The sequence below is a fragment of the Ascidiimonas aurantiaca genome (genome assembly GCF_037646345.1).
In the GTDB taxonomy this organism is placed as follows: Bacteria; Bacteroidota; Bacteroidia; order Flavobacteriales; family Flavobacteriaceae; genus Ascidiimonas; species Ascidiimonas aurantiaca.
In genome coordinates, this window is record NZ_JBBEWR010000005.1 from 57672 (window position 1) to 115342 (window position 57671).

A 57671-nucleotide genomic window follows, 5' to 3' on the forward strand; every position below is an offset into this window, starting at 1 on the left:
AACCATCAGCACGAACTGTTCCGGTAAAAATAAACTTATCATATAAGGTATATTCCACACGTGTGAAGAACGATTGTAGCTCGTCTGTAAAGTCAAAAGTTTCTCCAAAAACAGAACGTACATTTAAACCGGTGGGTGCTGCCACCACATCGGTAGTAATGTCAGGAAAAAGCCTGTTTACAAAAAAGTTGGTTGATCTTGGGTCTATCCCGTATTGCTGGTAAGGACCTTCTATTCGGTTCTCAATAGCAGCAGAAGCTCTGGTAAGGTCTCCCGTCATTACGTTAAGATCGGTGGAACTGAATCCAAAACCTTCCACATTTCTTCCTCTTCTTCCAAAATCCTGAAAAGAATACCCCACAAGGGCGGTTATTTTTGAATTTTCAAATTCTTTCGTGTAGGTAAGAGTAGCCTCTATAAGCCGGTTCTCTACATTTATGTCGTTAATAGCTGCCCGACCATTACCAAACACGGCTCTGTCAAGGTTTCGGGCCAGTGCATTGGCGGCTGATTTTCGGGTAGATTCTGATTTATCGTATCCTAAGTTTAATTTGGCAGACAGTTCGGGAGTTATCTGGTACTCTCCTGAAAAGTTGAGTAATGCCCGCGTAGTTGAGGTAAGGCTCTGAACAAAATCTAGCATGACCCTGGGGTTGAGTTGTCCTCCTGTATCGAAATTAGGGTCATTGGGCCAGGTAGGGTTTGCCGAATAAGCTGCCCCGAGAATATCACCCCTAAATCCGGCACTTCCACTTAACGGTGGGGACTCATCATTTACTCTTGAGAGTGTGGCCTGAATATTTATTTTGAGTTTATCATCAAAAAAACGATGCAAAGCATTTACTCTTCCTGTAATTCTTTCCAGGGAAGAATTTTCAATAACACCAAATTGTTTTCCGTAGCCAAAAGTGGCGCGTACCGAACCATTTTCATAACCGTGAGAAAAAGAAAGGTTTTGATTTTGAGAAACGGCATTACGGGTTACTACATCCTGCCAGTCGGTATTGGCACCGGCATCTTCTGCAGGAATACCACTAAATTGTTCTACAGCATCCAGATACCGATCTCTACCCAGTAAGTTAAATTCTTCTGCCGGTTTTGAAAAGCTTAAGTTGGAATCAAATTCCCAGCGGCTACCGGTACCTTTGCCTCCTTTGGTGGTGATAATAACCACACCATTGGCACCACGAGAACCATAAATGGCGGTAGCAGAAGCATCTTTAAGAATACTCATACTTTCAATATCACTCGGGTTTAAAAAGTTAAGGGGGTTTCTGGAAGCACTGGAACCAAATCCTATATTTACACCTCCGGCTGCCGTTTCATCACCTGCTAAGGGAATACCATCTACTACAAAAAGCGGATTATTATTTGAACGTACAGAACTTGTACCTCTAATACGGATATCAATACCTGCTCCGGGCTCTCCACTGGTTTGTGTAATCTGTACACCGGCGGTTTTACCCTGAATGAGCTGTTCGGGTGAGGCGATCACTCCCTGGTTAAAGTCTTTTGAAGTTACCACGGCAACGGCTCCGGTTGCATCTCGTACTCGTTGTGTACCGTAACCTATAACCACAATCTCATCCAGTGCCTGGGTATCTTCTGCCAGAGTTACATTTATGGTTGATCTTCCATTAACGGGGACCTCCTGTGTTTTAAAACCTACATAGCTAAAGATAAGTACAGCGTTGCTGCTAACGTTATCTAAAGTGTAGTTTCCGTCAAAATCGGTTTGGGTTCCATTGGTGGTACCCTTTACCAGAACACTTGCTCCTGGTAGTGGGCCAAGGGCGTCAGACACCGTTCCGCTAACGGTTTGAGCCTTTCCCATGGAAAAGTGTAAGAAAGCACTTAACACGAGAAAACCTTTAAGTAAGTTGTTCTTCATACAATATAAATTTAAAGTCAATAGTTGGTTGTGTAAAGTTTTGTTTTAAATCTAGGTAAATATTTTGTTAAATTTATGGTATGTTGCTGTGAATCAATTACGAAAACGGTTTAGTGTTGATAACTTTTATATATAATTAATATAATAAATTTTTTGTAAATAATTTTTTAAATATTATTTTTTTGGCTTTTTGATTATAATATTCTTATTTTTTATGTTAAAATAAGCTAATAAAAAAGAGTGACATAAAATCAAAAAAAAGACCCGTTTAAAGACGGGTCTTAACATTAAATTAGCATATAGCTAATTAACTCGGAATTGAAATATATCAGATTTAGAGGTATTGTTTTGAAAGTCTTTAACTACAATATAAAAATAATATACCTGACCTGAACTTACAGAAATATCAAAAAAAGGGTTTTGGGTAGTAGTAATTTCTGTTTCAGGTGGCGAAAAGGTATCCAGGAATACCTGATATTCTGCAATATCATTATCAATATCACCAGCCGTCCATTCAATTGTAATGTTTCCTGCGTTTACGGAGCTTCCGGTTTTCGGATTAACTACTTCTGCGGGAAACGGTGCATGGCTCTCTACAGGTGCGCCGGCATTGTAAAATTGCCATGTGGCACTGTTGGCGGTTTGAGAACTCATATCATTTCTGGAAATTATAAACCAGGCATAGGGCGTACCCCGTTGTAAACTGATCTCCTGTTGGGTATTGGTGGTATTAAATGTTTCTGTGGTACCGGTCTCCAAATTACGAAGGTTTATGGTATATCGGTCAGAATTGGCTGCCGAATTCCATCGAAAGGTTACCCTGCTTTGCGTATCGGATATGATGGTTCCTTCATTACATTCTGTATTATCTTCGGGGAATACCAATACTGCAGCCTGGGGAGGGGTTGCTGCGGGTGTGGGCTCTCCTCCATTATCATCACTACCACCTCCACAGGCTGTGAGGAAAACCGCTGCTATAAACAAGAGTGTATATTTTATAAAATTCTTCATTGTTTTATTATTTTTCTATTCACAAAGGTGTTACCTGTCTGTATGGTAAGTATATACATTCCGGGAGGCAATGTATTTACATTAACCGAAATGCGCCCGCGTCCATCGTTCGCAGTGTATTTTTGCTGAGAGATCTGTTGTCCGCTTATGCTGAAAATACTTATGGTGGTATCTTCATAAAAGGGGGTAGGTGTATCAATATATACCTGCTGCCCTGTAACGGGGTTTGGTGATAGACGTAAGTCATCATACATCTGTATGGTTTCTTCATAGATACCCTGACATTCTTTATCGGTTCTAACTGAAACACGGTTAACTGCATCTTTGAGCTGAATGGTGATTTCATTATCTGTAGTTAGATACTGGGTATCGTTTACAAAAATGGTATAGGTGTTTCCTCCTGATAGCGTAAGTGTTAATTCTCTGGTGGCTGAATGTACTGCAGAAAATACGGTGAGATCTTCGGGCTCGGTTACCGTGGTAGAGAAGCAGCGTTCGTAGGCTTGCCCCTCTACGGTTATACATAGTTGGTAAGTATCTGCCGAAAGCCGATCGAATTCTACTTCTGAGGTAAAGGATTTTACCTGAGGAGTGCTCCCATTTATACTTAGTGTTGCGGTATAGTTAAGGTTTTGGGCGGCTGTTAGTTGAATACGGCCATTATCTTCAGATCTGCAGGTTTCCGAATAAACTTTTACGGTAAAGTTTGATGCAGGTAAAGAGAAGACTTCGCACCCATTAACATCAACGGTAGCGCCTAAAGGTGTACCGGGACAAGTGTCATTTGCATCCGGAACTCCGTCATGGTCCTCATCCGGAGGGTTTATATCGGGAAAAAGTGCGGTGGGATTATTACCGTATATCCTGAATTCTCCGGGTTGAAGCATAATAGGAGCGGTGGTATTGGTAACTATGTGTTTAAGATTGCTCTCTAACAGGCTGTACCACACACCGGTTTCCTGAAATTGGGGTTCAATGGTCTGCTCGGTAATACCGAAGTTACCTATAATGGTTATATAGGTAATCTCATCATCTGCTCCCTGCGTACTAAGATGTATTTTCTTTAATCCGTTGGTGTTACCGGTATCGAGTGAAAAATTTTCGGTGGTAAATACGGGTTCATTTTTCCTGAGTAGTATAAGATCTGACCAGGTATCATAAAGTGCCTTTCGGTCTTCCTGTTCCAGATAATCCCAACGTATGGGTTTGTTTCCGGTACGGCCATTAAAATTAATGGAAATTTCGTAGCCCAGTTCACCAAATTGCCATAACATTTTAGGCCCGGGAACGGTAAAAAAGAAAGCTCCGGCCAGTTTCATGCGTTCCAGCGCTGTACTCAGTTCTTTGGTGCTATAGGTACTGTTCTCATTTCCAAATTCAAGATTTTTGTACATGAGCCTCTCTTCATCATGACTCTCCATATAGGATATATTGGAAGGGGCAGGCCAGTTTTTCACTTGATAAGAAACGGATGAAAAATTGGACTTATTGTCCTCGTGGTATCCCATGGTTGCTTCGTTGTAGGGATCAGTCAATTTGTCCCAGAACATAATACCTTTATTTTCATTAAGGCGATAATTCACCCACTCCAGTTCTTCCTGTGCAGAGCCTCCAAAGCCCAGGTGTTCGAAGATCACATAAAAATCAGGGTCAACTTCCCATTGGTAGTCTGCGTATAGTTTTAATACATTTACCCGGTCTGCCTGATAATCATTGGTACAACTCTCCTGATTGGCTCCGGGCCCACAGTTTTGAGTGAATCCTTTGGTAAGGTCCCACCGGAAACCATCTATTCTAAATTCTTCTATCCAGTATTTTGCGGTTCTTTCCACATATGCCCGTGTAGCTTCTGACTGGTGATTGAAATCATTGAAAACGTTATAAGAATGTCTGGGTTGGATATTGAAAAAAGGATTATCGGCTGAGGCCTGCCCTTCAAAACCGCCATTACTATCGTTCCACATCCTGAAATAAGGATGTTGCCCGGAGGCGTGGTTATATACGACGTCTATAATGACTGCAATACCTCTAGAGTGACATTCGTCTATAAGTTGTTTGAATGCGTTTTTGGTGCCGTAGTATTTGTCAAGAGCCATATGAAAGGAAGGGTTGTAACCCCAGCTTTCGTTACCGTCAAATTCGTTAACGGGCATAAGCTCTATGGCATTAATGCCTAGTTCTTCCAGGTAATCGAGTCGGTCTCTTACGGCGTCAAAGGTATGTCGTTCATCAAAATCCCTTACCAGTAATTCGTAAATAATAAGGTCTTCTCTGGCCGGGCGCTGGTATTGGTTGCTCTGCCATTGGTATTCGGGATCTCCCAGACGCAAAACGGTTACGGCCCCATTGGTAAGCCCTGTAGGATATGCGGGAAGATCAGGATATGTGGTGGTATCTATGAATGTATCGTTAAACTCATCCAGTATAAGTGTAGAATAGGGGTCTGCTACGTTTAGGGTTCCGTTTACAAGATATTGGTATTGGTGGTTGAACTGGGGTGTAAGTTCGCTGATCTCCAGCCAAAAGCGATCTGTGGCGGGATCTTTTTTCATGAGGTAGCCGGCTTGTCGTTCCCAGTTGTTAAAATCACCTATTACATGTATGAAATCTTTCCCGGGAGCATAAAAAACGAGGGTGGCTTTGGTTGGGTCACTTGGGTGAGGATTAAGCCCGTCTAATAATCCTGTTGGAAGTGCTTCTTCTGTAACGGTAGGGACGGTAAGTACTTCAAAACGTTCACTGAGTGTTTCTCCGCTATGGGTTGCTTCAATGACAAATGAGGTTTCCTCATTTACCGCATAGGTGTAATTATAGGTGGTGGTGGGTGCAGTACTGCTGTGTATTTGCACATCATTGGCTTTTAGAATAAAATCGGCTTCAAGGGTAGCGGTGGCGGCTATTTGAAAATTTTCGCCTGCATTTACGATAAGAGGGGAATTGGAAGGGCTGGTGAGGGTAAGTTGAAAACGACCTACGTCTGCGAGGAAATCCTGAGATTTTTTATCACCGTCACCGTTTTTTGCTTTAACAAGCATCCCTATTCTTGTAATGCCTGTGGTATTATAAAAGGTGCTGGGGGTTAAGGTATAACTGTACGTACCATTACCATTATTGGTCATTTGTTGTGCTTCATTAGAATTGGTCCACTCACCGTTGTTGGGAGCATCTGCTGAAACATTGTTGGCATCAAAGTACCAGGCCCATAAGTAAATATTATCGGGTTGACCACTGTTCCAGAGTGTAGGATCTACGTTAGAAACCGTAATGGTAATTTGTTCGTTCTCATTAAATGATGAGGGTTCTATAGTGAAGTTAACATTTTGAACCTGCGTATATCCGAAGGTACTCAACAGAAGGAATAAAAATAATAATTTTCTCATCAATAACAATTTTGGTAAAAAAAAGGCTGCCCGAAGACAACCCTTTTTCAAGTTTAATGGATATTAATTTTTCACCACAGTGTATGTATAGGCTCTGGGATTACTAAGGTCAATGGTAATGGTATAGTTACCGGCTTCGGCTACTCCTATGCTTCCACCGTTAAAATCCATTATGCCGTCTGCTCCGTCATCACCCAGATTAAGGTCCCAGACATCGTTTGCCCGAAATTTAAATCCGTTATCCGGTGCTTCCTGGGGTATGAGATCAATGGTAACCGACCATGTTCTTGTACTTTCATCATACACCATATCAGTATCAGAATCCCAACCTGTGGGTGTTGCGTTCCCTATAATACCCCATGAGGTTTTGGTAAGGGTATAGGTAAGTGCCTCGGTATCTGCCTGAATGAAATAATAACCGGGACCTCCTGCATTAGCAGTACCACAGTTACCTTCACCATCGTCAGTAAGTACCTGGGTATAACTTCCGTTTACACCGGAAGCATCTCCCCAGTCTGTATTACCCCACTGAAAGGAACCTCCGGCATCTGCTCCTACAAACTTGAATTCATTGTTTAGTGCCACAAACCCTTCAAAATCACTTTGCTCGGGTGCGGAAGCGGCGAGGTAAGGCACATAATCTACAGCATCTTCACTGGGGTTCCAGCCCTGATGGTCACCGGGTACGGCAAGCCTGGGAGCACTGTTACTAAAGGGTGTAACGGTGATACTTATAGGGTCTGAGATCTGCTCCAGTACATTTTCAACACCTATGGTTGATTTTACGCGTACGTCGAGACTACCGGCCTCGAATGGGGTGAGTCCGGCCTGAATGGCAGCATTGTTTAACTGGTTTACGGTCCAGGTGATAAAACGATTGGTGGTAGCCCCCATATTAATGGCATTAGCAAAATCGGTTTGGGAAGCTGCCAGTTCTATTTCATAATTAATAACGGTTTCTACTCCGTAATCACCGTGATTCCATACAAGTGTTACTGCCGGATTTCCTGGATTGGCAGGGTCTAGAACGATATTCGTATTGCCTTCGGGCGCAATAAGTTCAGCGGCGGCCACTGTATTGGCCGTAACGATCGGATCGTCATCACTACAGGCCCATAGAGAGAGCAGCAGTGCTGATAGAATGATAGTTCTGAATGTATTTTTCATGAGTATGTGTTTTTAATGCGAATGTTTAGTATCCCGGATTTTGTTCCTGATTGGGGTTGGCCTGTAGGGCTTCCAGTGGAATAGGGTACAGGTCGTAATGGGAAGGAATAGAAGTTCCGTTTACGACGCCTCCTTTCCAGGGCCAGTTGTAGGTACTTCCGGTAAACCGTCCAAACCGGATAAGGTCCTGGCGACGATGCCCTTCGTAATATAATTCACGGGCTCTTTCATCTATGATAAAATCGAGAGTTAGCTCACCGGCAGTAATGTTTCCTGAAGTATCCCCATAGGCGCGCTCCCGTAACTGGTTAATATATGAAAGTGCGGTGCCTATATCGCCTCCACCGCCTCTTAAATGGGCTTCGGCATACATTAAATAGGCATCTGCCAACCTGAAGAAGGGAATATCAACATCGGAGAAATTCATTACCGGGGCATCTCCCTGAGCATAGGTATTCCTGAATTTAGTGGTTGGGTATCCGTCAGTCCACTGGCGGTAATCTTCCATTTCAAACTGGTGTCCGTCTGTCCAGAAAATTGCTCTGGAATCGTTGGTAGTTTCCAGATCTCCAAACAGGCTGTAAAGAGCGGGTGTACAACGGTGACCGGTCCATCCGGCTTCAGCACCAAACTCACCAATATCCATAGTTTCTGTGCTTAGACTGCCGTTTATTAAATAGGTGGCGTTCCCAAAAGACTGTGCGTTAAGGCGGTCTCCGATAAGAGGGAAAATAATCTCAGGAGAAAGGAAGTTATCGCCCTGAAATACTGATTGATAATCGTCAGATAAACTAAACTGGCCGTCATTGATCACACGTGATATATAATCTAATGCTTCGGTGTATTTACTTTGCTCTGTATATACTTCTGCATTGAGATATGCTTTTGCCAGAAGCATTTGTATGGTAGCTCTGTTTACACGACCGTATTGGCTGGAAACGGGAATGGTATTTTCTATGGCCAGCAGTTCGCTTTCTACATATTCGAAAATCTCCTGACGGGAAGATCGTGGCTTATTGGCGCCGCCAATACCGTCTGCTTCTGTTACCAGGGGAACTCCTCCAAAGAGATCCATGGCATGATAATATGCCAGTGCTCTCAGAAAACGCGCCTCTGCGATCAAGAGGTCTTTTTCTTCAAACTCTCTTGGAGTTATTTCAAGTATGAAATTATTGGCCTGGCCTACCTGATAGAAGATGCGATTGTACATATAACCAAAAAATTTGTTGGTCGCGATCCATCCGGTAGCGGTGGTTAAAGGATCGAGACCGTTATCGCCCCAACGGTTCTTAACAATGTCGGTAGGCATTTCCTGCAGGTTCCAGAGGCTTCTGAAATAAACGGTTTCTCCGGGATCGTCTCCAACGATATCTGCGATCTGATTGCCGGAACCGGGAACTCCCTGTCCGTGTATTATAAGCCCGGCATATAATTTAGCCAAAACGCTAGTTATGGCATTTGGATCATCATCAAGCAGATTATCCAATGATTGTTCTACTCTTGGTTCTGTGTCGAGATCGTTAATGCATGAACTGAGCAGGAACAGGCAAATGGTCATACACCCAAAAATCATATTTTTCATATTCATATCTTGGTAATTAAAAGTCAAAATTCATCCCAAACGTATAGGTTCGGGGTCTGGCATAAGGCGATTGTTCTATACCGTTAAAGTTTTCCGGATCAAGACCATCGTAATCTGAAATAACAAATACGTTGTTAACTGAAGCATACATACGTACCTGTAGTTTGTTGTCAAATAGCCCCATGAAGTTATATCCCAGGGTAATATTGTCCAGTCGTAAAAAGCTTCCGTCAGACACATAAAAATCGGAAAGTGCCTGCTGGTCACTTACCAAATTGGTAAAGCCATTGTAATTGGTACCATCATATAAGTCGAGTACATTGTTTATGAAGCCTACACCGTTAGCAGGAATTACAGCACCGGGCCCTATGTTTCCGCGATTGAGGAGGTTGGCATTAAAAATGTTGCCACCTAACTGCCCTCTGAAATTTGCGGTAAAATCAAAATTCTTGTAATTGATGTTTGTACCAAAACCGTATGTCCATTTAGGATCTACGGGAATAAAGATACGATCGTCATCATTAATAATACCGTTTCCGTCCTGGTCCACAAAAGAATCCTGAATAGGGTTCCCGTTGGCATCATAGATCTGTTCATACAACCAGAATGTTCTGGCTAGCTGTCCCACTTTAAAAGTACCTATGTTCACTCCGGTACCCCGGCCCACTCCGGTATCTCCCCGTGTAATTTGAGTTACATTGTTGAGGTCGGTAATATAGGTCTCATTAAAGGAGATATTCCCGTTAAAAGATACGGTTACTTTATCATTTGAAATGGGGGTCAGGTTAAGCGACACTTCCACCCCTTCGCTTTCGGTTTCTCCAACATTATCTACAAAAAAGTTTCGCAAACTTCCTTCAGACTGAGGAACGTTGGATAAGAGATCAGTAGTTTTTCTAAAATAGTAATCTACATTTCCTTCCAGTAAACCATTCCAAAGGTTAAAATCTACTCCAAAGTTGGTAGTAGCCGTATTTTCCCAGGTAAGGTTGGAATTAAAGGCGAGTGCCGCGGCTGTTCTAATGAAAAATCCGTCAAAGCTGTATTGTACCGTGGGATCACCTACCAGATAGAGAGGGATATAAGGGTAGAAACCTACGGATCCTGAAATATCCTGTTGGCCTGTAATACCCCAGCCTACACGAATTTTAAGATCGGTTACGGTATTGGAATCTTTCAAGAAATTTTCATCTTTTATTTTCCAGGCGAGAGCGGCAGAGGGGAAATAGCCCCACCGGTTATCCTCAGAGAACAGGGAGGAACCATCTGTTCTAAAAGTTGCCGTAAACAGGTACTTATCTTTAAAATCCAGATTCACTCTACCAAAGAAAGACTGAATGTTCATTTCATTGAAATAGTTAAAAACGGTACCTGGTATCTGGTTCCCGTTTCCGTCAGGAATGGTAGGGAACTGTACCCCGCTGTTCCTGAAGTTCTGATACGAATACCCTCCCTGGGCATCTACCCGCGTAATAAAACTTTCATTAAAATATTTTGTGTAACTAAGGTAAGCATCCATAGTGCGATCCTGTCGTACCTGTTCTTCCCGGTATCGCTCACCAGGGTTAAATTGTGGATTATCTTCAAAGTTATTGTACGCTAAAATGGCGTTATCTAAAAAGCGCTCATTAATATCAGATTCTGAATAATCTAAAGCCAGGTTAAGGATAGCTTTAAGCTCGGGAATAGCATGAAGCTTGTATTCAAATTGTATATTTCCTAAAAACCGGTTTGCATCTTCATCCCGTTTTCTTTGTTGTAGCTGCGCCAGTGCATTGGTGGGCCCTACGGTTCTTAAAAAGCTACTTTGTGGGTCTGTAGTTTGATAAAATCCGCCAAAAGGTTGTGCTCCTGTTGGGTCAAATATGGGGAGCGTAGGGTTCAAACCCAATGCAGAACCTATGGCACCTTCATCGGGCTGATCTTTTTTGGTAATAATTCCTTTGGCATTAATGCTTACTTTAAGATGATCGTCAAAAAAACTGGGGGTAGCACTCACAGAGAGGTTATATCGTTCCAGAGAAGACTCTCTCAGGATCCCCTCAATAGAGGTATGCCCCACAGAGCCTCTGAAAGGAACGTTCCCAAAAAGGTTGCCATTCACACTAAAATTATTATCAGTGGTGATAGAGGTTCTGTAAATAACGTCCTGCCAGTCTGTGTCGTAAACAACCCCGTCAACTCCCAGTAGGTTGGTTTCTGAAGGAAAGAACTGATTGATGAAATCTACATATTCATCAGACGAGAGTACATCAAGTTTATCAGTCAAGGTACCTACCTGTATGTTTGATGAAAAATTAAATCTGGGTTTTCCCGAACTTCCTTTTTTAGTGGTAATGATAATAACCCCGTTAGAGGCCCGCGAACCGTAAATGGCAGTAGCCGAAGCATCTTTTAAAATAGAAAACGACTCAATGTCATTAGGGTTTACCAGTGCCAGGGGGTTACTTTGTCCTGCCGGGTTATTAATGGAGATAGGGATATTGTCAATAATAATCAGAGGGCTGTTGTTCGCGTTAAGAGAAGCACCTCCTCTTATACGAATATTGGGAGCAGAGTCTGGTTGCCCTCCTGAATTTACAATACGCACCCCGGCAGACCTACCGTTTAGCATTTGATCTACGGTGGTGATCGCCCCTTTGTTGAGCTCATCGGCCGTGACCAGTTCTACAGATCCGGTAGCATCACGTTTGGTGGTCGTACCGTATCCTATAACGATAACTTCATCCAGCACTTCCGTATCTTCTTCCAAAGCTATGTTTAGTGTGTTTGAAGTAACCGTAACTTCCATAGTTTTGTAGCCAATGTAAGAAAAGATCAATACATCACCATTAGAAGCAGCTATAAAATAGTTTCCTTCAAAATCAGATGTACTACCGGTAGCGGTACCTTTTATTATTACATTGACTCCGGGTAGAGGTAATCCGGTGCTTTTTTCGGTAATGATACCACTAACACCCTGAGATAATGCACCTATAGGAGCGGCAAGCATCAGAACGAGCAGGCATCTTTGTAATGTTTTCATGCAATACGTTAATTTGTTGGTTTAAATAATCTTTATATTTTCACTTCTCGATGTTAAAAGTATGTAAAATAGAGCTTAAGAAATCACTTTCAAGAGATGCCTTATTCAATGAAAACGTTTTCGTACTTTAAGAAAACGTTTTCGTGTTAAAAAAAAGTCAAAAAAAAAGAGTTTTACAAAACAACCCTATGAATATTTATAATTATTCAAAATGACCGTATCTTTATTGAGAAGCTAATAATTATGAAAAGAAAAATCACATTAAAGCAGATAGCCAGAGAACTGGAAGTTTCGGTTTCAACAGTATCTAAAGCCTTAAGAAATAGCAAAGAAATAAGTTTAGATACACGTCAAAAAATACAGGCTTTTGCCAAGCTTTACAACTATAAGCCCAATAATATAGCAGTAAGCCTTAAAAACAAGAAAACCAAGAATATAGGTGTTATTATTCCGGAGATCGTTCACCATTTTTTTACTATGGTGATCACCGGCATAGAGAAAGTGGCCAATGCCCATGGTTACAATGTGATTGTCTGCCTTTCCAATGAGTCATTTGACCGGGAGGTTATTAATATGGAAATGCTGGCCAATGGCAGTATTGATGGTTTTATTATGTCACTTTCTAAAGAAACCCAGAAGAATAAAGATTTTCATCACCTGCGAGAAGTGATAAACCAGGGTATGCCGCTGGTTATGTTTGACAGGGTAGCAGACGAGATCTATTGTGATAAAGTGGTTATAGATGATGCCCATGGGGCCTACCTGGCAGTAGAACACCTGTTGCATACCGGGAGAAAACGAATAGCACTTTTGACTACAGTAGATTATGTAAGTGTTGGAAAACTAAGGACTATGGGATATAGGCATGCGCTGGAAGACGCCGGTTTGCCAATAGATGAAGATCTGATACTCAAAATAGAAGATATAGAGAATTGCAGCCAGATTATTGGAAATCTTTTTGATAACCATACTTTCGATAGCGTCTTTGCAGTTAACGAGCTTTTCGCGGTAACCGCTATGAAAGAAGCGCAGAAAAGAGGACATGCCATTCCGGAAGATATATCATTTGTGGGTTTTACCGATGGCATCTTATCTAAATATTCAACTCCTACTCTTACTACTGTCGTTCAACATGGTGTAGAGATGGGAGAAACTGCAGCCAGAATGCTGATAGAGAAGCTGGAAGATGAAGAAGATGAAGAGCTGTATCGAACCGAGGTCATTAAAACATCACTATTGGAAAGGGAGTCCACCCAAAAGATTTTACCCTGAGGTTAAAAAATTATAATTATATTTACCCCGTCAAAACTTATATTTTCACTTCTCAAATTTACAAGTTTTGATAAGTTATAACGCTTATCGTAAGTTTCATTTAATAGATTACGATAATGAAAAAGCGTACTTTGAGTTTCTGGGAGATCTGGAACATGAGTTTTGGATTTCTTGGTATTCAATTCGGGTTTGCACTTCAAAATGCAAATACTTCCAGAATATTTGAAACCTTAGGAGCAGATGTAGACAAGTTGGGTTTTTACTGGCTCGCCGCACCAATTACCGGCCTTGTTGTGCAACCTGTTGTAGGGTATTTTAGTGACCGTACATGGACCCGTTTTGGAAGGAGAAGGCCCTATTTTCTGGTGGGCGCCATTCTTGCTTCACTGGCACTTTGTATAATGCCTAATTCTCCGGGGTTGTATGTCGCTGCCGGGATGCTTTGGATCATGGATGCTTCAATTAATATCTCTATGGAACCTTTTCGGGCCTTTGTGGGAGATAACCTGCCACCCGGCCAGCGAAATCTTGGCTTTGCCATGCAAAGTTTTTTTATTGGTATTGGTGCAGTAGTAGGTTCTGTTATGCCCTATGTTTTTACCAACTGGTTTGATATAAGTAATACCGCTCCCGAAGGGGTAGTGCCCGATTCAGTAAAATGGTCGTTTTATATTGGTGCTTTTGCATTTCTTGTCACCGTTTTATGGACTGTATTTCGTTCTAAAGAATACAGCCCTGAAGAAATGGAAGCCTTTGATGAAAGCAAAACCCTGCAATCGCCTCCTTTAACATCTGGGGAAAATACAGCCAGGATACGAAAACTCATGCAGGCCGGTATGTTTATGATAAGTCTCGGAACCCTGTTAACCGTATTTATACTATGGTACAGAGCAGAAAAAGAACTGTATATCTTATCTTTAGGGATATTATTAGTAGGAGTGCTTTTTACACTAGCGTCATCTTTAAGAAGGAACAAAGGAGTGAATGGTTTTGTAACCATCATGACAGATCTCTTGTATATGCCCGGAACAATGAAGCAACTTGCCTGGGTACAGTTTTTTTCATGGTTTGCCCTGTTTTCTATGTGGATATACACCACCAGAGCAGTAACCAGTCATATTTACGGTACCGAAGATGCATCGTCTCAACTATATAATGAGGGTGCAGACTGGGTGACCGTGCTTTTTGGGGTTTATAATGGGGTTGCCGCACTCGTAGCCTTTTTACTTCCTGTATTGGCCAGAGTCACCAGCAGAAAGTTTACACATTTCGTTGCATTATTACTGGGAGGGCTGGGGCTAATTTCTATGTACTTCATAAAATCTCCTGAAGTATTGATCGTTTCAATGATAGGAGTAGGCATTGCCTGGGCCAGTATTTTGTCAATACCATACGCCATGCTTTCCGGTGCATTACCTCCTTCAAAAATGGGATATTATATGGGAGTATTTAACTTTTTTATCGTGATCCCTCAAATTGTGGCAGGTACCATATTGGGCTTCCTGTTAAATACATTCTTCAGCGGAACCACTATTTACTTACTCGTAACCGGAGGAATTGCCATGATAATCTCTGGAGTACTCACATTACGCGTTAGTGATAAAGCAGTTATAGAAATTAAGCAGGGTTGATAAAAACAAAACTAACAATGGAAAACAAAGGATTTATTTTTGATCTTGATGGTGTGATCGTGGACACGGCACACTTTCATTTTCTTGCATGGAGAAAGACAGCGGCACAACTGGGTTTCGAATTAACTCCTGAGCGTAATGAACTTTTAAAAGGTGTAAGCCGGATAGATTCTCTTCATAAAATACTAGAGTGGGCAGATAAGAAAGTGGATAATGAAACGTTTAATCATCTAGCTCATGAAAAAAACAATGACTACCTCTCCTTTGTGTCAAAAATGACCCGGGACGATGTGCTTCCCGGAGTTTATGACTTTATTAAAGACCTGAAAGCCATGAATGCCCCTGTTGCTTTAGGCTCTGCCAGTAAGAATGCAAAAACCATCCTTGAAAAAACAGAACTTTTGGAAATGTTTACCGTTATAGTAGATGGAAATAGCGTTACCCATGCCAAACCCGATCCGGAAGTGTTCCTTACGGCGGCAAAACTTATAAATACAGAGCCTTCAGAATGTTTTGTTTTTGAAGATTCAGTTGCCGGTGTTACCGCAGCTAATCTGGCCGGAATGATTTCCATAGGTATTGGCAAAAAAGAAGTGCTGGGACACGCACAATACATTTTTAGCGGGTTTACCGAAATAAATATTGATTTAATAGAAAAACTAGTAACTACCTAAACCAATGAATCAGGATTATATTAAACCGAATGAATGGTCTGTAATAGAAGAAGGTTTTGAACCTTCCAGAGTATGTGCATCTGAAAGTCTTTTTAGCCTGGGTAATGGCGCTATGGGACAACGGGCCAATTTTGAAGAAGAGTATTCGGGAAAAACTTTTCAGGGAAGTTATATAGCCGGAGTATATTATCCAGACAAAACCAAAGTAGGTTGGTGGAAAAACGGATACCCCGAATATTTTGCCAAAGTACTCAACGCCCCTAACTGGATTGGTATCCGTGTAAAAGTGAATGGAGAACCCCTCGATCTTTTTACCTGTAAAAAAATAGAAGATTTTAAAAGAGAACTCAATATGAAAGAAGGTTGGTACAGGCGTTCTTTCAGGGCAACACTTCCCAACGATGCTGAAGTAGAGGTGAGTGTGTTAAGGTTTTTGAGCCTCACACTCGATGAAGTGGGAGCCGTTCAATACAGTATAACCCCCTTAAATGTTAACACAGCGATAGTATATGAACCGTATCTGGATGCCAGTATTGAGAATGAAGATACCAATTGGGAAGAGAAATTCTGGGAACCCAGAGCAATTGAACAGGACAGGGATGAAGCATTTATAGTAGCCCGTACCCTTAAAACCCATTTTTATGTATGTACCTTCATGAAAACTTCTTTCGAAATTGACGGGAAAACAGTTACACCTGATACAAAGCCCCATATTACACGTGACTATGTTGGGTTTACCTGCGAAAGAGAAGTATCTAAAGGACAAAAATTCGTTATTACCAAACTGGGAGGATACGTAACATCACTCAATCATGATATAGATGCATTGGTGCCGGCCGCTCGTGAAGTGTTGCAAAAAACATGTACCCTTGGATTTGACGGACTTCTTGAAGAACAAAAAGAAGCATGGGCCGGTATATGGGAAAAAGCCGACATTACCATTTCCGGTGATGTAAAGGCACAACAGGGTATTCGTTTCAACATCTTTCATCTCAATCAAACCTATCTGGGAAAAGATGCCCGGCTAAACATAGGCCCAAAAGGCTTTACCGGTGAAAAATACGGAGGAAGTACCTATTGGGATACCGAAGCCTATTGCATCCCTTTTTATATGGCTACCAAAGATGCCAAAGTAGCCAGAAACCTCCTTAAATACCGATATAACCATTTGGAGAAGGCTATTGAGAATGCCGAAAACCTCGGTTTTAGTAACGGTGCAGCCCTGTACCCTATGGTTACCATGAATGGGGAAGAATGTCATAATGAATGGGAAATTACCTTTGAAGAGATTCATCGTAACGGGGCCATAGCCTATGCTATTTACAATTATGAAAGATATACCGGTGATACCAGTTATATCCCTGAAATGGGATTGGAAGTACTTATTGGTATTGCCCGTTTCTGGCACCAGAGAGCTTCCTTTTCCGAAGCTAAAAACCAATACGTTATTCTGGGAGTAACCGGACCCAATGAATATGAAAACAACGTAAACAATAACTGGTACACCAATTACATTGCCAAATGGTGCATTGAATATGCCATTTCACAAATTAAGAAAGTAAAACAAAAGAATCCTGCAGATTATCTGCGTATTATAGACAAAACCAGACTTTCTGATACAGAAATCAATAAATGGAAAGAAGTTGCAGATACTATGTACTTCCCTTATTCAGAGACCTATGATGTGTATTTACAGCAGGATGGTTTTCTTGATAAAGAACTCATTTCAGTTGCCGGTCTGGATCCTTCACAACGTCCCATCAATCAAAAGTGGTCATGGGATCGTATTTTGAGATCTCCATACATTAAACAGGCAGATACGCTTCAGGGTTTTTATTTTTTTGAAGATCATTTTACACTTGAAGAAATGGAGCGCCATTTCGATTTTTATGAGCCGTTCACGGTACATGAATCTTCCTTGTCTCCCTGTGTTCACAGCATTCTGGCAGCATCGCTCAATCGCATGGATCAGGCCTATGCCTTTTATCTGAGAACTTCAAGGCTCGATCTTGATGATTACAATAAAGAAGTGCATGAAGGCCTGCATATTACCTCAATGGCGGGAACCTGGATGAGTATTGTTGAAGGATTTGGAGGTATGCGGATAAAAGATGGCTATTTGTCGTTTGCTCCCAAAATACCTAAGGAGTGGCAGGGATATTCTTTTAAAGTAAACTTCAGGAACCAGATCCTAAAGGTGAAAGTTGAACAGCAACAAACCACCTTTCACCTGGAAGGCAATACAGCACTTGACATTAAGGTTAATGGCAGCACAATAACCGTACAACCCCATAACCTTGTGTCTGTATAAAGTACCCTCAAATAATCTGAACCACTGAAAAATATCGTATAAACATGAAAAAGCTATTTATACTTCTGGCAATAGTGACCAGCCAGTTACTTACTGCACAGTTAGAACGTATAGACCCTCCTTTCTGGTGGAGCGATATGAGATTACCCGAACTACAGCTTATGGTGTATGGGCACAATATTGCCAGATATACCCCCGAAATAGAAGGAGTTATCATTAAGCGAGTAGTACGGCCCGAAAATCCTAATTATCTGTTTATTACCCTTGACACCAAGAGAATTACTCCGGGTAAAATAGACATCGTTTTCAAGTCGGAAAGAAAAACAGCCTTCACACATACCTATACATTCAAAGAACGCCGGCCGGGATCAGCACAACGAAAAGGTTTTGATGCATCAGATGTGATCTATCTTCTGATGCCAGACCGTTTTGCCAACGGTGATCCTGCGAACGATTCTCACCCCTCAGTTACTGAAAAGGCAGATCGGTCTTTACAGGGAGGTCGTCACGGGGGTGACATTCAGGGTATCATAGAGCATCTGGATTATATTAAAGAGGTAGGTGCAACAGCCATCTGGAGTACTCCTATGCTGGAAGATAATGATCCTGCGTATTCATATCACACCTATGCCCAGTCTGACGTGTATCGTATAGATCCCAGATTTGGCACCAATGAAGATTATAAAAAGCTTGCCGATGAACTACATAAGCGTGACATGAAACTTATTATGGATTACGTAACTAATCATTGGGGCAGTGAACACTGGATGATCAAAGACCTTCCTATGTATGACTGGATACATCAGTTCCCGGGGTATGAGAACACCAATCACAGAATGACCGCACAGTTTGATCCTAATGCATCCCATGCAGATTTTACACAATGTATGAATGGCTGGTTTGTGAAAACCATGCCAGACCTTGATCAAAGTAATCCCTTTGTGCTTACGTACCTTATTCAAAACGCTATCTGGTGGATAGAGTATGCAGACCTCGATGGCTTTCGGGTAGATACATATTCATACAATGATAAAGAAGGAATCGCCCGGTGGACCAAAGCAATAACAGATGAATATCCCAATATCAATATTGTGGGTGAAGTCTGGTTGCACAATCAGGCACAAATAGCCTACTGGCAAAAAAACAGCGAGATTGCTGCCATACAAAGCTATAATACCCATCTGCCTTCTGTTATGGATTTTACTTTGCATGATGCCATTATGGAAGCCTTTCAGGAAGATGAACAACACTGGAACAAAGGAATGGTTCGTGTGTACGACAACCTCGTGAATGATTTTTTATATCCCAATATTAACAATCTGCTCGTTTTTGCAGAAAATCACGACACTAAAAGAATTAATGAGATCTATCCGGATATACGAGACTATAAACTGGTTATGACCCTTATAGCAACCATTAGAGGCATCCCCCAATTGTATTATGGCAGTGAAATAGGAATGAAAGGAGACAAGGAAAAGGGTGATGGTGATATTAGAAGAGATTTTCCCGGAGGGTGGCCCGGAGATAAAAACAATGCCTTTAGCGCTCGGGGAAGAACCTCCAAACAGCAGGAATATTTTCAGTTCACTTCATTACTTTTTAACTGGCGCCAAGAACAAAAAGCCGTTCACTTTGGAAAAACACGACATTTTGCTCCTCAAAATAACGTTTACACCTATTTCAGATATACTGAAGATGAAGCCGTAATGGTACTGATCAACAATCATCCTGAAAATCAAAAAGTAACCATGAGCTCTTTTGAAGAAATAACCGGAAAGTTTTCTGCCGGATGGGAAGTTTTTACCAAAAAAGATATAAATATCAGGAGTGTTCTCGAAATACCGGGAAAAACGGCCATGATCATTGAACTTAAATAATCATAAGAATGTACAAGTACATACATAAAGTCTTCATAGCAAGTACCTTTTTAGCAGTTACATCCTGTCAACCTCAAAAAAAAGTTCAAAAACCATCCCTTATAACAACCATAGCTACACCTATATATCTCTCTTCTGAAAAAGATACACTTTGGCTTTCTGACTATTTTCCAGATACAAGCCTTATTGATTCTATACAAGCTGCTGTAGGGTTTAGAACAGAAGTTTTAAAAAACCAGAAAAAAATTGTGATATGGCCGGAAGCACAAATGCCATTTATGGCCAACCTACGCATCTGGACACAGGGAGCCGTAAATGATATTCCCGTTTATAAAAGCAATGAGGAAAAGGTTGATTTTACACTGGCAGACCCTCAAAAAAAGTACGCATCCGTAAAAATTAAAGGGTCGTTTAATGGCTGGGTGCCTGAACGCTCTGTTATGATATTTAACGAAGGAAAATGGCAATATACTGCCCGCCTTGCTCCCGGAGTACACCCATATCTGTTTGTAGCAGACGGAGAAGAAATGGCAGATCCTGCAAATCCCGAAAAACTGGACAATGGAGCGGGAGGGGCAAATTCTGTATTCTATGTTGGTAAGAAAGCTACTCCGCCCTTCCTGACTACTGAGCATATAAAAAACGGAAGTTTTAGCCTTAAAAGCGATCAGGAGCTGGATAGTCTTTTTATTTATCTGAATAACCAGCTATTGGATGCAAAATTCATACATATCGATAAAAATAATATAAACGTTACCATTCCCGGGTATATTCCGCAAGGGCGTGCCCATATAAAAGTATATGCATACAACGAAAACGGCAGAGCGAACGATCTGCTCATTCCTTTACAGGATGGCATCGTGGTAAACATTCCGGAGCAATTAACAAGAAAAGATTTCCATACCCAGATCATGTACTTTTTAATGGTAGATCGTTTTTTTGACGGAGAACCCTCTAATACACGAAAAGTTAAACATGACAGCATACTTCCCAAAGCCAATTACTATGGAGGCGATCTTCAGGGAGTGGTGAAGAAAATTCAAGAAGGGTATTTTCAGGAACTTGGGGTTAATACGATCTGGCTCTCACCCATTACCCAAAATCCTGAAGGAGCCTATGGGTTATGGAAAAAGCCATACACCCGTTTTTCGGGTTATCACGGCTATTGGCCCATATCTAATACCAAAATAGATGATAGGTTTGGGACCGACGAGGTTTTAGAAAACCTCATAGACCAGGCTCACGATCAGGACATGAATGTAATTTTAGACTATGTTGCCAATCATGTGCATGAAGAGCATCCGCTCTATAAAAAACACCCTGACTGGGCCACCAATCTGTATTTGCCAGATGGTACTTTAAATACAGAGCGTTGGGATGACCACAGGCTCACCACCTGGTTTGATACCTTTCTGCCTACCTTAAACCTTCAAAAGAAGCAGGTTTATGAGACTATGACCGATTCTGCTGTGTTCTGGGTTACCCGTTATAAACTGGATGGTTTTCGCCATGACGCTACCAAACATATTCCCGAAGTATTCTGGAGAGAATTGACCCGTAAAGTTCGTAATCAGGTAAACCGCCCGGTATATCAGATAGGAGAAACTTATGGGAGCTATGAACTAATTAGAAGCTATGTGAGTACCGGTATGTTAGATGCCCAGTTTGATTTTAACTTATACGACGCGTCTGTATATGCGTTTGTAGATCATGAGCATTCTTTTGAACCGTTGGTCAATGCTCTGAAACAAAGTCTCTCCTATTATGGTACCAATCATTTAATGGGAAATATTACCGGTAATCAGGACCGGGCACGCTTTATAAGTTATGCTTCCGGAGACGTAAAATTTACAGAAGATGCCAAGTTGGCCGGATGGACCAGGGATATAGGGATTTCAGATTCCACTGCGTATAAAAAACTGGAAATGCTGCATGCTTTTAACTTAAGCATTCCCGGAATACCATGTATTTATTACGGTGATGAATTCGGTTCGCCGGGAGGCAACGATCCCGATAACCGAAGAATGATGAAGTTTGCCGGCCTTACCGGTAAAGAAAAGCATTTACGCACCAGGGTTTCCAGGTTAACGGCACTGAGACGCAACTCTATGGCATTGCTTTACGGTACCACTTCCATACCCGTTTCCAATGATTCTGTACTCATTATTAAAAGAAAGTATTTTGATCATGAGGCAGTTACTATTTTTAATAAAAGTGAGAGGCCAGAGACCTTTCAATTTTTTAACCAAAGTATTACCGTAATGCCCGGTGATTATAAAATGGTGGTAAAACCCTGATATTATGCGAAACTATTTACAAGTATTAATGTGCCTGCTGTTGTTAAATACAGGGTGCACAAATGAAAAGAAAGAAGAAAAGGAAAAAATGGCAATAGAAAGGGAAATAGAAAAACCAAAAAAAGTAGTTCTTTATCAGGTGTTTACTAGGCTTTTTGGAAATACCAATACAACCAATAAACCCTGGGGTACACTCGAAGAGAACGGCGTTGGAAAGTTTAGTGATTTTAGTGATAAGGCTCTCCAGGAACTAAAAAAACTGGGCGTAACTCACATCTGGTACACCGGTGTTCCGCACCATGCCGTAATTACAGATTACTCTGCCTATGGTATTTCAAACGATGACCCCGACGTGGTTAAAGGCAGGGCAGGGTCTCCCTATGCCGTAAAAGATTATTACAATGTAAATCCTGATCTGGCAGATGATCCCTCACGGCGTTTAGAAGAGTTCAAAGCACTTATAGAGCGCACCCATAAAAACGGATTAAAACTAATTATTGATATCGTGCCCAATCACATAGCACGTAACTATGAAGGAAAAACCAATCCTGAAGGGGTGAGTGATTTTGGAAGCCGTGATGATACCAGTGTAGCCTACAACAGAGATAACAATTTTTATTACAATCCGGGTGAAGTTTTTGAAGTCCCCACCTGGAAAGATAACTACCGGCCTTTGGGGGGCGAATTACATTCACAGGCAGACGGCTTGTTTCTGGAAAAGCCGGCGAAATGGACCGGAAATGGTTCCCGTGCATCACAACCTGCATTTCACGACTGGTATGAAACCGTTAAAATAAACTATGGAGTAAGGCCAGATGGCACTTACGATTTTGACAGCCTGCCCCAAGGGTTTGATCAAAAAGGCGTGGCGGCTCATTTTGAATTCTGGCAAGACAAAGATGTACCAGATTCCTGGAAAAAGTTTAAAGATATAGCACTGTACTGGATAGAAATGGGTGTAGATGGATTTCGGTTTGACATGGCCGAAATGGTGCCCATTCCTTTTTGGAGTTATCTCAATACATCTATTAAAAACAAAAACCCTGAAGCATTTCTTCTTGCCGAAGTGTATAACCCTGCACTTTACAGAGCCTATCTTCAGTATGGTAAAATGGATTATCTTTATGATAAAGTAGAATTGTACGACACTCTTAAAGGCATTATTAAGGGGCATTCATCAACCGATTATATTGCCGATATTCAGGAACGCCTTTCAGATATAGAACATCACATGCTGCATTTTCTTGAAAACCATGATGAACAGCGTATCGCCAGCCCGGAGTTTGCCGGAGACCCTTTTAAAGCAAAACCAGCTATGGTAGTTTCTGCTACCATAAGCACCTCACCTATAATGATTTATTTTGGTCAGGAAGTAGGAGAACCAGGAGCTGAAAATGCAGGATTTGGCACACCTTCCCGCACATCGATATTTGATTATATTGGCGTACCACATCATCAGAGATGGGTGAACCACAAAAAATTTGACGGCGGGCAATTGTCAGAAAAAGAAAAAGTACTTCGTGATTTTTATAAACGTTTGCTCACCTTCACCCGTGATAGTGAAGCCCTTATGGGAGCTTATGAGGAAATACACAGGCATAACCGAGAGCAAACAGAATGGTACAATGATAAAGTGTTTTCCTTTGTGCGTTGGTCAGAGAATCAAAAACTGCTTGTCGTCACTAACTTTGACGCTGTCAATACCTTTGGTTTTGAATTAGAACTCCCCGCCTCCATCATTGAGAAATGGGACCTTGAAGATGGTTCTTATCCTCTTCTTGACAGGCTTTACGAAGCATATAAACCAGTTATGACCGTAGTTAATGGTAAAGGAAAAGTAAGAATAGATATAAAGCCGCTACAATCTTTTATACTTGAAATATAGAAGGCCCGGTTGTTACTAACCTAAGTATCCTGAAGAACAAAACAGAAGAACTTCTTTGTAATGTATAAAAAAGCTTTCTGCCTGGTAACTATTTTTGGCAGAAAGCTTTTGCTCAATAAATTATTTGTCAAGTGCTTTGTAAATTAGGGCTATAATGCCTACCGTAAAGCCATATTCAATTACCACCCAGACCATATCAGCCAGGGTTCCGGTAAGAGTCATCAGATCAGAAGTTGCATACCACATAAGGCCTATTCCAAAGCCCAAAAATGCACCTATCCACGCACCCAGCCCAAAGCCTTTGCCAAAACTGTGTTCACCGCCGGCAAACTTACCGTACAGCGTAGAGAGCACAAAGCCCTGTATGAGGCAGCTCAACGCAATGAGTCCCATTTCAGGCGGGTCTTTCATTATGTTAATAGTTGACTGGGCCTCAAAAAAATCGGCGGCCAGAATGCCATAAAAAATCCATCCCAGCATAAATAAAATAAAAAAACCGACAAGGGTTGCAATAATGTTCGCTTTTGAAAACATAATTGGTTAGTTTTTAAGTTAATAGATATTCTAAGGTAAGTATTTTTTTTCAAAAAGATGATAATTTAAATACTCCTTATCCATTCCTTTTAATCTTTATATACTATTTTTATTCACAGAATCACAATTATGAATACGTAAAAAGAAAATTCATGAAACATGTTTTTTTTTCTTTAGTAACAGGTTTGATAACATTGCTATTGTTTAACTGCACAAATGTGAAAAAAGAGATGATGGTAATAGGACACCGGGGTGCTATGGGGTATGAAACAGAGAATACTCTGGCATCTGTACAAAGAGCATTAGAACTAGGGGTAGATGCCATAGAAATCGATGTTTTTAAAATAAAAAGCGGAGAGATCGTAGTATTTCATGATGAGAAAGTAAACAAATTAACCGATGGAACCGGAAAAATCGAGGACCTTAATGTAGTTCAGGTTAAAAACCTTACCCTTAAAGGAGGGCACCGTATTCCTTTATTGCAGGATGTATTGAAGCTTATTAATGGCAAATGTAAGCTAAACATTGAGTTAAAGGGAGCAGATACCGCCGAGAAAGTAGATCATATTATTAACTATTATGTGAAAGAAAAAGACTGGAAAATGGAAGATTTTATTATATCCAGTTTTCGTTGGGATGAGCTGGAACACTATCGCACGTTTAATGAAAAAATTGCTATTGCAGTTCTCACAGAAGCAGATCCGCTGGCAGCCATAGAAACTGCTAAAAAGTTAGATGCCGTAGCCATTAACCCCTATTATAAATTACTTACGGCAGAAGTGGTTTCTCAAATACATGAAAACGGATTAAAAGTATATCCCTGGACAGTAAACCAGAAAAAAGACATAGAAAGTATGCGGGCGATAGGCGTAGATGGGATTTTTACCAATTATCCTGACAGAGTTAAAAAATAAGGGAGAGTCCGTAATTTTCTTCATTTTTGCAGGAGCTCAAAAAAAGTATATAGATATGCACTATGATGTGCTAATTGTAGGAGGCGGTGCGGCAGGATTCTTTGCGGCCGTTCACATAGCAGAAAGAGATCCGGCACTCAAAATTTCCATTTTAGAAAGGGGGAAAGAAGTGCTCTCTAAAGTAAGGATATCGGGGGGAGGGCGTTGTAACGTTACGCATGCCGAATTTGACCCGAAAGAATTAGTCAAAAACTACCCGCGGGGTGAAAAAGAACTAATAGGACCTTTTCATCGATTTTGTACCGGAGATACGATCGCTTTTTTTGAAGAACGCGGAGTTCCTTTAAAGATAGAAGAAGATGGCCGTATGTTTCCGGTGAGTAACTCATCTCAAACTATAATAGATTGTTTTTTAAATGAAAGCAAACGATTAGGAGTAAACATCCAAACCGGGGTATCGGTGAAAGGTATAAAAAGAGAGAATACACAATGGTGTTTAGAGACAACTAAGGGTGTATTTACGTGCAGGAAACTATTAATGACTACCGGAAGCAATTCTAAAATATGGAACATACTGGCAGATCTTGGGCATACAATTATACCGCCGGTGCCTTCGCTCTTTACTTTTAATATAAAAGATAATCGCATTGCAGGGCTTTCGGGTGTAAGCACTTTGGCATCTGTTCAGGTATGGTCCGAAAATGCCTTATCGGGAAGCAGCAAGCCCATACTGGAATCTCAGGGACCTTTATTAATAACACATTGGGGAATGAGTGGCCCCGCTATTTTAAAATTGTCGGCCTGGGGCGCACGCGAATTATGTAAACTTACCTATAATTTCCGGCTTAGTGTAAATTGGCTGCCTTTTACAGAAGCCCCTGAGGTTTTGAAAACACTTGAGAGTTGCCGCAAAGATCAGCCCCGTAAAACCGTAGCGGGTTCTAAGGTTTTCAATTTGCCTAAAAGGTTATGGGGGGCACTAACAGAAGCTTCAGGGATCTCACCTGAAGAAAAATGGGCCGAGATATCCAATAAACGTTTACACGAACTGCAAAAACAACTTTGTACTTCCAGCTTCAAAGTAGAGGGTAAGAGTACGTTTAAAGAAGAGTTTGTGACGGCGGGAGGTGTTTCTCTTAAGGAGGTACATTTCCGGACCTTTGAAAGCAAAATACTTCCTGATCTTTATTTTGCAGGAGAAATACTTGATATAGATGCGATTACCGGGGGGTTCAATTTTCAGAATGCCTGGACAGGAGGCTATCTGGCAGCAGAAGCGATTACTCAGGAGGCGGTATCTTGAAAAAACAGGCTATAACACTTAATTAAGCTGCCAAATACTAAAGTTTAGAACTGTCGCAAAACATACCCATAACAAGTAGGGAATCAATAAATAAGAAGCGGTTTTACTTACTACCCTAAACCATTTAATCGTTAAAATAATAAGCACAAGAAGAGCTAAGATCACCAGAAAGGCCCAGGCCGGTTCTTTAAACCCAAAAAACACAATACTCCACAAACCATTAAGTAGTAATTGAAACCCAAAATGATACAATGCCGTTTTTACCCAAACATGGTAAAATCCACGTATCCATACCAGTCCGGCAGCAATTCCCATGAGTATATAAAGTACAGTCCATACCGGAGCAAATATCCAATTGGGCGGATTGAAAACCGGCTTATTCAGTGTAACGTACCAGTCATTCACTGAACTTTGGGTAGCAAAACCCGATACAAAGCCTATTAACAGGCATACACCAACGGCAATAACAATTTTCAGTATTTTTTTTGACATATTTCGTTGATCTTCCTTATCAGTTCATCAGGATTATCAACGTAAAAATATAATTTTTTATAAAACTTACCAGCACCGTATGCTTGTGTAAAATATTCTTTCTCTTTAAGCGTGATCTTTATGTTGTGTTCTTCCACGTCTTTAAGCAGTGCCAGTTTTATACTTAAGGCCTCTTTTTTATCCCAGGTGGCTGTTTTCTCTGCGGCAATTATATTATCAATAGCAATGCGCCCTTCACCAAAGATGCCGTAGCGAATGATAAGGTGATCATCTTCAAGAGAAGAAGGATTTAGATAAAGCGCTTTCATATGAGCGATTAACTGTATTATTGCATAAATGCTTGAAAATGTAAAAATCCATGCAATGGTGGTATTCCAGCGTTGTATTATTATATGTAAAGCTATAGATTCTACCATAAGGAGCATAATAATACCCAGGAATACTGATATATGCCCTCCTGTTTTGTGGCTTGAGAAAAACTTAGGCTGAGGTACCCGCTTCCAGCGCAGGAATGCATAATACACCATGCTTATTTCGGTTACCAATACGCTTTTTACAAGCGCGGGTATTTGAATTTTGTTCAATGCAGTACGCAGGGAAGACATAAAATCAACAGAAGGCGACGCTGTGTTTTTTAGAATTCGGTACATTTTTAAAGCTTTGTACACAACAAAAGAGAGTATGCCTAACTCCAGAACAGGAATTCCCCAGATAAACAAGGGTTCCAGCCCACTGCTAAAGGAAGCAGGCATGCTGTATCTGGCCAGGAAAAAACAACCTATGGTAACAGGTATCACTGTGAAAACAGAAATGTTCTTTTTTCTAATGGAAAGCACATATAACAGAGGAGCTATTAAACACAGGTCAACAAATATTCCCCAGCCCAGTGCAGGCTGCAGGGATAACTGCTTTGATTGAAGAAGTAAAAGGCTGGTGGCAATAACAATAAGCGGAAGTCCGGTAATCTCAACAAGGTTTCTCAAATAACTTTTAAAGATCATATATACTGAGTTTAATAGTTTGAACTATATGTCATATACATTCTTTTTTTGTTACAGTACAGACTACCGGAAACTTGTATCTTTGCCAAAAATTTGGCAGATGACCGAAAAAGATTTCATGCCTTTATACAATGATGTGAGTATTCCTCTTAAAGGAAGTGTTGCCTATAGATCTCCCAGTAATATTGCACTGGTAAAATACTGGGGTAAACGGGAACCACAATTACCTTCTAACCCTTCACTTAGCTTTACATTACAGCATTGTGCTACGACGACCCAGGTGCATTTTGATAAGCGAACCTCATTTGAAGAAAAATATGCATTAGATCTCTTTTTTGAAGGAAAACCCAAAGAGGCATTCAAGCCCAAAATTGTCAGTTTTTTTGAAAGAATAGAGTTGTATATGCCTTTTATTAGGGACCTTCATTTTGTAGTAGAGACCTCCAATTCTTTCCCTCACAGTAGCGGTATTGCTTCTTCTGCCAGTGGTATGAGTGCTCTGGCCCTTTGCCTTATGGATATAGAAAGGTTGTTTGTACCCAATATGGATTCTCTGTATTTTAACAGGAAAGCCTCTTTTCTGGCACGTCTGGGTTCCGGAAGTGCCAGTAGAAGTGTGGAAGGAGAACTGGTAGTTTGGGGAAAACACGATCTTGTAGCCCAAAGCTCCGATCTTTATGGAGTGAAATATCCGGGAAAGGTGCATCCGGTCTTTGCAAACTATCAGGATACGATCTTACTGGTGGATAAAGGAGAAAAACAAGTAAGCAGTACAGTAGGGCATCAACTTATGCACGGGCATCCTTTTGCAACACAGCGGTTTGATCAGGCAGGAAATAACCTTACCCGCCTTACCACAGTTCTTGCAGAAGGCGATCTAAAAGGTTTTATTGAATTAGTAGAAAGTGAAGCTTTGTCTCTTCATGCCATGATGATGACCAGCCTCCCGTATTTTATGTTAATGAAGCCCAACACTCTCAAAATTCTTGAAAAAATATGGCAATTCAGACAAGGAACCGGGCTTCCGGTATGCTTTACGCTGGATGCAGGTGCTAATGTACACGTTTTGTATCCTGAGAAAGATAAACAAAAGGTTTTTGAATTTATTAAGAATGAGTTAGTTGCGTATTGTCAAAACGGACAGTATATTTGCGACCGTACAGGTAAAGGAGCAGAGCGTTTGTTTGATCAGAAGGTCTAAAAAAATTTATATGTAAAAAACAACATGGCCAAACTATAAAGCACCTGCAATTAAAAATTTAGTATCTTTAACAGTAAGTTATACTGCAATGATAGGACTAAACTGTTAACCAAATCACGAACTAAGGAAAAAGCTATGAAAGGACCACTTTTTTACTCTAAAATTCTTCTCTTTGGAGAATATGGGATCATAAAAGATTCCAAAGGGTTGTCCATACCTTATAATTTTTACAATGGCGCGTTAAAGCTGGATGAAAACGAAACCCCCGAAGCATTGCGCTCTAATAAGAGCCTTCAGGAATTTACCGTATATCTTGAAGAACTGCAGAAATCGCGTCCCGGTCTGGTAGCTTTCGATATCGATGCCCTCCGGGAAGATACGAGCCGGGGTATGTATTTTGACAGCAGTATCCCCCAGGGGTATGGCGTAGGGAGCAGTGGTGCTCTGGTAGCCGCTGTTTACGACAAATACGCTCACAATAAAATTACAGTTTTAGAGAATTTAACCAGAGACAAACTCCTTACCTTAAAAGAGATATTTGGTGCTATGGAATCTTTTTTTCATGGCAGATCTTCAGGACTCGACCCGTTAAACAGCTATTTGAGCATTCCTATTCTCATAAACTCAAAAGACCATATAGAACCTACAGGCATTCCTTTACAAAACAATAGCGGTAAAGGAGCAGTTTTTCTTTTAGATAGTGGAATGACCGGAGAAACCGCACCAATGGTTCACATTTTTATGGAGAACATGAAGCAGGAAGGATTTCGCAAAATGATAAAAAACCAGTTTGTGAAACACACAGATGCCTGCGTGGAAGATTTTCTTAAAGGGGATTTCAAATCGCTTTTTGGAAATATCAAAGAGCTTTCCAATGTGGTACTCGACCATTTTAAGCCTATGATACCCCCTCAGTTCCACAAACTCTGGAAAAAGGGTATCGATACTAATGATTATTACCTTAAACTTTGCGGCTCCGGTGGAGGAGGATATATTTTAGGATTTACGCAAGACATAGATAAAGCCAGAAAAGCATTAGCAGGATACAAGTTGGAAGTGGTCTATAACTTCTAACGACCCCCATGCTCAGTAGAAAGAATAAATTACTCGTTTTCAAATTCCTGAGCCTTTTTTCAGTTGTACGGGGATATAATGTATTAGTGATTGCCCTGGCACAATATCTGGCATCCATTTACATCCTTGCGCCCAACTGGCCCCTTCGCAAAGTAGTGCTGGATCCCAATCTCTTTGCCATTGTAGCAGCTTCAGCATTGGCCATAGCCTCAGGATACATCATAAACAGCTTTTATGATGCCGAAAAGGATCTCATTAATCGCCCTCAAAAAACCATGTTAGACCGCCTTGTAAGCCAGAATACCAAGCTTTCAACCTATTTTGTCCTCAATTTCGTATCTGTAGTTTTTGCCAGTTATGTGTCGTTCAGGGCCGTTGTTTTCTTTGCAGCCTATATTTTTGGTATCTGGCTATACTCACATAAATTAAAAAAGATCCCTTTTTTAGGTAATCTTACCTCGGCTTCGCTGGCCATTACTCCTTTCTTTGCCGTTTTTATATATTATAAGAATTTTGAAACCGTCATTTTTGTACACGCTACTTTTCTGTTTCTTTTAATCTCTATGCGTGAACTTATTAAAGACCTGGAAAACCTTAAGGGCGATCTGGCACATAATTACAGAACCATTCCGGTGATTTTTGGAGAAAAAGTTTCCAAACTCCTTATTAGCAGTTTAGTACTGTTTACATTTGCGCCCATGTATCTACTCATTCGCTTTTTTCATATTGGGTATATGAACTATTATTTTTATGGCAGTGGGATATTGTTGTTGCTTTTTCTGGTGCTTCTCTGGGTATCAGCCTCCAAAATGCATTATGTTATTTTGCATAACATTCTCAAAGTGATCATAGTTTCAGGAGTTTTTAGTATTTTGTTAATAGATGTGGAACTGGTACTTAACAGAATTATATAACATATGTCTGCACAATCGCTTACTGTAGCTCTGGCACAAATTGCTCCTGTTTGGCTAAACAAAGAAGAAACGCTAAAAAAGGTGATCGAGACAATAAAGGAAGCTGCACAAAGCAGGGCATCTTTGGTAGTATTTGGCGAAGCACTCATTCCGGGATATCCTTTTTGGGTAGAATTGACCAACGGTGCCCGCTTTAATTCATCTGTCCAGAAAGAAATGTATGCTCATTATGCAAAAAATGCCATAGTAATAGAAGATGGGGACCTGAATACCCTATGCCAGGTAGCAGCTAACAATAAAATAGCTGTATATCTTGGTATAATAGAACGGCCTAAGGACAGGGCAGGACATAGTCTTTATTGTTCCCTGTTGTACATTGATACAGAGGGTCATATTCAATCAGTTCATCGCAAGCTGCAGCCTACATACGAAGAGCGATTGGTTTGGTCTCCCGGAGATGGTAACGGGCTTACCGTGCATAAGTTGGGACCGTTTACCGTGGGAGGGCTTAATTGTTGGGAGAATTGGATGCCTCTACCCCGGGCTGCACTTTATGCCCAGGGCGAGAATTTGCATGTAGCCGTGTGGCCGGGCAATGATTTCAACACCAGAGATATTACCAGGTTTATTGCGCGGGAGTCCAGAAGTTATGTGATCTCCGTTTCGGGCCTCATGCGAAAAACCGATATTTCATCTGATGTTCCTCATCAAAACAAGATATGGGAACAGGCCCCTGATATATTTGCCAACGGAGGATCTTGTATTGCAGGTCCTGACGGAGAGTGGCTGGTAGAGCCGGTGCTCGATAAAGAAGGGATTATTATTAAGACCCTCGATTTTGACAAAGTATTTGAAGAACGTCAGAACTTTGATCCTTCAGGACATTACTCCCGTCCCGATGTCACGCGATTAACAGTAAACCGCGAGCGTCAGCATATACTTCATTTAGGAGAAAACAACAAGTAAGGCATAGAAAGATAAAACATAGTTTTATTGCATTATCTTTGCGCAAATTTACTTTAATGAATAAGCCAGATAAACGCAGCGATAAAAAAAATACAACCGGAGCCAAAAAAAAGCATATTGCAAAAGGTAAAAAACCGGTATCGGGTCGTACAAAATCTTCTGCCTCTTCTGCAGAGAAGAAAGACTCAGAAATACGGCTCAATAAATACATTGCCAACTCAGGTGTCTGCTCCCGGAGAGATGCAGATATCTATATTGTTTCCGGAAATGTGATGGTAAATGACAAGATCGTTACCGAATTGGGCTTTAAAGTAAAACCAACAGATAAAGTTCGTTTTGACGGAAGAGTGATCACTCCCGAGAAAATAGAGTATGTTTTATTAAATAAGCCTAAAGGATTTATTACCACCACCAGTGATGAAAAAGGACGCAGAACGGTTATGGACCTGGTTCGTAATGCCTCAAAATCACGTATTTTACCGGTAGGCCGATTAGATCGTGCTACTACGGGCCTTTTGTTGTTTACCAATGATGGAGAAATGGCCAAAAAACTCACACATCCCAAATATGGAGTACGCAAGATCTATCATGTAGAACTTGACAAACCCTTATCTCCTACGCATTTGAGAAAAATTGCGGACGGACTCACCCTGGAAGATGGCCCGATTAAAGTAGATGAAATAAGCTATATTGACAATACACCCAAGCGCGAAGTAGGGATACGCCTTCACAGCGGAAAAAACCGTATTGTAAGACGCATTTTTGAGCATCTGGGATATGAAGTGGTACGCCTGGACAGAGTAGTATTCGCAGGGCTCACTAAAAAAGATCTGCCCCGCGGTCACTGGAGACATCTTACCAAACAGGAAATCATTAACCTTGAGATGCTTTAAGAAAGCTTTTATAAAGATATCACGTTTTCCATTTTCTTTTGTATTTCTTTCAGGCACAGGTTGCCTATACTACCCTGGTGAGTATGCTGAACCTGCTTTTTGGGTATAAAGGTCCCGTTGTTTATGGTTTTTCCAACCTGTTGATAGGCCTCTCGAAACGGGATACCCTTTTCTACCATTTCATTTACTACTTCTACACTAAAAATAGGATCGTAAAGAGAGTTTTGAAGAATATTTTTGGTAACTTCTATATTCTCCAGAGAAAAACAGGTAATTTCTAAGCAAGCTTTAAGATTTTCAATGCCCGGTATAATGATCTCCTTGGCCAGTTGCAGATCTCTGTGATAACCCGAAGGCAGATTAGTTGTTAGCAGATTTAACTCATTAGGCAGTGCCTGCAGGCGGTTACATTTGGCTCGTATCAACTCAAACACATCTGGATTTTTTTTATGTGGCATAATACTTGACCCGGTAGTGATCTCATCTGGGAATGAGATAAAGTCAAAATTTTGCCCCATATACAGGCAAATATCCATAGCCAGTTTGCTCAGGGTGCCCGCAATACTACTTATTGCAAATGCAGTAGTTTTTTCCATCTTGCCACGACTCATTTGGGCAGCTATCACATTGTATTTCATGGTAGCAAAGCCCAACTCTTCGGTAGTGAGTTCCCGGTTAATGGGAAATGAACTACCATAGCCTGCGGCACTTCCCAAAGGGTTTTGATCTGCTACTTTAAAAGCAGCTTTCAAAAGGTGAAGGTCATCAATTAGACACTCTGCATAGGCAGAAAACCATAACCCAAAAGAAGACGGCATTGCAATTTGGAGGTGGGTATATCCAGGCATAAGGATATCCTTGTGTTTTTCAGCCAGTTCTAGTAGTCGGTTAAACAATAGGGCTGTACTTTTTTCAATGGCCGAGAGGGCTTCTTTTACGTATAGCTGCATGGCTACCAGTACCTGGTCATTCCTTGACCGGGCCATATGTATTTTTTTGCCGGTAACACCTAACATTTCGGTAAGCATGTATTCTATTTTTGAGTGCATGTCCTCAAAATCTTCTTCTATGGTGAACTTACCGTCTTCTGTGGTTTTGGCAATAACATCTAAGGCAGCTATGAGCTCACGGGCTTCCTTTTCTGAAAGTAACCCTGTTTTTCCCAGCATGTTTGCATGGGCTTTGGAAGCGAGAATATCATACTTTACCAGGATGAGATCCAGTTCCCGGTCGTTACCTACGGTAAACCGGTCAATTTTTTTATGTGTGCTTATACCTTTATCCCAGAGTTTCATTTTTCAGATGTATTTGAATTAAGAATAACATTGTTTAGTATTTTAATATACAGGTCGATACCTTCTTCAATTTCATGCAGATAGATAAATTCGTCTGCAGTATGTGAACGGGTAGAATCGCCAGGCCCCATTTTTAAGGAAGGGCAGCTTAATGCAGCCTGATCTGATAAGGTAGGCGAACCATAGGGGGTTCTTCCCATAGCGATTCCTGCTTTTACCAGCGCATGGTGCATGGGGATAGATGATGAATTAAGTCTTAATGACCGGGGGGTTACCCGGCAGGGGGCTTTCTCTTTAAGTAAATAATTAATTTCATTATTGGTATAACGATCATTTACTCTTACATCGATCACCAGATGGGTTTCTGCCGGAACTACATTGTGTTGACTGCCCGCATGGATCTGGGTTACAGTCATTTTTACTTCTCCCAGAAGCTCTGAAACCTTTTCAAACTCATATTCCTGGAACCATTTAAGCACCTCAATGGTATTGTAAATACTATTGTCTTTATTAGGGTGTGCGGCATGTCCGGGGGTACCGTTTACCACTGCATCAAAAACGATAAGGCCTTTTTCGGCAACGGCCAGATCCATTTTGGTAGGCTCCCCCACAATGGCCACGTCTATTTCCGGAAGTAGGGGGAGTACACTGTTAAGACCATTGGGCCCAGAACTTTCTTCTTCGGCAGAGGCTACCAGAATGAGGTTATATGACAGGTTCTTTTGTGCATAAAAATGAGTAAATACAGCCAGCAGGGAAACCAGACACCCTCCGGCATCGTTACTGCCCAATCCAAAAAGTTTACCTTCTTTTACTATGGGTAAAAAAGGGTCCAGCGTGTATGCTTTATTGGGTTTTACGGTATCATGGTGGGAATTGAGTAGTAAAGTGGGTTTAGCATTGTCAAAATATTTATTAAAAGCATAGCAATTGTTTCCCAAACGCTCACAAGGTATTCCGAAGGAAGTGAACCATTTTTCAATGAGTATAGCGGTTTGCTGTTCCTGCGATGAAAAAGAAGGAGTTGCAATTAGTTTTTTGAGAAGAGCAATAGCTTCCTGAGTAAGTGTTGTTTGTTCCATACTCTATAAAGTTAAGGTAGTACCTCCTGCATGAGTACCGCAAATTAGTTTTTCGTTCCCAATATAGACCTCTTGAACCCCGCGCTGTAAAGCATAAAAACAGTTCTGTAGTTTTGGCAGCATACCGTCTGTTATGTGTCCGTTTTGTACCAGGCTTTTGTAATGTAGTGTATCAATTGAATGAATTACTGATTTTTCGTCTGAAAGGTTGGAAAGTACACCTGCTTTTTCAAAGCAGTAATACAATGCACTTTCATAATTACACCCCAGGGCTATAGCGAGTTCTGCTGCTATGGTATCTGCATTGGTATTGAGGAGTTGTCCTTTTTCATTATGGGTTATGGAACACACTACAGGCGTAATGCCTGCTTCAATAAGAAAGGAAAGGGTGTTGTTATTTACATATTCTATATCACCTGCATAGCCATAATCTGCTGAGGTATCTTGTCTCTTTCGTGCTTTAATGATGTTGGCATCGGCACCTGTAAAACCAAGCGCATTGCAACCTGCTTTTTGAAGCAGGGCAATAAGGGTTTTATTTATGAGCCCTCCATATACCATAGTTACCACGTTTAGCGTTTCAGCATCGGTAATACGGCGGCCGTTAAGCATAGAAGGAGTAATTCCCATCTTTTGAGATACTTCGGTAGCGAGTTTTCCTCCACCGTGTACAAGTACTTTTTTTTCCCGTATCTCTGCGAAATCTTCCAGGAATTTTTGTAATCGGGAAGTATCAGAAATGATGTTTCCTCCAATCTTGACGATCTTTATTTTTTTGTCATTCATTTTCTAAAAGCTTTTTAAGTACCAGTTGTGCTGCATAGGTTCGGTTGGCTGCCTGTTTCATGACAAGTGAACGGTTACTGTCTAAAACCGCGTCTGTAACCACTACATTTCGTCTTACCGGCAGGCAATGCATAAAATAAGCGTTGTTAGTATGCTTCATTTTTTCAGAAGTAATGGTCCATTCAGGATCCTGATGCAGTACCTTCCCGTACTGTTGGTAGGAACTCCAGTTTTTTACATATACAAAATCGGCCTCTGCAAAAGCTTTTTCCTGATCGTATTCTATGCGAATGTTTTGGGTGAACGTATTTTTGAGTTCGTACCCCTCAGGGTGCGTAATATTAAAATCAACTTTCATTAGTTGCATTATCTCAACAAATGAATTGGCCACCGCCTGTGGCAGTGCTTTGGGGTGAGGCGCCCAACTCAGTACTACTTTAGGTTTTCTTTGCCCGGAGTGCTCATAAATGGTAAGTGCATCAGCCAGGGCCTGTAAGGGGTGAGCAGTAGCACTTTCCATATTAATGATGGGAACGCTTGCATATTTGTAAAAACTATTGAGAACCATTTCCGAAGCATCTTTTTCCCGATCGGTTAGCTCGGGAAAAGCACGGATGCCTATCATGTCACAATATTGAGAGATCACTCCTGCGGCTTCTTTTACGTGTTCTGAGGTGTTGCCATTCATAATGGTCCCATCTTCAAACTCAAGCGCCCAGGCATCTCCTGAAACGTTTATGACAAGGGTATGCATTCCCAGTAATTGCGCTGCTTTTTGAGTGCTCAAACGGGTACGTAAGCTGGGATTAAAAAAAAGAAGTCCTAATGTTTTGTGTTTTCCCAGGTTAGCGAACCGGTGTGGTGCCTTTTTAAGCTCTACAGCCTCCTCCAGCCAAAGAGGCAGTGAATCAATGGCATTTAAGTCCAGAAAGTGTTTCATGACAATTCAGTTTTTAAGGCATTCACAAAATGATCGATATGTGTTTTTTGCAAAGTAAGAGGCGGGAGCATACGAAGTAGTTTTCTGTTCGCAGAACCTCCGGTAAATATGTGATGCCGGTAAATGAGTTGTTTACGAAGATCATTCACTTCAAAATCAAATTCTAACCCGAGCATAAGCCCTCGCCCTTTAATTCTCTTTATCTGAGGAACAAAAGCGATCTGCTCATTAAAATATTGATCCATACTTATGGCATTTTCCATAAGATGCTCCCGGGAGAGTATTTCAAGGACCGCTATAGAAGCGCTACAAGCCAGATGGTTGCCGCCAAAAGTAGTACCCAGCATACCATACACAGGCTCGATATCAGGATGAATGAGGATACCCCCAACAGGGAAGCCATTACCCATACCTTTTGCTATGGATATAATGTCTGGAGTAATACCGTGTTTTTGAAAGGCAAAAAAATCCCCGGTTCGCCCAAAACCCGATTGTACTTCATCTGCAATAAGCAATGTGTTATACTTTTTACACAGAAAGGCCAGAGAAGTATAAAAATCATGGTGAGCTTCATCGAGTCCACCTACACCCTGGATACACTCGATAATAACCGCACAGATGTGGTTTTTTGAGAGTGCCTGCTCCAGGGCTTCCAGATCACCCAGAGCGAGAAAAGTAACCTCGTGCTGTTTATTAACCGGAGCGTTGATACCCGCATTATCGGTTACGGCCACTGCTGCCGATGTACGGCCATGAAAGGCATTGTTAAAAGCAATTACATGCGATTTTCCTGTTTGAAAAGAGGCTAATTTCAGGGCATTTTCATTGGCTTCGGCACCAGAGTTACACATAAAAAGCTGATATTCATAACAACCCGAAATTTTCCCCAGAAGATTTGCCAATTCTACCTGTAAAGGATTTTTAACCGCATTTGAATAAAATCCCAGTTTTTGAATCTGGGAGGTTATTTTTTCTACATACTGTGGATGGGAGTGCCCTATCGAGATCACTGCATGCCCTCCGTACAGATCTAGGTACTCTGTTCCTGTATCGTCATAAATATAAACATCCCTGCCTTTTACAGGAGTAACGTCATATAACGGATATACATCAAATAAAGTCATAACTGTTTGATTGAAATCTGGTTAATCTTTTCATAGGAGGCAACAATACCTTTAATAAGAGATGAGCTCAGGCCCTGGTGCTCCATTTCATTGAGCCCTTCTATGGTGCATCCTCCTGGTGTGGTAACCCGGTCTATCTCTTCTTCGGGATGCTTGCCTGATTCCAGTAAAAGACTGGCAGCACCTAAGCAGGTGTGCATGGCCAGTGTATGTGCTTCTTTGGTATCAAACCCTAACTGAATGGCACCCTGGGTAGTAGCTCTGATGAGTCGCATCCAGAAAGCGATACCACTGGCACATATTACCGTAGCAGCTCTCATTTGCTCTTCCGGTATTATCAGTGAAGTACCCAGTCTGTCAAAAATAGCTTTGGCAAGTACTATTCGTTTCTTTCCCTTCTCATTGCTGCAGAGGCAGGTAATGGATTTTCCTACCGATATGGCAGTATTGGGCATACTTCGAATGATAAAGGTATCAACGCCTGTAATTGACTCTATGCGCGAAACCAGAAAACCTGTAATCGTAGAAACCAGTACGTGATTTTCTGTAAAGAGGTCTTTTACTTCTTCAAGCACGGCCTTAAAATGTCGGGGTTGAATGCAAAAGATCAGTATATCCGATTGTTTTACGGCTTCCCTGTTATCAGCAGTTACCTTTACATTTTGGTAACTTTCGAGATGGGTAATATTGGCAGTATCTCTCTTCGTGAGATACATAGTAGTGAAGGCATTTTGAACAATAAGGCCTTTGGCTATGGATGTACCCAGATTTCCTGTTCCTATTATGGCTATTTTCATAGAGGTTGTTTTAAAGAATTAGAATACACTACTTTTAAGAGAGAGTCCCTCTGTTTCCTGTATTCCGAACATAAGGTTCATGTTTTGAACTGCCTGTCCGGAAGCTCCTTTTAGTAAATTATCAATTACACTGGTTACCAAAAGGGTGTTTTCATGTTGGTAGATATGTAAATGACACTGATTGGTGTTTACTACCTGTTTGAGATGTATTTCATTTTCAGATACCTGACAAAAAGCTGCCTCCCGATAAAACTGTTTGTACGTGTTTTTAGCTTCTTCCAGGCTCCCTGTGTAACGGGTATATGCGGTAGCAAAAATACCCCGGGTAAAATTTCCTCTTATGGGTAGAAAATGTAAGCTGGCAGCCTCTTTTTGAAGAGCTTTCAGGTTTTGTTGTATCTCGCCAAGATGTTGATGTGTAAAAGGTTTATACCACGAAACATTTTGGTTTCGCCAGCTAAAATGTGAAGTGGTACTCATGCTGCCACCGGCACCGGTACTACCGGTAATGGCCTGTATGTGAACAGGGTCTTGTAAAAGACTATTTTTGGCCAAAGGCAGCAAAGCTAACTGTATGGCAGTGGCAAAACATCCGGGATTCGCAATGGCCATAGCATTTTTAATCTGTGTTTTATGAAGTTCTGGCAGCCCATATACAAAAGTCCGGTTTTGAAAAGTCTGGTCTTTATCAAGTCTGAAATCAGCACTGAGATCAATGATCCTGGTATTTTTTGAGAAAGTGTTCTTCGAGAGAAAGGTTTTGGAATGACCATGCCCTAAACAAAGAAAAACAACATCTGCTTCGGGTAGACATTCACTACTAAAAACAAGATCGGTACTGCCTAAAAGGTCAGTATGAAAATCGGTTACAGGTTTTCCTGCGCTGCTGGTACTTACCACAAATGAGACCTCCACATTTTTGTGATTCAGTAATAATCGTAACAACTCACCTGCGGTATATCCCGTACCTCCTACTATTCCTGCTTTGATCATACTTTTATGAGTTTATGTGGTGATGTATGGCACTTTGAGTGGCCAGTAGTTTAATGAATCCTTTAGCTTCATTGGATGTCCAACCGCTATGTGTTTCTCCGTAACTTCCGTAGGCGGCACTCATAAGATCATGAGGAGATTGAATACCATCTACAGTAAAACGATACGGGTAGAGGGTGAGATATACTTCTCCTGTGACATTTTTCTGAGTATCGGCCAGAAATGCTTCTATATTTCTCATAACTTCATCCAGATACTGCCCTTCATGCAAAAGGGTACCATACCAGTTACCTAAATATTCTTTGTGCTGCTGCTGCCATTTGGTAAGTACATGTTTTTCAAGGGCATGGTGCGCTTTGATGATCAATAAGGGGGCAGCGGCTTCAAAACCTACCCGTCCTTTAATGCCTACAATGGTATCTCCTGTATGAAGGTCTCTTCCAATCGCATAAGGAGATGCTATTTCATACAACTTTTGAATTAAATGGGCCGGCGAGCCTTTTTCATCATTCACTTTTATGAGCTCTCCTTTATGAAAACTAAGGCAAAGTTTTTGAGGATCATGTGCCGAAAGCTTACTGGGGTAGGCTTCTTCAGGTAACGGAAGGTGAGACGAAAGAGTTTCTGCGCCTCCTACACTGGTTCCCCAAAGGCCTTTGTTAATAGAGTATTTGGCTTTTTCCCAGGTGGTTCTAATACCTTTTTGATTGAGGTATGCAATTTCTTCTTCTCTGGACAGTTTTTGATCTCTGATAGGTGTGATAATTTCTATATCCGGCGCGAGTATCTGAAAGATCATATCAAATCGTACCTGGTCGTTTCCCGCACCGGTACTGCCGTGGGCTATGGCATTTGCATTAACTTTTCGAGCGTATTTTACAATTTCAAGTGCCTGTATAATCCGCTCGGCACTTACTGAAAGAGGATAGGTTTGATTTCTGAGTACGTTGCCAAACACAAGATATTTTACCACGTTTTCATAAAAAGCATCTACCGCATCAATGGTTTTAGCGGTAAAGGCCCCCATTTTCAGTGCTTTTTCAGAAAGATGCTTTTGCTCTTCCACGTTGAAACCTCCCGTGTTTATGGCAATGGCATGTACTTCATACCCGCTTTCAGAAAGGTATTTTACGCAATATGAGGTGTCCAGGCCTCCACTATAAGCCAATACTAATTTTTTCATGATAAATCCTTTTTGTTTTCTTTTTTAAGAAAGAGGGTTTGCTTGATGCTTTTTAATCTTTTTAGAACCTTACCGTTATAGCGGTGTTTGGGTGTTTTTTTCTTTTTGGCAGGGTCGTATAACATTCCGGTACACAGGCACATTTTTCGTTCGGTTCGGGTTAAAATATCAAAGTTTTTACAGGTTGCGCACCCATTCCAAAAGGAATTGTCACTGGTAAGCTCTGAAAAGGTTACCGGTTCATAACCCAGTTCATAGTTTATTTTCATAACGGCCAGCCCCGTGGTAATGCCAAATATTTTGGCATGAGGGAACTTGCTTCTGGAGTGTTCAAATATTTTTTGCTTAATACGTTTTGCAAGGCCCTGGCCCCGGTAATTCGGATGCACAATAAGTCCTGAATTGGCAACAAAACGATCGTGTCCCCAGGCTTCTATATAACAAAAACCGGCAAAAACGGTGCCGTCCAGTGCAATAACGGCATTACCGTTTTCTATCTTCTGAATAATGTACTCCGGAGTTCGCCTGGCAATACCGGTACCTCTCTGATTTGCAGAGTTTTCTATGGTTTCACATATAATATCGGCATAACCTATATGTGATATGTTAGCAACTGTAACCAACATAATTACTGAAAAAATTAAGTTTTAAAAAGAATGAAAGTTTTCTGGAAAATTACTGAGCCGGACTCACCTGAGCTCACAAACGAAAGTACACCCTTACGGGCGACGGCGGCGGGGGGTAGTATTATATACAAAGGCAAACCCTGTCGCTGTAGTTGCGATAAAAGGTGTAAGTATGTAATTGCCTGTTTGCATATATTTTATTTGGAGCTTTTAAACTCCTGATTTGAACCACAAAGATTATAAAAATATTTTTAATGAGAACAAACCGAAACAAATTTTATCTAAAAAAGTAATTTTTCCTGAGGTTTTTTAAACATTTCATATAAAAACAGTACATAAATTACGATATATTCTATGCTTAGTAGTAAGTAACTCTCTTTAAAATCGGGCTGTGAATATGCAAAGTAGCTTAAAGGCACTAAAAGTGTCCACCAAACGGTAAAACGGTATTTTGTGAAAATACTTAAAACCAACGGAGTAGCGAGATACCAGGGGTGCACTACAGAGGCGGTGAAAAAATACAATGTAGAAGCTATAAGCATACTTTTAATGAGAGAGTCCATACTCTTATTGTTGCGAAAGAGAGCCATGCCTACAATGGTAAGAAGGAGAACACCTGAAGTGATCTTGCCAATAACTTGTATCATATTATATCCTTTCCACTGAAAACCTATTTCACGTAACACATAATATATGCTGGCATTAAATTCAAAATTGTTAAACCAGAGAGCTATGGTTTCTGAGTATGAATCTATGAAGGTATGTGAAAAAAAAGGCAGAAATGATATGATTACCACTCCTATAGTTACCGTATAATAGGCCAGCGCTTTTCGCCAACCCAGTACCTGTAAAAAGAGGGGAAGGAGCATAAGGGGCAGCAGCTTAACCGATATGGAAAGAGCCAGTGTACATGCAGAAAGAACCCATTTTCTTTTTTGTAACAGGTATAATGCGGTGACAAGGAAAAAGATCATAACACCTTCAAAGTGAAGATTTCCTGTTAGCTCAATAAGTATAAACGGATTGAGTATATAGATAAAAATATAGTGAACGGGTAAGCGCAGGTTTTGAAGCAGTTTGTATCCGAAAAACAATGTGCCGGCATCTGCAAGTATTATGAGTATTCGCATGGTGACTATTGCTCCGGGAATGGAATTTCCTGAAAATACTGCAGCGAGCCAGAAGCAAAATTGGTTCACGGGAGGGTAATTAGTATAGTGGCTGGCACTTAATGACCCCATACCTTCAAACAGTTCCTGTGCCTGTGGTATGGAGAGATTGCCTGTTGCCATAATATCTTCGGGCAGATAGAGATATGGATTGTAGCCTGCAAAAAGCATGCGGCCATCCCAGATAAAGCGGTAAAAGTCCTGCGATAAATCTGGGACAGTAAACAAGAAAATCAACCTGAACAGCAGTGCGGTAACCACCAGAAAGGTAATCTCCCCTTTCTGTAAACGCAGTATCCAGTAAAACAGAAGAAAGAGACTTCCGTAAATACTTATGAGTTTGAGGAATTGCGTTCTTTCCAGATCATACCCAAAAATAATATACAATACTAGACTTATCAGCACCATAAGAGTTGGAAATACGCGGTATTTCCAAAAAGGGTGCATCAGGCTTTCGAGGTTAACGATTTATAGAATACGAACCCAAAACCAAGAAAAAGCATGAAATGAAAAGGGAAAAGTCCGAAGTCATTTAAAGGCACTGCACTGTACATTCCAAACAGGAAATACAACATTAGAATTGCTTCCAGCAGGGTGTTGGCCGATATATTTTTCCGAATATATTTATTGCCTTTCCATGAATCAGTAAGGTTTTTGATATTGAACTTGGGTGTTCTTACAAATTCACTTCTTTTGCCAATATGCCCTTCCAGAACGGCTACTGAGTTATGAAGAGAAAAGCCCATAGCTACTGAAAAGAACGTAAAGAACATACGTATGTAATCGATAAAATTATCAAAGCCGCCTCCCTGAATGTTACGATAGGTGTACCAATAGCAAATAAATAGTATGATGGTACTGGCAATAAAAAAGCTGGTTACATCAAAAAACCATGCCAGATGCCCAAAAGAATTTTTAATATACAACATGGGAATACTTAGCAGGGCTACGGTAAGTACACATAGGAACATGGTGCTGTTAAGAAGGTGTAATACCCCATGAAGCCTGGTTTTAAGAGGAATATTTTTAGTAGTGAGTACTTTCCAAACCATTTTTCTGAAGTTTTCGGCTCCTCCTTTGTTCCAGCGAAACTGTTGAGAGCGCGCTGCACTGATCACTACGGGTAATTCTGCAGGGGTTTCTACATCTTCCAGATATTTGAATTTCCAGTTTTTGAGTTGTGCACGATAGCTTAGGTCGAGATCTTCGGTTAGCGTATCTCCTTCCCAGTTACCGGCATCTATGATGCACTCTTTTCTCCAAATACCGGCTGTACCGTTAAAATTAATAAAATGCCCTTTTGAATTACGTCCTACCTGTTCCAGTGTAAAATGCGCATCCAGGGCAAAGGCTTGTATTTTGGTAAGGAGGGAATAATTACGATTAAGGTGCCCCCATCGGGTTTGTACTACTCCTATTTCGGGATCCTTAAAGTAGATTACGGTCTTTTTCAACCAATCGGGATCAGGAAGAAAATCGGCATCAAATATGGCAATAAACTCTCCTTTGGCTTTGGTAAGGCCTTCTTTGAGTGCACCGGCTTTAAAACCTATTCTGTTTTCTCTTCGAATATGCAAAATATCGAGTCCGGTTTTACGTAACTCTTCTATTTTTGCGGCGGTATCTTCTACAGATTCATCGGTAGAATCATCTAGTACCTGTATCTCGAGCTTATTAGTAGGGTACTCTAATTTAGAAATATTTTCAAGTAAACGTTCAACTACGTATAACTCGTTGTAAATAGGCAACTGTATGGTTACATGGGGTATTTCCCGAGGATCCATCAAGTTGAATTTGGGGGCTTCGTCATCACGTCTTTTAAAGCCAAGGTAATTAATAAGTAAGTTTAATTGGGCGAGACTGTAAAAGAAGATGAGTAGTAATGCCGTACTGTATATGGCAATGATAATATAAGAAATGATAAGGTTCATCTATTTTATGCTGTATTTAAAAATCCAACCAAGTATTTTTATGGCAGCAAAGATAGTACCTTTTATGGTTCCTGAAACTTTTGAGACCCCAATTCTTTTTTTATAATGAACAGGTATCTCTGTATAAATTAGTTTTTTACGCAGGGCCTTGAGTTGCATTTCTACGGTCCAGCCATAGGTTTTGTCTTCCATTTCAAGGGCGAGTAGCTGGTGATATTTAATGGCACGAAACGGCCCCAGATCTGAAAACCGTGCTCCAAAAAATAATCGCATTAAGTTGACCGCCAGCCAATTTCCAAAGATTTGTTGAGGGGTCATAGAGTGTTTTTCCCGTAGCTCTTTTTTTCGGGCTCCAATTACAAGATCTATATTCTGTTCAATAATGGGCTGTACAATTTTAGTAAGTTCTTCGGGATAATCGGAATAGTCTCCATCAAGAAAAACCACTATATCCGGTTTTTCGGTTCGGCCGGCAATATACTCCATACCTTTCAGGCAGGCGTGACCATATCCTTTTTTATTCTCGCTAAGTACGGTAGCACCGGCAGCGCGTGCCACTTCTTCGGTGTTATCGGTAGAGTTGTTACTCACCACAATCACTTCATCTACAATAGGAGGGATCTCTTTTATAACATGTGCTATGGAGTTCTCTTCATTAAAGGCCGGAATAATTACTTTGATACGGTTATTTGAGGTGTGATAGCTTGTTTTCACTTTTAAAACTTGTATAATCGGTCTATTGCCCGACCTTTTTGCTATTATTATACTTTTCTGCTTTGTGTAGTTCGCCTTTTTATAAAAGCCCACTATCTTTTATATTTACTATTGTGCAGTGCCCTTTACTTTTCAAATTTCTATTAGGCTGGCAAAAATACCAATAATTCTCTTTTACATGGCGAACATAAGGTCTTTCCTGTTTTTTTATTATTGATACCAACACCTTATCTTATTTTTTCAAACCATTCTCAAAATAGATATCCCTATAGGTTTTTTCCCAAAACGGGAAGATATTGTAGTAAAAAAAGCAAAAGTAATAAGGCTGGAAACCTAAAGTACATGAGTGTAACGGTATTGTTTAATACGTTTTCTACAGGCATATTCCTGACGAATTTTATTTATTATTGACAAGATCCATAAGATCTACATCATTTCCCAGAAGAATCTCATTACTGTCTATTCTTCCTTTCTGGCTGCCATTCTCCAGTTTTAATACACCTCTGGGACATACGGCAGAGCAGATACCGCAACCTACACAGGAAGAACGTACTATATTTTCTCCTTTTTGGGCATAGGCTCTTACATCAATACCCATTTCACAATAGGTAGAGCAGTTTCCGCAGGAAATACATTGCCCGCCGTTGGTGGTGATCCTGAATTTTGAAAAAAGCCGTTGCTGTAACCCTAAAATAGCGGCCATGGGACATCCAAACCGGCACCATACACGACTACCCAAAAGGGGATAGAAACCTACCCCGATTACTCCTGAGAAAGCCGCACCAATACCAAAGCCATACCATTCACGTAGTTTGTAGCTGCTTACAAACAAGATATTCTTATTGTTTGAAAAATAGTTTACCAATATAACTCCTGCAATTACAGCACCTATGGCACCCATAGTAAAAAGGGCATCCTTATCAAGTGCTTTTCGCTTAAAAATATAAATAGCACTCAGAAGAAGTACTAAAAAAACAACTACTCCCCAGATAAACTGGCTGGCGGTGATAATACTTAAGGCGCTGTTTTTTCCGTTTAAAAATGAATAGATTACTGCTATTGTCATGACAAATGCAAATACCAGTACCAGATGTATGGACCAGCGTTCAAACTTCCATACATTCATTTTTTTGCTGGAAAGCTGGCGAAAAGGATCGCCTGCTGTTTCAGCAAGTCCGCCACAGCCACAAACCCAGGAGCAATACCAGCGTTTTCCATAAAAATAGGTGAGTATAGGAGAGATAATGAAAATAAGGGCCAGGCCAAAAATAAGCATAAACATGCCCAGATTTCCACCGTTCAGGAGGTTTTTAAGGTGCCAGTCATAGAAAAAATCATAATCCAATGGCCACATGTTCTTCAGGTCTTTTCCAAAATAGGCTTTATCCGGATTCAGTTTTTCAAGTATCTCAGGTATCAGGAAAGCAAATCCCAATTGAAAGAACATGACTGAGAGGGTCCGTATCAACTGATAACGATTATGGCGGTACTTCAGAATAAATTTGTAACCCAAAGCGAGAATGGCAATGGTGTAAAGGGTACCATACACAAACCACTGGCTGGCAGCATGGCCATTGAGTACATAACTTAAAGGATCAAAAAAACCGATGATACCCGTATTGGCACCCTCTGAGGCAAGGCCCAGATATTGGGGAAACCAGTACAGTACTACGTAAAAAGCAGTAAGGACTATACCAATGATCCAGCCCCAAAAACCTGCATTCGATACGCTTTTAAACCATACACCATTATTTTTAATCCCGGGAGGGTGCTTAAGGTACAGACGATGGGAGTATAGTATCGTTCCTGCAAATATGAGTACTATGGAAAGGGTTAACCATAGGGCCTTATCGGGGAAATCAACATTTAAAAGGGCCAGTGCCATGATAAATAAACCGGAGATTCCCATAGCTAATGCTGCCTTTTGCACCCAGTCGGCTCCGGCAGGGTGTGGCTGCGCAACAGAAAAGCTTCTATCTATATTGTTCATTTTTCTTCTTTCGTTATAAGTTTGATTTTAGCTTACTCTTAAAGCACTTTTTTCGCGAAGGTGTTCTTTAAAAACAGCAATAATGGCTTTTTCATGTCTGGAAAAGAATTCGGGATCAAAGTTCGCTTTTCTCAAATTTTTAATTATATGATCTACCGTTCTTTTTTCCGTGAGCCAGGTATCAAAAACTTCATGGCGCATACGAATGCCAAAGGTATTTATTCCAAGAAATTCTTTGGTGTTTTTGTGATAAGAGATCCGAATACACTTTGTGCCATCGGGATGTTCCCAGTAAAACTGTTCCTCATATTCTTTGGGTTTGGCAAATACCCAGCCATAGGTCTGATATTCAATATCGAAAAATTTTGCGGAATTGAACCAATGTCCGGGATTATATGGAATACGGTTGTCGCATAGGGTTTGCGCTACGGTTTCTCCCATCATTCTTCCTGTGTACCAAACTGCCTCTACGGGTCTTCGCAAACCAATGGCTTCGCGTTGCTGTGCACAGTCTCCAATAGCATAGACATTAGGTATATTGGTTTCAAGATAGCGGTTTACGAGTACACCACGATCTGTTTCAATAGGAGAATCTTTAAGGAAATCAATATTTGGGGACACTCCTGCAGTGAGGCCCACTATCTGACATTCTATGGTGTCACCTTTATCGGTAACTACAGCACGCGCTTTTCCCTGCTCATCTGCCAGGATCTCTTTCAGGTTGGTTTCCAGCCTTAAGTCGATATGATGGTGTTCCCGGATATGGCGATTGATCAATTGGGATTCGCCCTGGGGAAGCACTCCGTTCCAGAAGCTGGTTTCTCTAACCAGAAAGGTAACATCAATGTCTCGCGATCGTAACATTTCGGCCAGTTCTATACCAATAAGCCCTCCGCCAACTATAACGGCTCTTTTACATAATGGGGTGTGTTTCTCCAGGTTGTCAAGATCCTGCTTGTGGTACATTCCCATAACCCCTTCGAGATCCTGTCCCTGCCATCCAAACTTATTGGGTTTGGAACCTGTGGCAATAATGAGTTTGTCATATGCCATTTCGGTCCCGTCTTCAAAATGTAATATCTGGTTATGGATACTAACCTGGGAAACCCATCCTTTTTTAAGCGCTATCTTGTTTTTTTTCCAGAAATGATCTTCATAGGGTTTGGTATGCTCAAATTTCATGTGCCCCATATAAACATACATGAGCGCTGTTCGGGAGAAAAAGTAGTCGGTTTCGTTAGAGACCAGAGTGATTTTTTTATTTGATAATTTCCTGATATGTCTTGCGGCCGTTACACCGGAAATTCCGTTACCAATAATAACAACATGTTCCATGGCTGTATTCATTTGTTGCTAAGTCGTCATTAAAGTTAAGAACTTATCCTAAAAACAACATTTTAAAATGAATCTAAATAATAAGCCTGTTTTTTTAGAGATCATAACTCTCATAGTATCTTGTTCTTACAGATATTCTAAAACGTATATTTAACTTTATAACCGCAGTAGTTCAATACACACGGCGTTAAAAATAAAAAGTGAGCAAGCCGGTTTTTCTGTAATTGAAGTGTAAGGTTCGTCAAAAAATATAAACAGGAATATGGTAATTTTTCAGAATTGCATTAATTTAGAAAACTACTACCGTATTCATTATGCGTAAAGCTATACTCTTTTTTACTACCACATTGCTGCTTTCAGGAATGTCCTGCTCTCCTAAAGACGTAACTAAAATTAACGGAATAAGTTTTGTGGGCTCACGAGATAAAATAGAAGCAGATGCCATTACTCCTGTAACAGAAGTGAATGCTAACTGGTCTGCGGTAATGCCTTTTGCTTTTTCGCGGAGCACTACCGAAAGCAACCTCATGTATAATGATAAAAGACAATGGTGGGGTGAGCGTGAAGAGGGTGCCGAAGAAACCTGCAGGTTATTAAAACAACAGGGTCTTAAAGTAATGTTGAAACCGCAGATCTGGATATGGGGAGGTGTATTTACCGGAACTATACGAATGAGTAACGAAAAACAGTGGCAGGCCTTTGAAGCATCTTACGAAGCATATATACTGGCCAACGCAAAGCTGGCTCAAAAAGTAAATGCAGAATTGTTTTGCATAGGTACTGAAATGTACGGTTTTGTTGAAGCGCGTCCGCAATTTTGGGAGCGTCTTATTCAAAAAGTCCGTAGCGTATATGATGGTAAACTTACGTATGCTGAAAATTGGGATTCCTTTCATAAGGTGCCGTTTTGGGAACAACTGGATTATATAGGTATTGATGCATATTTTCCCTTAAGTGAAACAAAAACACCGCAGGTAGAAGAATTACGGAAAGCATGGCAAAAGCACAAAGAACAAATTCGGAAAGTACAACAAACTACGGGTATTCCTGTACTATTCACCGAATACGGTTATCGCAGTATTGATTTTACCGCGAAAGAACCCTGGAAGTTTGACAGCGATAGCGGACAAATAAATACGAGTGCTCAAAATAATGCTCTGATGGCTCTGTACGAAGAATTCTGGCCCGAAAAATGGTTTGCCGGCGGATTTCTCTGGAAATGGTTTGACTACCATCACCGGGCGGGCGGGATTACCAATAAACAGTTTACACCTCAAAATAAACCTGCGGAGATTATTGTACGGGATTTTTACGGACGATGGCCATAACCATTATAAGTTGTTTCCGGAAAAAACGGATGCTTATACCTGATATGATAAAAAAACGGCGAAAAGCTTTCCGGGCAGGGTGTAATATACTTCTGTTAACAATAAATAATATCCTAATACAGAAAGCCCGAAGCTATATTATATTTAGCTGCCGAAAGGTGTTTTTGATTTATCGGGAAGCGATTTTTCGTTGGTAATATTTATATAGGGCATGTGGAGAGGCACCCATAAACTTTTTGAGGTGGATGACTGTAAAATAGAACTGGAGTTTCCAATACCCAATGGCTTCATACTTTCGTGCAGAAGTGATAACTGAATCTGGTAACACCGTAAAGCGTACTTTGTTCTGGTAGAGCCTTCCGGTGAACTCATTATCTTCATAGATCACATATAATTCATTGTAACCTCCCATTTTTTCAAAAAGGGCTTTGGTAATAAAAAGCGATTGATCGCCTCCGCGGCATACGGGTACGTTGAAGCGGGTGAACCATTGCGAAGCACGTAAAAGCGGGTGTTTATTATTAAAACGCAGTCTGAAACAACCTGCCAGATGTCCTTTTTTAACCGCATTTTGTATTTGGGAGCCATAATTTTCCGGCGGATAGGAGTCTGCATGAACAAAATAGAGGATTTCTCCCTTAGCGGCCCGGGCGCCTGCGTTCATTTGAAGGGCACGCCCTCTTTTGCTTTTTATGCAGCGTACCTTTTCAAATTTGGAAATACTCTCTTCGGTATGGTCACTACTTCCTCCATCTACAACAATAATTTCTTCCAGCAATCCTTCCCGGGTATTACTTTTAAGATATGGCAATAGCTTTTGCAGGTTTTCTGCTTCATTAAGGGCAGGTATGATGATACTTATTTTCAACTGTATTATTTTCCATTCAGGTCCCAGTCATAAGGAAGAAAAGAAACTTTACTGTTTTCCTTAATTGGGGTATCAAGATATTGATTAAGAAAATCAATAATACTGCCATTCTTTTTAAAATCTTTGGCAAACCATTTAAAAATAAGAGAAATTTCGGCACTATTCTCTGAAAAACGATTCTTTTGGGCATCCTTTAAAAAATCCTCTGTAGCCTGAGTGAGTTGTTTTTCGATATCCTGAGCAGTAAATGCGTGATTTTGTAGTTTAGGACATGAAAAAGAAGCGCATACAATAGCAAAATGAATTCGCGGTTCATCCATTTTTCGCAAAATACGATGTTCTACATCGTCCAGGTTAAAAGATTTACCGCCCAGTTTGAAAAAATGTTGTTTCCAGGGGTTTTTAATATCTTTTATACTTTTTACGGGATAGTGATTTAAAATAAGCTTTACTGTGTATGCATTGTAAACATTTATCCAGTAGGCAAGCTTATCTTCCCGGGAATGATAGCTCTGGGGTACCTGTTCTGCCAATGCATTAAGATAGCGGTCCAACCTGTCCAGGTCTGCCTGAAATCCTTTATAATTTACCACACCATCTGTTGAGACGTGTTTTTGAAGCAATGAATCCCAGATATGGTGAAGAGTGGACAGGGAAGAGGCGGTTGTATCAGGTTTTGGGTTTTCACGGTTTAGGGTGCCTGTATGGTTAGACATCGTTTGTATTACTGAGGGAGAAGGTAATGGTACTTTTTTTTCTGAAGCCAGAGTTATAGAACTGCTACATGCGCAAAATATGCATAACTTTAAAAGCCTTAAAAAGGAGTTCTTTTTCATGATTTTTTGCTTATATCTTCGGGACGGAACCTTGTTAATCCTTTTTTTTGAGTTGTACGGGATATAGTTCCTGTTCTAAAAATGAAGAAGGGAACGTTTCATCGCCTTCAAACCCCAGTTCTATATCTCTTCCGTCAAACGGAATATAGCTGGTTTTAAAAAGGTAATCCCAAATACTTAAAGTTAGTCCGAAATTAACACCGTACCTTACGGGTAGTTTTTTACTATGGTGCCAGATATGCATTTTGGGGTTATTGAAAATATACTTTAGAACACCATAATCCCAGCCCAGGTTTGCGTGATTAAGATGCCCTATAGCCAATGCAAAAAAGTGAACAAGAATAACGTCTTCAGCGGTATAATTCCCTAAAACGGCCAGCGCAATGTACAGGAACGATTTGTAAACCACCGGTTCCATCCAGTGATAACGGAGATGCGCAGCAAAGCCCATTTGTTTTACAGAATGATGTACTTTGTGAAAATTCCACAAAAAATCCACACGGTGCAAAAGTCGGTGAACATTCCATTGCACAAAGTCACTTATCACAAAAAATAACAAAAGACCGAGGGGTTTGGGAAGTTGGTTAGCATCAAAAAGGCTAAGATCTGTTAGTTCCCATCCTATGAGTGTTAACACGTCATTTAACAGGGTGGCGGTAACATTGGAAAGTGCAATGAGGATGATAAGATTTAAGAGGAAAAAATTGAAAAACATATAAAAGGTATCTAGCCAGAAGTCTTTTCTAAAAACCGGTTGATTTTTTCTCCAGGGGAAAAGAAGTTCCAGCCCCCATACGAGTAAAGAAACGGCAATGAGGGCATAGAAATAATTGTCCCACGAAGGAAATGAAATTTCATGTACCAGGTATCTATAATACCCTTTATATGATTTTTCTATAATATCGAGATACTTTTCCACGTGCACGGGTTTTAGCAGCATCCGCCACCATCATAGTGCCAGGTAGATTCTGATATAAAAATATCATCGCGTCCCAATGCGGCCAGGGCGGTAGCTGTTTTATCACAAATGGCTAAGGGTTGATTGTGAAGAAGCACATGCCCTTTTCTATCATCAAAATGATCATTGCTTCCAAAATAAATGGCAGCTTTTCCGGTAAAAATACAGGGGCCATCTTCCGGCATGGGATCTTTGATAGCGGCTACTTCAATAGATTCTATATAAATGAGCTCATTGGTGGCATAGTTTTTAGGGTCGAGTATCCGGTAAGGTTTTCTGGCTCTTATTTCAATGGTGCCAAATCCGGCATCGGTTAACATTTTTACATATTCTTTTATGGGCAAACTTCCGCTTAGGCAAAGTGCCCGTAACCGCTCGTCATTTCTCAGGGTATCGTTTATGGGCTGCTCGCAGGTGGGGTCGCTCATTACCAAGCGGCCATGGGGTTTGAGCACTCTGTACATTTCGGCGATCGCTTTTTTAAGCTCTTCGGCCTTAAAAATATTAAAAAGGCAGTTTTGTGCGGCTACATCTATACTGTTATCATCTACCGGAAGGTGAAGGGCATCCCCTTTTCGCAGTTCTATAAATTCAGGATGGAACCAATCGTTTTGCAAAGCTGCGGTTTCAAAGTTTTTCTGAGAGGCCTCCAGCATTTCATCAACAACATCTACGCCAATAACCCCGCCTTTTTGCCTTGAGAAATATGCAAATTGCAGGAGTTCCATACCCCCACCTACCCCTACATATACTATTTTAGGGTTGCGTACCAGATCTCTCGGGTGCACAGTGCTCCCGCAACCATAGTTCATTTCCTGCATGATTTTGGGTACGGAGAGTCCCGGCAGTTCCCAAATGGGATTGGTGGTACAACAAAGTCCTACATCGGGGGTAAGGGCGGCCTTTTTATATACATCTTTGGTAGTTTCCAGATACGACATATTATAGGGATTTTAAAAGTTCTTTAAAAAGGGTGATCATTTCAGGTTCTGCTTTGCCGGCTACTTCTATGATTTCCTGTACATTTACCGGTTTAAGGTTATCAGGGTCGCACTCATCTGTAAGCACGGAGACGGCCACACAGGGTATGTTAAGGTGGTTGGCTACAATTACTTCGGGAACGGTGCTCATACCCACTGCATCGGCCCCTATTATTTTAAGATATCTGTATTCGGCTTTGGTTTCCAATTGCGGACCCACGACGGAAGCATAAACGCCTTTTTGCAATACAATGTCGTGTTTATGGGCAATATCTTCCAGTTTTGCTCTTAATGAGGGGTCATACGGCTCACTCATATCGGTAAAACGCTCCCCGAATTCGGCCACATTTTTAAAGGCAAGGGGAGAGCCTCCCTGAAGGTTTATGTGATCTTCAATGAGCATTAGGTTCCCTTTTTTGAAATTCAGGTTAATGGCCCCTGCTGCATTTGATATAAACAAATGTTGTATTCCCAGTAAGTGCATAATGCGTATAGGGTAGGTAACATCTTTCAGATCATACCCTTCATATAAATGAAAACGCCCCTGCATTACAATTACTTTTTTGCCCTGTAGAGTACCGTAAATGAGTTTTCCGCTATGAAATTCTACAGTGGCAAGCGGAAAATGGGGTATGTGATTATAATGTGCCTCAATGGGGTTTTCTATTTCATCTACCAGTTTGCCCAGTCCGCTGCCCAGTACAATACCTGTTTCGGGAGCATCAAACCCTTTGCTTTGTAAATAGGCGGTAGTTTCTTCAAGTTGTTTTTGTGTCATGTTTAATAATTGGTTTTAAAAAGGGTCTGAATGCTTCCTGCCCTTTTATATCTTCATATACATCTACATCATTTCGGGTTTCCAGCAGTGCCACTTTTATATGGGCAAGATCCTGCAGGGTGTCTTTCAATACCCGGGAAGTACCCCATTGTTTATTTTGGAAAATGGCTTTGCAGGGTTTTTTTAGCCCTATTAAATAATAGCCACCATCTTGTGCGGGGCCAATCACTGCTTCATGAGTATCCAGCGCGGCAAAAGCTTTTTCCAGTTGTTCGGTATCCAGGTCGTACAGATCACTCCCTATTACGATCACTTTGTGATACCCTTTTTGGAATGCTTCATCAAAAGCATTGTACATACGTGCTCCCAGGTCGTCTCCCCGTTGGTCTTTCTTTACAAAAACATCCGGGTCCCATACATCTTCCGTAGGTTGTCCGCCGGCGTAATACACAAATTTATCAGCCTCTACATTTTGGGTAACGGTAGCCGTGTGTTCCAGTAAAAACAAATAGACTTTAAGAGCAGTTTCTTCTCCAATAGTTTTGGCCAGGCGTGTTTTTACCTTTCCTTTTATGGGGTTACGGGTAAAAATTAACAATGCTTTCCTGCTATTCATATACTTTTATACCTTTTTTTAAAAAAAGACCCCACACTCTTGAATAGGCATGTACTTTTAAGGTTTCTTCCTGTTTTTTATTTACCACGGGGTGTCCTGAGTTTACCCATTCAAAAATACCGCCATACAGATTTAATACATTTTGATAACCTGCTTTTTTAAGCTTTTGCGCAATTTTCTCACTACGCACCCCAATGGAGCAATACACCACAATGGGATCTTGTTTGCCGGGAAGGTGCTCGGTAAGTTGTGCCAGATTAAAATCATTGTAGCCGGCATATATGGCATTTTGCAGGTGGCTCACACTGTATTCCTGCCATTCACGAGAGTCGATCAGGGTATATTGTTCTTTATTGAGGCATAGTTCTTCAACGGAGATATAGGGGATATCTCCTTTATTGTAAAGGTTCAAAACTGTTTCCAGTGATTTTTGACTAAAAGCATTTCCCAAAACCAGAACAAAATAACAAAAAAGTAACCATTCTTTTTTCATACTGTTTTTTACGTTACGGTTCCCTGGCAGCTACTTCCTGCACCGGCTGTACAGCCATAACAATGTTGTGATATAATAATATTGCGATTTTGTAGCACCTCTTCATTGTATGCCGATATGTGTTTTACTTTAGAATTTACTTTCAGGCCCAGCATCTGGTTAAAATCGCAGTCGTAGAGCCACCCGTCCCAGCTTACCGATATGGTGTTGGTGCACATTACGTTGGTCACTGCAGAGGGATTAAACGCTTCTACCAGAGCATACATATAATCTTCATAATTGTCGGAAGCAATGAGATATTCCAGAAACCGGCTGATGGGTAAATTGGTAATGGCGAAGAGATGATTGAAATCGATATCAAAATCTTCTTTTAGGGCCGTTTTAAAATCGCGTTCCATCGCCTGTTGGTCTGAAGGCAAAAATGCTCCTGAAGGATTATATACCAGATCCAGTATGAGTCCGCTACCTTCCCGGCCATAGCCCACGGCATTAAGCATTTTAAGTGCTTTGATGGAAGCATCAAAAACACCGTCGCCCCTTTGTTTGTCGGTTTTACCGCGTTTGTAAAAAGGTAAGGACGACACTACGTGAATACGGTGTTTTTTAAAGAATTCAGGCAGGTCGTGATACTTTTTATTAGCTACGATGATCGTAAGGTTCGATCGAACGATGAAGTCTTTAATTCCCGCTTTGGCAGCCTCTTCTACAAACCATCGGAAATCTGGGTTCATTTCGGGGGCACCGCCGGTGAGATCGAGGGTATGTGCCCCGGTGTTTTTTATCACGTTCAGGCACTCCTGCATAGTTTCACGGGTCATGATCTCTTTGCGATCTGGCCCTGCATCTACATGACAATGGCTACAAACCTGATTGCACATATACCCTACATTTATTTGAAGGATCTCCAGTTTTTTGGGCTTCAGGGGGAATTGCCCCATAGCAGCGATCTTTTCTTTAAAAGTAGGCAACTCGCCATTAGCAAAAATCCCGTTAGAAAGGTATTCCAATTGCTTTTCCGTATTTGCCAGTTCATTTTTACGGGCTTTCAGTGATTTTACGGCCATATAAAGAGGGGCTTTATCAGGTATGTAATCCGGTTACATACTCAATTTATCATATTTATTCATCATTTGAACACCGTGTACCAGTGAAGCGCCGCTTCTTATTGCAGAGGCCACGTGTACTGCTTCCATCATTTCTTTTTTATCTATACCTCGTTGCAGGCCGTCTTTGGTATAAGCATCAATACAATAAGGACATTGAACCACATGCGAAACGGCAAGAGCGATCAACGATTTTTCACGGGCAGATAAGGCACCTTCTTCAAAAACTTTTCCATAGTATTCAAAAAAGCGGTTGCCAAGTTCTTCGTTCCACTCGGTTATATTTCCAAATTTTTTAAGGTCTGCGGGATCGTAATATGTTTTTTGCATAGTAAATTAATTAAAGGCCTAAATATACTCAATCCGATACGAATACTTTTCAGTTTGACGTAGCTAAATAGCATACTTTACACAAAGCCTTCTTTTTTTAACGATACATTAGTAAAACAGA

At 40.9% G+C, this 57671-nt stretch carries 47 protein-coding genes (1 of these 47 only partly in view); 15 read left to right on the forward strand and 32 right to left on the reverse strand.

Annotated elements, in window-relative coordinates:
• The 6 genes from WAO84_RS06390 to WAO84_RS06415 form a co-directional block, all read right to left on the reverse strand.
• Window positions 1–1891 carry the 5' portion of a SusC/RagA family TonB-linked outer membrane protein gene (locus WAO84_RS06390; RefSeq protein ID WP_340064522.1) on the reverse strand. It extends 1223 nt beyond the left edge of the window, so only the first 1891 of its 3114 coding nucleotides appear in the window; its start codon is at window positions 1889–1891; its stop codon lies off the left edge, out of view.
• 303 nt (window positions 1892–2194) lie between these two features.
• Window positions 2195–2902: a hypothetical protein gene (locus tag WAO84_RS06395; RefSeq protein ID WP_340064523.1), complete on the reverse strand. Its 708-nt coding sequence runs from the start codon at window positions 2900–2902 to the stop codon at window positions 2195–2197.
• Window positions 2899–6282: an alpha-amylase family glycosyl hydrolase gene (locus tag WAO84_RS06400; protein ID WP_340064524.1), complete on the reverse strand. Its 3384-nt coding sequence runs from the start codon at window positions 6280–6282 to the stop codon at window positions 2899–2901. Before WAO84_RS06400 ends, WAO84_RS06395 begins: the two co-directional genes overlap by 4 nt.
• A gap of 63 nt (window positions 6283–6345) precedes the next feature.
• Window positions 6346–7449: a SusE domain-containing protein gene (locus WAO84_RS06405; protein ID WP_340064525.1), complete on the reverse strand. Its 1104-nt coding sequence runs from the start codon at window positions 7447–7449 to the stop codon at window positions 6346–6348.
• A gap of 25 nt (window positions 7450–7474) precedes the next feature.
• Window positions 7475–9031, reverse strand: a complete 1557-nt coding sequence (locus WAO84_RS06410; RefSeq protein ID WP_340064526.1) for a RagB/SusD family nutrient uptake outer membrane protein — start codon at window positions 9029–9031, stop codon at window positions 7475–7477.
• Between the two features lie 16 nt (window positions 9032–9047).
• On the reverse strand, window positions 9048–12056 hold the full coding sequence (locus WAO84_RS06415) for a SusC/RagA family TonB-linked outer membrane protein (RefSeq protein WP_340064527.1): 3009 nt from the start codon (window positions 12054–12056) through the stop codon (window positions 9048–9050).
• A gap of 243 nt (window positions 12057–12299) precedes the next feature.
• On the opposite strand from WAO84_RS06415, the gene WAO84_RS06420 reads away from it, so the two are divergent.
• The 7 genes from WAO84_RS06420 (at window position 12300) to WAO84_RS06450 (ending at window position 24003) form a co-directional block, all read left to right on the forward strand.
• The gene (locus WAO84_RS06420) at window positions 12300–13328 is read left to right on the forward strand and encodes a LacI family DNA-binding transcriptional regulator (protein ID WP_340064529.1); all 1029 of its coding nucleotides are present in this window, start codon (window positions 12300–12302) and stop codon (window positions 13326–13328) included.
• 116 nt (window positions 13329–13444) lie between these two features.
• Entirely contained in the window at window positions 13445–14959 is a 1515-nt protein-coding gene (locus WAO84_RS06425) for an MFS transporter (protein ID WP_340064530.1), read from the forward strand.
• Between the two features lie 17 nt (window positions 14960–14976).
• On the forward strand, window positions 14977–15633 hold the full coding sequence (gene pgmB, locus WAO84_RS06430) for a beta-phosphoglucomutase (protein ID WP_340064532.1): 657 nt from the start codon (window positions 14977–14979) through the stop codon (window positions 15631–15633).
• A 4-nt stretch (window positions 15634–15637) separates the two neighbouring features.
• Complete coding sequence (locus tag WAO84_RS06435; RefSeq protein ID WP_340064534.1) at window positions 15638–17944, forward strand: glycoside hydrolase family 65 protein; 2307 nt, start codon at window positions 15638–15640, stop codon at window positions 17942–17944.
• A gap of 44 nt (window positions 17945–17988) precedes the next feature.
• Window positions 17989–19821 (forward strand): glycoside hydrolase family 13 protein, encoded by a 1833-nt coding sequence (locus WAO84_RS06440; protein ID WP_340064536.1) that lies wholly within the window; start codon window positions 17989–17991, stop codon window positions 19819–19821.
• Window positions 19822–19829: 8 nt separating this feature from the next.
• Complete coding sequence (locus WAO84_RS06445) at window positions 19830–22118, forward strand: alpha-amylase family glycosyl hydrolase (RefSeq protein ID WP_340064537.1); 2289 nt, start codon at window positions 19830–19832, stop codon at window positions 22116–22118.
• A 4-nt stretch (window positions 22119–22122) separates the two neighbouring features.
• A complete protein-coding gene (locus WAO84_RS06450; protein ID WP_340064538.1) occupies window positions 22123–24003 on the forward strand; it encodes an alpha-amylase family protein in 1881 nt (626 codons plus the stop codon).
• Window positions 24004–24123: 120 nt separating this feature from the next.
• On the opposite strand, the gene WAO84_RS06455 is transcribed toward WAO84_RS06450, so the two are convergent.
• Window positions 24124–24537: a hypothetical protein gene (locus WAO84_RS06455; protein WP_340064539.1), complete on the reverse strand. Its 414-nt coding sequence runs from the start codon at window positions 24535–24537 to the stop codon at window positions 24124–24126.
• A 152-nt stretch (window positions 24538–24689) separates the two neighbouring features.
• Here WAO84_RS06455 and WAO84_RS06460 point away from each other — a divergent pair, with 152 nt between their 5' ends.
• Entirely contained in the window at window positions 24690–25451 is a 762-nt protein-coding gene (locus WAO84_RS06460) for a glycerophosphodiester phosphodiesterase (RefSeq protein WP_340064540.1), read from the forward strand.
• Window positions 25452–25506: 55 nt separating this feature from the next.
• Window positions 25507–26754, forward strand: coding sequence for a BaiN/RdsA family NAD(P)/FAD-dependent oxidoreductase (locus tag WAO84_RS06465; RefSeq protein ID WP_340064873.1), 1248 nt, complete (start codon window positions 25507–25509; stop codon window positions 26752–26754).
• An 18-nt stretch (window positions 26755–26772) separates the two neighbouring features.
• Here the strand turns inward: WAO84_RS06465 and WAO84_RS06470 are convergent, their stop codons facing one another.
• Both WAO84_RS06470 and WAO84_RS06475 read right to left on the reverse strand, forming a co-directional pair.
• On the reverse strand, window positions 26773–27246 hold the full coding sequence (locus tag WAO84_RS06470; protein ID WP_340064543.1) for a TspO/MBR family protein: 474 nt from the start codon (window positions 27244–27246) through the stop codon (window positions 26773–26775).
• Window positions 27228–28247: a PH domain-containing protein gene (locus WAO84_RS06475; protein ID WP_340064545.1), complete on the reverse strand. Its 1020-nt coding sequence runs from the start codon at window positions 28245–28247 to the stop codon at window positions 27228–27230. The genes WAO84_RS06470 and WAO84_RS06475 overlap by 19 nt, the downstream gene beginning before the upstream one ends.
• Window positions 28248–28347: 100 nt before the next feature.
• Here WAO84_RS06475 and WAO84_RS06480 point away from each other — a divergent pair, with 100 nt between their 5' ends.
• The 5 genes from WAO84_RS06480 to WAO84_RS06500 all read left to right on the forward strand — a co-directional run bounded on the left by WAO84_RS06480 (window position 28348) and on the right by WAO84_RS06500 (window position 33295).
• Window positions 28348–29448, forward strand: coding sequence for a diphosphomevalonate decarboxylase (locus WAO84_RS06480; protein WP_340064547.1), 1101 nt, complete (start codon window positions 28348–28350; stop codon window positions 29446–29448).
• Between the two features lie 135 nt (window positions 29449–29583).
• On the forward strand, window positions 29584–30522 hold the full coding sequence (locus WAO84_RS06485) for a mevalonate kinase family protein (RefSeq protein ID WP_340064548.1): 939 nt from the start codon (window positions 29584–29586) through the stop codon (window positions 30520–30522).
• Window positions 30523–30530: 8 nt separating this feature from the next.
• Window positions 30531–31436 carry a geranylgeranylglycerol-phosphate geranylgeranyltransferase gene (locus WAO84_RS06490; RefSeq protein ID WP_340064551.1) on the forward strand — a complete coding sequence of 302 codons (906 nt, stop codon included), beginning with the start codon at window positions 30531–30533 and terminating at the stop codon, window positions 31434–31436.
• A gap of 3 nt (window positions 31437–31439) precedes the next feature.
• Window positions 31440–32402: a carbon-nitrogen hydrolase family protein gene (locus WAO84_RS06495; protein ID WP_340064553.1), complete on the forward strand. Its 963-nt coding sequence runs from the start codon at window positions 31440–31442 to the stop codon at window positions 32400–32402.
• A gap of 56 nt (window positions 32403–32458) precedes the next feature.
• Window positions 32459–33295 carry a pseudouridine synthase gene (locus WAO84_RS06500; protein WP_340064554.1) on the forward strand — a complete coding sequence of 279 codons (837 nt, stop codon included), beginning with the start codon at window positions 32459–32461 and terminating at the stop codon, window positions 33293–33295.
• Between the two features lie 8 nt (window positions 33296–33303).
• Here the strand turns inward: WAO84_RS06500 and argH are convergent, their stop codons facing one another.
• From argH to WAO84_RS06570, 14 genes are all read right to left on the reverse strand, one after another.
• Entirely contained in the window at window positions 33304–34590 is a 1287-nt protein-coding gene (gene argH, locus WAO84_RS06505; protein ID WP_340064555.1) for an argininosuccinate lyase, read from the reverse strand.
• A complete protein-coding gene (locus tag WAO84_RS06510) occupies window positions 34587–35672 on the reverse strand; it encodes a M20 family metallo-hydrolase (RefSeq protein ID WP_340064556.1) in 1086 nt (361 codons plus the stop codon). The genes argH and WAO84_RS06510 overlap by 4 nt, the downstream gene beginning before the upstream one ends.
• 3 nt (window positions 35673–35675) lie before the next feature.
• Window positions 35676–36458 (reverse strand): acetylglutamate kinase, encoded by a 783-nt coding sequence (gene argB / locus WAO84_RS06515; protein ID WP_340064558.1) that lies wholly within the window; start codon window positions 36456–36458, stop codon window positions 35676–35678.
• Window positions 36451–37398, reverse strand: a complete 948-nt coding sequence (locus WAO84_RS06520; RefSeq protein WP_340064559.1) for an N-acetylornithine carbamoyltransferase — start codon at window positions 37396–37398, stop codon at window positions 36451–36453. Before WAO84_RS06520 ends, argB begins: the two co-directional genes overlap by 8 nt.
• The gene (locus WAO84_RS06525) at window positions 37395–38522 is read right to left on the reverse strand and encodes an aspartate aminotransferase family protein (RefSeq protein WP_340064560.1); all 1128 of its coding nucleotides are present in this window, start codon (window positions 38520–38522) and stop codon (window positions 37395–37397) included. The genes WAO84_RS06520 and WAO84_RS06525 overlap by 4 nt, the downstream gene beginning before the upstream one ends.
• Window positions 38519–39319: a pyrroline-5-carboxylate reductase gene (gene proC, locus WAO84_RS06530; protein WP_340064562.1), complete on the reverse strand. Its 801-nt coding sequence runs from the start codon at window positions 39317–39319 to the stop codon at window positions 38519–38521. Before proC ends, WAO84_RS06525 begins: the two co-directional genes overlap by 4 nt.
• 18 nt (window positions 39320–39337) lie before the next feature.
• Window positions 39338–40312, reverse strand: a complete 975-nt coding sequence (gene argC / locus WAO84_RS06535; RefSeq protein WP_340064563.1) for an N-acetyl-gamma-glutamyl-phosphate reductase — start codon at window positions 40310–40312, stop codon at window positions 39338–39340.
• A 4-nt stretch (window positions 40313–40316) separates the two neighbouring features.
• On the reverse strand, window positions 40317–41495 hold the full coding sequence (gene argG / locus WAO84_RS06540; RefSeq protein ID WP_340064564.1) for an argininosuccinate synthase: 1179 nt from the start codon (window positions 41493–41495) through the stop codon (window positions 40317–40319).
• Entirely contained in the window at window positions 41492–42121 is a 630-nt protein-coding gene (locus tag WAO84_RS06545) for a GNAT family N-acetyltransferase (protein WP_340064567.1), read from the reverse strand. The genes argG and WAO84_RS06545 overlap by 4 nt, the downstream gene beginning before the upstream one ends.
• 281 nt (window positions 42122–42402) lie before the next feature.
• A complete protein-coding gene (locus WAO84_RS06550; RefSeq protein WP_340064568.1) occupies window positions 42403–43737 on the reverse strand; it encodes an MptA/MptB family glycosyltransferase in 1335 nt (444 codons plus the stop codon).
• Window positions 43737–45221, reverse strand: coding sequence for a cellulose synthase family protein (locus tag WAO84_RS06555; RefSeq protein ID WP_340064569.1), 1485 nt, complete (start codon window positions 45219–45221; stop codon window positions 43737–43739). The genes WAO84_RS06550 and WAO84_RS06555 overlap by 1 nt, the downstream gene beginning before the upstream one ends.
• Window positions 45222–45935, reverse strand: a complete 714-nt coding sequence (locus WAO84_RS06560; protein WP_340064571.1) for a glycosyltransferase family 2 protein — start codon at window positions 45933–45935, stop codon at window positions 45222–45224.
• A gap of 397 nt (window positions 45936–46332) precedes the next feature.
• The gene (locus WAO84_RS06565; protein ID WP_340064573.1) at window positions 46333–47925 is read right to left on the reverse strand and encodes a 4Fe-4S binding protein; all 1593 of its coding nucleotides are present in this window, start codon (window positions 47923–47925) and stop codon (window positions 46333–46335) included.
• A gap of 27 nt (window positions 47926–47952) precedes the next feature.
• Entirely contained in the window at window positions 47953–49260 is a 1308-nt protein-coding gene (locus WAO84_RS06570; protein ID WP_340064874.1) for an NAD(P)/FAD-dependent oxidoreductase, read from the reverse strand.
• A 314-nt stretch (window positions 49261–49574) separates the two neighbouring features.
• On the opposite strand from WAO84_RS06570, the gene WAO84_RS06575 reads away from it, so the two are divergent.
• Window positions 49575–50588, forward strand: coding sequence for a glycoside hydrolase family 113 (locus tag WAO84_RS06575; RefSeq protein WP_340064575.1), 1014 nt, complete (start codon window positions 49575–49577; stop codon window positions 50586–50588).
• Between the two features lie 169 nt (window positions 50589–50757).
• On the opposite strand, the gene WAO84_RS06580 is transcribed toward WAO84_RS06575, so the two are convergent.
• The 9 genes from WAO84_RS06580 to WAO84_RS06620 form a co-directional block, all read right to left on the reverse strand.
• The gene (locus WAO84_RS06580) at window positions 50758–51456 is read right to left on the reverse strand and encodes a TIGR04283 family arsenosugar biosynthesis glycosyltransferase (protein WP_340064576.1); all 699 of its coding nucleotides are present in this window, start codon (window positions 51454–51456) and stop codon (window positions 50758–50760) included.
• Between the two features lie 5 nt (window positions 51457–51461).
• The gene (locus tag WAO84_RS06585; RefSeq protein WP_340064577.1) at window positions 51462–52172 is read right to left on the reverse strand and encodes a DUF547 domain-containing protein; all 711 of its coding nucleotides are present in this window, start codon (window positions 52170–52172) and stop codon (window positions 51462–51464) included.
• Between the two features lie 154 nt (window positions 52173–52326).
• Window positions 52327–53211, reverse strand: a complete 885-nt coding sequence (locus WAO84_RS06590; protein WP_340064578.1) for a sterol desaturase family protein — start codon at window positions 53209–53211, stop codon at window positions 52327–52329.
• 11 nt (window positions 53212–53222) lie between these two features.
• The gene (gene arsM / locus WAO84_RS06595) at window positions 53223–54191 is read right to left on the reverse strand and encodes an arsenosugar biosynthesis arsenite methyltransferase ArsM (protein ID WP_340064581.1); all 969 of its coding nucleotides are present in this window, start codon (window positions 54189–54191) and stop codon (window positions 53223–53225) included.
• Between the two features lies 1 nt (window position 54192).
• Window positions 54193–55008: a purine-nucleoside phosphorylase gene (locus WAO84_RS06600; RefSeq protein WP_340064583.1), complete on the reverse strand. Its 816-nt coding sequence runs from the start codon at window positions 55006–55008 to the stop codon at window positions 54193–54195.
• A complete protein-coding gene (locus WAO84_RS06605) occupies window positions 54989–55624 on the reverse strand; it encodes a TIGR04282 family arsenosugar biosynthesis glycosyltransferase (RefSeq protein WP_340064584.1) in 636 nt (211 codons plus the stop codon). Before WAO84_RS06605 ends, WAO84_RS06600 begins: the two co-directional genes overlap by 20 nt.
• A complete protein-coding gene (locus WAO84_RS06610) occupies window positions 55617–56117 on the reverse strand; it encodes a rhodanese-like domain-containing protein (protein WP_340064585.1) in 501 nt (166 codons plus the stop codon). Before WAO84_RS06610 ends, WAO84_RS06605 begins: the two co-directional genes overlap by 8 nt.
• An 8-nt stretch (window positions 56118–56125) precedes the next feature.
• Window positions 56126–57181 carry an arsenosugar biosynthesis radical SAM (seleno)protein ArsS gene (gene arsS, locus WAO84_RS06615; RefSeq protein ID WP_340064586.1) on the reverse strand — a complete coding sequence of 352 codons (1056 nt, stop codon included), beginning with the start codon at window positions 57179–57181 and terminating at the stop codon, window positions 56126–56128.
• 33 nt (window positions 57182–57214) lie between these two features.
• Window positions 57215–57550, reverse strand: coding sequence for an arsenosugar biosynthesis-associated peroxidase-like protein (locus tag WAO84_RS06620; RefSeq protein ID WP_340064590.1), 336 nt, complete (start codon window positions 57548–57550; stop codon window positions 57215–57217).
• Window positions 57551–57671 lie beyond the last annotated feature (121 nt).

What these genes read in the sequence shown, in the direction of transcription:
- WAO84_RS06395 (WP_340064523.1), bottom strand. Translation starts at nt 2,902, where the DNA reads ATGAAGAATTTTATAAAATATACACTCTTGTTTATAGCAGCGGTTTTC.
- WAO84_RS06400 (WP_340064524.1), bottom strand. Translation starts at nt 6,282, where the DNA reads ATGAGAAAATTATTATTTTTATTCCTTCTGTTGAGTACCTTCGGATAT.
- WAO84_RS06405 (WP_340064525.1), bottom strand. Translation starts at nt 7,449, where the DNA reads ATGAAAAATACATTCAGAACTATCATTCTATCAGCACTGCTGCTCTCT.
- WAO84_RS06410 (WP_340064526.1), bottom strand. Translation starts at nt 9,031, where the DNA reads ATGAAAAATATGATTTTTGGGTGTATGACCATTTGCCTGTTCCTGCTC.
- WAO84_RS06415 (WP_340064527.1), bottom strand. Translation starts at nt 12,056, where the DNA reads ATGAAAACATTACAAAGATGCCTGCTCGTTCTGATGCTTGCCGCTCCT.
- WAO84_RS06420 (WP_340064529.1), top strand. Translation starts at nt 12,300, where the DNA reads ATGAAAAGAAAAATCACATTAAAGCAGATAGCCAGAGAACTGGAAGTT.
- WAO84_RS06425 (WP_340064530.1), top strand. Translation starts at nt 13,445, where the DNA reads ATGAAAAAGCGTACTTTGAGTTTCTGGGAGATCTGGAACATGAGTTTT.
- pgmB (WP_340064532.1), top strand. Translation starts at nt 14,977, where the DNA reads ATGGAAAACAAAGGATTTATTTTTGATCTTGATGGTGTGATCGTGGAC.
- WAO84_RS06435 (WP_340064534.1), top strand. Translation starts at nt 15,638, where the DNA reads ATGAATCAGGATTATATTAAACCGAATGAATGGTCTGTAATAGAAGAA.
- WAO84_RS06440 (WP_340064536.1), top strand. Translation starts at nt 17,989, where the DNA reads ATGAAAAAGCTATTTATACTTCTGGCAATAGTGACCAGCCAGTTACTT.
- WAO84_RS06445 (WP_340064537.1), top strand. Translation starts at nt 19,830, where the DNA reads ATGTACAAGTACATACATAAAGTCTTCATAGCAAGTACCTTTTTAGCA.
- WAO84_RS06450 (WP_340064538.1), top strand. Translation starts at nt 22,123, where the DNA reads ATGCGAAACTATTTACAAGTATTAATGTGCCTGCTGTTGTTAAATACA.
- WAO84_RS06455 (WP_340064539.1), bottom strand. Translation starts at nt 24,537, where the DNA reads ATGTTTTCAAAAGCGAACATTATTGCAACCCTTGTCGGTTTTTTTATT.
- WAO84_RS06460 (WP_340064540.1), top strand. Translation starts at nt 24,690, where the DNA reads ATGAAACATGTTTTTTTTTCTTTAGTAACAGGTTTGATAACATTGCTA.
- WAO84_RS06465 (WP_340064873.1), top strand. Translation starts at nt 25,507, where the DNA reads ATGCACTATGATGTGCTAATTGTAGGAGGCGGTGCGGCAGGATTCTTT.
- WAO84_RS06470 (WP_340064543.1), bottom strand. Translation starts at nt 27,246, where the DNA reads ATGTCAAAAAAAATACTGAAAATTGTTATTGCCGTTGGTGTATGCCTG.
- WAO84_RS06475 (WP_340064545.1), bottom strand. Translation starts at nt 28,247, where the DNA reads ATGATCTTTAAAAGTTATTTGAGAAACCTTGTTGAGATTACCGGACTT.
- WAO84_RS06480 (WP_340064547.1), top strand. Translation starts at nt 28,348, where the DNA reads ATGACCGAAAAAGATTTCATGCCTTTATACAATGATGTGAGTATTCCT.
- WAO84_RS06485 (WP_340064548.1), top strand. Translation starts at nt 29,584, where the DNA reads ATGAAAGGACCACTTTTTTACTCTAAAATTCTTCTCTTTGGAGAATAT.
- WAO84_RS06490 (WP_340064551.1), top strand. Translation starts at nt 30,531, where the DNA reads ATGCTCAGTAGAAAGAATAAATTACTCGTTTTCAAATTCCTGAGCCTT.
- WAO84_RS06495 (WP_340064553.1), top strand. Translation starts at nt 31,440, where the DNA reads ATGTCTGCACAATCGCTTACTGTAGCTCTGGCACAAATTGCTCCTGTT.
- WAO84_RS06500 (WP_340064554.1), top strand. Translation starts at nt 32,459, where the DNA reads ATGAATAAGCCAGATAAACGCAGCGATAAAAAAAATACAACCGGAGCC.
- argH (WP_340064555.1), bottom strand. Translation starts at nt 34,590, where the DNA reads ATGAAACTCTGGGATAAAGGTATAAGCACACATAAAAAAATTGACCGG.
- WAO84_RS06510 (WP_340064556.1), bottom strand. Translation starts at nt 35,672, where the DNA reads ATGGAACAAACAACACTTACTCAGGAAGCTATTGCTCTTCTCAAAAAA.
- argB (WP_340064558.1), bottom strand. Translation starts at nt 36,458, where the DNA reads ATGAATGACAAAAAAATAAAGATCGTCAAGATTGGAGGAAACATCATT.
- WAO84_RS06520 (WP_340064559.1), bottom strand. Translation starts at nt 37,398, where the DNA reads ATGAAACACTTTCTGGACTTAAATGCCATTGATTCACTGCCTCTTTGG.
- WAO84_RS06525 (WP_340064560.1), bottom strand. Translation starts at nt 38,522, where the DNA reads ATGACTTTATTTGATGTATATCCGTTATATGACGTTACTCCTGTAAAA.
- proC (WP_340064562.1), bottom strand. Translation starts at nt 39,319, where the DNA reads ATGAAAATAGCCATAATAGGAACAGGAAATCTGGGTACATCCATAGCC.
- argC (WP_340064563.1), bottom strand. Translation starts at nt 40,312, where the DNA reads ATGATCAAAGCAGGAATAGTAGGAGGTACGGGATATACCGCAGGTGAG.
- argG (WP_340064564.1), bottom strand. Translation starts at nt 41,495, where the DNA reads ATGAAAAAATTAGTATTGGCTTATAGTGGAGGCCTGGACACCTCATAT.
- WAO84_RS06545 (WP_340064567.1), bottom strand. Translation starts at nt 42,121, where the DNA reads ATGTTGGTTACAGTTGCTAACATATCACATATAGGTTATGCCGATATT.
- WAO84_RS06550 (WP_340064568.1), bottom strand. Translation starts at nt 43,737, where the DNA reads ATGCACCCTTTTTGGAAATACCGCGTATTTCCAACTCTTATGGTGCTG.
- WAO84_RS06555 (WP_340064569.1), bottom strand. Translation starts at nt 45,221, where the DNA reads ATGAACCTTATCATTTCTTATATTATCATTGCCATATACAGTACGGCA.
- WAO84_RS06565 (WP_340064573.1), bottom strand. Translation starts at nt 47,925, where the DNA reads ATGAACAATATAGATAGAAGCTTTTCTGTTGCGCAGCCACACCCTGCC.
- WAO84_RS06570 (WP_340064874.1), bottom strand. Translation starts at nt 49,260, where the DNA reads ATGGAACATGTTGTTATTATTGGTAACGGAATTTCCGGTGTAACGGCC.
- WAO84_RS06575 (WP_340064575.1), top strand. Translation starts at nt 49,575, where the DNA reads ATGCGTAAAGCTATACTCTTTTTTACTACCACATTGCTGCTTTCAGGA.
- WAO84_RS06585 (WP_340064577.1), bottom strand. Translation starts at nt 52,172, where the DNA reads ATGTCTAACCATACAGGCACCCTAAACCGTGAAAACCCAAAACCTGAT.
- arsM (WP_340064581.1), bottom strand. Translation starts at nt 54,191, where the DNA reads ATGTCGTATCTGGAAACTACCAAAGATGTATATAAAAAGGCCGCCCTT.
- WAO84_RS06600 (WP_340064583.1), bottom strand. Translation starts at nt 55,008, where the DNA reads ATGACACAAAAACAACTTGAAGAAACTACCGCCTATTTACAAAGCAAA.
- WAO84_RS06605 (WP_340064584.1), bottom strand. Translation starts at nt 55,624, where the DNA reads ATGAATAGCAGGAAAGCATTGTTAATTTTTACCCGTAACCCCATAAAA.
- WAO84_RS06610 (WP_340064585.1), bottom strand. Translation starts at nt 56,117, where the DNA reads ATGAAAAAAGAATGGTTACTTTTTTGTTATTTTGTTCTGGTTTTGGGA.
- arsS (WP_340064586.1), bottom strand. Translation starts at nt 57,181, where the DNA reads ATGGCCGTAAAATCACTGAAAGCCCGTAAAAATGAACTGGCAAATACG.
- WAO84_RS06620 (WP_340064590.1), bottom strand. Translation starts at nt 57,550, where the DNA reads ATGCAAAAAACATATTACGATCCCGCAGACCTTAAAAAATTTGGAAAT.